Genomic DNA, 56,441 nt, shown 5'->3' with positions numbered 1-56,441 from the left:
CATTACCGAAAGATGACCGATGCAGACATCGCGGATGCCTATGCCTTCCTGATGAGCGTGGACCCGGTCAAATACACCGCACCGGAAAACCGCATGATCTTCCCCATGAACTTCCGTCCGCTGGTGTCTTTCTGGAACCTGCTGTTCCTGCAGGGCAACCCGCTGGCAAACGTTCTCGACCAGTCAGCGCGGTGGAACCGCGGACGCTATCTGGTCGAAGGCCCAGGACACTGTTCGTCCTGCCATTCGCCCCTGAACTTGATTGGTGGGGAGAAAACCAGCGAACTGTTCAATGGCGGTATCGTCGACGGCTGGACGGCCCCTGCCCTGCGAGGAATGGCCACTGCGGAGCATCCCTGGAATGAAGCTCAGTTGGTCGCCTATCTGACTGGCGAGGTCGCCGACGGACACGGCGCAGCGGCGGGCCCGATGTTGCCCGTCAGCCTGAGCATCGCTCAGTTGCCAGCGGAAGATGCCCATGCCATCGCACAGTATGTCCTCGACCTCAAAAACACCTCCTCGGGTGTGACGTTGCCGCCCTGCACCCCTGAGGCCAAGCCCAGTGCCAAGGCTCTGATGGGGGCCTCGCTGTTCGACGGTGCCTGCGCTAGCTGTCACGGTACTGCCGCGCCGATGCGCGTCATTGAGTCAAGGCCCGCCCTGGTGCAGACCTCGGCAGTGACGGCCGACTCACCACGTAACCTGATCCAGACCCTCCTTCAGGGCATCCCGATGTCCACCGCGGCTGCCAGCCACTACATGCCTGCCTTTGCGCAAAATCTGGACGATACCCATCTGGCTGCAATTGCCGAGTATTTGCGCAACGAGCGCTGCGCGACCAGGCCCTGGACGGATCTGGAGAAGACTATCAAGAGCATTCGGGCGCAGGAACAGCAACCATGATCACACTCAACGTCAACGGCAAGATTCATGAGCTGGACATCCCGGACGACATGCCGCTGCTGTATGCCTTGCGCAATCAAATGGGGCTCAATGGCGCCAAATACGGCTGCGGTTTGGGGCAGTGCGGCGCTTGCACGGTGTTGGTGAACGACCAACCGGTGTTTTCATGCCTGACACCGTGTGGCGCGTTGGCGGGCAAATCGGTGCGTACCGTGGAGAGCCTGGGCAGCGCCGACCAACCGGGGCCGTTGCAAAAAGCGTTTATCGACGTCCAGGCGGCCCAGTGCGGTTATTGCATCGCGGGAATGATCGTACGAGCGCAGGCTTTGCTGGAGGCCAACCCTCATCCAGATGATGAAACGATTCGTCGCCACATGGCTCCCAACTTGTGCCGCTGCGGCACCCATGTGCGGATCCTCGACGCTATCAAGTCGGTCATCGCGCAGGGGGGCAAGGTATGAAAACCTCAATGCAAAACGTCAATCTGAGTCGCCGCGCCTTCGTGATAAATGGAGCATTGGTGATGGGGTTCGCGATGCTTCCCGGTATGCCGCGCGCCTTCGCTGACACCGAAGTGGACACCTTGGGGACAGCCATCCTGGCGCCTGACCTGCCGGGTAGCCTGCGGGCCACGCCCTATCTGGACGCCTGGATCCGCATTGACGCGAAAGAGGGCATCACCGTCTACACCGGCAAAGTGGAGCTGGGCACCGGCGTCAAAACTGCGCTCCTGCAGATCGCCGCCGAACGCCTGGAAGTGTCACCAGGCCTCATCCGTTTTCTCACCGCCGACACCGCGCAGACCCCCAATGAAGGTTATACCGCCGGCAGTCACTCGATCGTCGACAGCGGCACCGCGCTTTACAATGCCGCGGCCCAGGTGCGTCAGTTGTTACTCGAGTCCGCGGCACGGCAATGGCTGCAGAAAATCGACAGCCTGAGCACGCGGGACGCCGTGATCTACGATGCGCAAGGCCGCAGCATGACCTACGCACAAGCGGTGGTGGGGGTTCAACTGCATCGCTTCGCATCAGCCAGTTCCCCCTTCAAGCCAGCCAGCAGCTTCACCCTGATCGGCAAATCATTGCCTCGACTGGACATTCCAGCCAAGGTCAGTGGCGGTGCCGCCTATGTGCAGGACATGCGTCTGCCCGATATGCTGCATGCCCGCGTGATACGTCCACCCCGGCGCGGCAGCCAGCTTCTGGACATCGACGAGGCCACCCTCAAGAAACTCCCCGGTGTGGTGAAACTGGTCCGCAACGGCAGTTACCTCGCCGTGGTCGCCACCGATGAATGGCTGGCGATCAAAGCGATGCGCGAGGGCTACGCCACTGCCCGCTGGACAGAAGGTAATCCGCTACCTGACTCGAAACACATCCATCAACTCCTCACCGAATTGCCGGCGCGGCGCTACCCGGTGAGCGCCAAGGGTGACCTCACGCAACCTGTGCCGCGCGCCTATAAGGCACGGGTGACCAAGCAATACCTCATGCACGGTTCAATCGGGCCGTCCTGCGCAGTGGCCTGGCTCCAGGACGGAACGCTGACCGTCTGGACCCACACCCAGGGCGTCTATCCTCTACGCACCGGGCTCGCCGAGATGGTCGGCCTGCCGGTGGCTCAGGTGCGTTGCATCCACGCGGAAGGCTCCGGTTGCTATGGCCACAATGGCGCGGATGACGCCGCAGCCGATGCCGCGCTGATCGCCATGGCCATGCCCGGCAAGCCGATACGCGTGCAATGGATGCGCGAACAGGAAAATCTCTGGGAGCCCTACAGCTCAGCCATGCTCGCCGAAGTAGAAGCGGGACTGGACAACAACGGGCGCCTTCGTGATTGGAAATACGAACTCTGGAGTACTCCGCATAACGAACGCATCGTCAATGCCGGACGCCTGTTGCCGGCCTGGCTATTGGCAAGCCCCTTCACCCCTGCCCCTTCGATCCCGATCGCTCAACCCGAGGGGGACGGTGACCGTAACGCGACTCCACTGTATGAAATACCCAACCTGAAGGTCGATCTGAACTTCGTTCTGAGCATGCCGTTCAGGACCTCGGCCATGCGTTCACTCGGCGCCCACATCAACGTTTTCGCTATCGAGAGCACCCTGGATGAACTGGCGGCGCAGGCCACCGTGGATCCGGTGCAATTTCGCCTGCATCACCTGAGCGATCCACGGGCACGGGCGGTGGTGGAACGTGTGGCCAGTGCCTTCGGTTGGCCGCAAAAGGCACCTGGCCCCGGCAGCGGAATCGGCTTCGCCTTCGCCCGCTATAAAAACATCATGGGTTACTGCGCTATCGCCGTGCAGTTACATGTACAGCGCCAGACCGGGCAGGTGACCATCGATCGAGTCGTCGCCGCCGTCGATGTGGGGCAAATCGTCAGCCCCGATGGGCTGCTCAATCAAGTCCAGGGTGGCATTGTGCAGTCCGCCAGCTGGACGCTCTATGAACGAATCCTCTATGACGCCAATGGCATGCATAGTTTCGACTGGAGCGGCTATCCGATCATGCGTTTCCCCGATTTGCCGCAACAGGTCGAGGTCCACATGATTGATCAGCCGGATCAGCCTTTTCTCGGTGCCGCGGAAATCGTCCAGGGCCCCATGGCAGCGGCGCTGGGCAACGCCATCAGCGATGCCACCGGCAAGCGCTTGCTGGATCTGCCGCTGGCGCGACGTGGCTGGCAGGATGCACTGGGATCATGATCGATCCGGGCTGTGTTTCACTGAGCCTTCTTGCGATAGGCCATCGAATCGTCGATCCGCTTGAGTATGTAGTCCCCCGCCGCCACCGGCGGATACAAGCTCAGCGCCGAATCGATCCCCAGTTCGCAAGGATCGACCATGGCACCGTAGGTTGGGTCGAAGAACGTCGCGATGGAGTAACGCTCGTGACCTGATGCATTGATTACCCGATGCAGCGTCGAGCGAAAACGATCGTTGGACCAGCGCGCCAACAGGTCACCAACGTTCACCACCAGGCTGCCAGGAATCGGCGTGGCATCGATCCAGCGATTGGAGCCGAGTTCCCGGACTTGCAAGCCACCACTGTTGTCCTGGTACAGCAACGTGATGCAACCGTAGTCGGTGTGAGGCGCAACCCCGAACTGATCGGCTTCAGCCTGGGGTGGTTGCGGCGGGTAATAAACCATCTGGGTGCGCTGGAAGGGCTTGGTGTATTTGTCGGTGAAAAAATCTTCGTCGATACCCAGCCCCGCCGCCACCACCCTCAACAGGTCTGCCCCGGCAAGCACGCTCGGATCATCCTCGGCCAACTCGAGCCCGATACTGAAAAACTCCTTGTGATCGGGTTTGGTGGCTTCGTACATGGTCGCCCCGCCCAGCGCGTGCGACAAACGAGATTGGGTGGATGAAATAATATTGATCATTCACAACCACCATAAAGTAACTCGGTCCCATACCGATCCACAGAGCCTTGCAGAGGTATTTCGGAAAGCCGATTGGATCGACCTATCCCGCGGCGCGGTTACTTTTGGACTCTCACGACAGAAGCGACGTGAGGTATTCTCCACCTTTCCTGATGCAGGATTTCACTTTCGCTTAGTTCAGCTTTCGCTCAAGCGACTGCTAACGAACCCACTGAGCCCACTGCCAATGATGCAGCTCTGAATCTGGTAGTTCGAACCGGCCTCCTTGCAGCGGTAAGCGTTCAGGAGAACAAGCCGATCTCAAAGAAGATATGCTCATGACAAGCTTGTGCCCAAGCGTGCTGACCGACCAACAGGCCCGCTTATCGCTCAAAGAACTGACTCATAAATACCTGAAAGGCAGAGATCCTGAGTACGACCGTCTGATCGAGATAGTTGAAGACACTTCGCGCCAAGTACCCATCAGGGGAGTACTCGAGCAAGTTAGAAGATTCAACAATGTGCAATTCACGCAACCAGAACTCGACCTGATCGACGCGCTTCTGTACATGCATGGGTAACTCGATCTTTTCATCAAGGCCATAAGCGGACCCTACAAGTAGTCACCGTCGCGCAGGTCACGTCCCCTTGCCAACCAGTTACCGTGCAGATACTGTCAGCGTCATGAATCAGCCACGCATTGCCTCGAGCACCACTACCACGACCGCCCGAGGCGGGTCGTGAGAGGTGTCGTGAGCTAAAACACACGAACTTCAAAGGCCCGCCAGTGATGGACAGGGCCTTTTCTTTTGCCCTTGTGTCGCTGGTCCAAACGCAAGGAAAAGCACTATGTATGCACTGTTGATTCTCGATATGCAGGTTGGATTGTTTCATGGCCCGGATAAACCATGGGCTGGCGAAGCGCTGCTGAACACTTTGAATAGCCTGCTGAGCAAAGCCCGGAAGGCCGGCGCACCCATTTTTCTAGCTCGCCATGTAGGCCCGCCTGGCCCGCCTGGCTCGCCTATCGAACCTGGAAGCCCGTTGACGCAACTGGTGCAGGAACTGCTGCTACAAGGCGACGAAGTGATCTTCGAAAAAAGCCGCCCCAACGCTTTCGCCATGACAGACCTGGCCGATCGGCTAAAAGCGTGTGGATCTCAAGGCGTGGTTATTGCCGGAATGAAGACCCAGTACTGTGTCGACAGCACCTGCCGCGCCGCACGAGATCTTGGGTTCGATGCAGTGCTGATCGCCGATGCTCATACCTGCTCCGACACCCCTGCGTTGAAGGCTGAAAATATTGTCGCGCATCACAATGCAACCCTGGCGGGACCATTTTGCCGCGTCGTTCGTGCTGAGGATTGGTGTTTCTAACCGGCCTGGAGAGATCGGCTCGAGACCGGGTCGATCTGTCCGCTTTGGGTTGCGGGTTCAACTGGCTAATGAAGCAACACCAAAGCGGACGAGCGCAGCATCGATAAATCGTCGCAGCTTGGCGGTTTTCTGACGATTGGCCGTGTAGAGCAAATGCATTTGCCGGCTCGGTGCTTCGTAATCAGCTAACAGTCGAACCAACTCGCCGCTGCGCAACGCGGGCTCGAGAAAGTCTTCGGGGCCGAGGACAATCCCGAACCCGTCCAGCGCTGCCGACAGCAACGCTTTGCTCTCGTTGACCTGCAATCGACTGACGACTTGTACCCGCTCAACTGCGGAGCCTTTGCAGAAGACCCATTCGCGGTCGGCCGGCCGGGACCAATAGGCATACCCCAGACACTCATGGTTCTTCAGATCACTCGGTATCTGCGGCACTCCGCGGTCGGTCAGATAGCTCGGTGCCGCACAGGCTACCAATCGATAAGGCGCCAACGGCCTGGCGGTCAAACTGGACGTGGCCAATGGGCCGATCCTGAAAGTCACTTCATAACCCTCCTCCACCAGATCGACAAAGCGATCCGTCAAATGCAGATCGATTTCGACCTCCGGGTGTTGACGCAAAAACTCCGTCACAAAGGGCATGAGGCTATAGGAGCCAAACGTTACGGGAGCGCTGATTTTCAGTTTGCCGCGGGGGGTGTCATTCATGATCTGCGCAAGGGAATCGGCAGCCTGAGCCTCGCTCAAAATATGCTTGCAACGTTCGTAGTAAGCGCTGCCCAACTCAGTCAGGCTCTGGCGTCGGGTGGTACGGTTCAGTAGCCGTGCACCCAGGCGCTGCTCAAGCGCGGCAACATGCTTGGCCACCATCTGCGGCGACAGGCCCAATCGCTCGGCGGCGCTGGCATAGGAGCCGGATTCCGCCGCCATCACAAACGCCCCCATGCTCGTCAGACGATCCATCATTCAACACTCCTGGTAACGAGACTAAGTAGCCGATGATTATTTATCTGCCTTTGGTTGGCAATCATCATGGTTTCTTCTTATCAACCAGCGGAGCAAGGACATGCGTATCGGCATTATCGGGGCAGGCTTCATCGGACGTGCAGTGGCGCAGTTGGTCATCGCGGCGGGACACGAGGCGATGCTCAGCAATTCACGTGGGCCACAGACCATGAGCAGCGTGCTCAGTGGCATACCTGGCAGTCAGGTCGGCACTGTCGAGGAGGCTGCACAATTTGGCGACGTGGTGCTCGTGGCAATTCCTCTTGCGCATTACCGAAGCGTGCCAGCCAAGTGGCTAGAGGGCAAAACCGTGCTGGATGCCAACAACTACTACCCGGAACGCGACGGTCACATTGGAGCTCTCGACCGATTCGAAACCACCACCAGCCGCCTGCTCGCCGAGCAACTGCCCCACTCCAGAGTGGTCAAGGTGTTCAATGCCATCCTCGCCCAGGACCTGACGCAAGACTCGCGCCCGAAAGCGGCGCCCGACCGGCGCGCACTGCCGATCGCGGCGGATGATCCGGCGGCGAAAGCGCTGGTGATCACGTTGCTGGACGAGATTGGATTCGACGCGGTAGATGCGGGCAGCCTTGATGGAAGCTGGCGATTCGAACGGGCGAAACCCGCCTACTGCATACCGCTGGATAAAGAGGGGCTGAAGGTTGCCTTGGCTGCGGCCCAGCGGCAGGTCGAATTGCCCGAGGGATCGTGGCGTCGCTGAATAGCCCGCATTCCACTGGATCGAGAGAAGACAGTCATACGTGCCCGTCGTAAGTGACCCGGCGAGCGCCATACAGGCGCCGCCAAGCGATATCCCTATGCAGATGGCCGACTGTAGAGCGCGCCAGCCACTGCTCGGAATCAAGGTTTTTCTTTCTGAGGGACCAGACATTTCTGTGGCACATCAAAGAGATACGGCGGATACCAGTTCGGCGAAACCGTGTAGTCGAAGTAGTCAGCAAGTGCCAGGCTAGTTCCGCCTTCAGCAATGGAAGATGCCGATTCCATGAATGTCACAGGTCGGCTATTGCTACCGTCCGAACCGGGGAAAGGGCTGTACCACGTCCACAAGTAACGGCCCTGCTCATATTCGTCCGAGGGTGGAAAAAGCACCGAAATGATGTTGACCTGATTACCTGGCGAAAGCGCTGCGTTGTCCGTCACTGAGGCGTGAATCGTTCCCTGTACAGCGGGAATACTTGCCCAGTCCGGCGGCTCCTGCCCCATTCCAATGTTCTGACAAGAAAAAACCAATGGCGTTGGAACTCCCTGATTTAGAATCTCCGATTGGTTAAAAATATAGCCGTCCCCGGCATTCGGTGGAGCGGGCATTCCATTTGGCGGCGCGCCGAAAAGTAGCGCAACAGAAGTTTCGTATCCAGCAGTTGGGTTGTACTGGTATGACATCCACGTCACTTGGGCACGATCTGTCGCCTCTCCGTAAGCGTTGTCGGGTTTCCACTGATAAAACACATTGGTCGGCAACGGAAAGCTTGCCGAATCCACTGGCGTCATGAACGTGGTCATCGCGAAGTGGTCATTCCAGAGCGGGAGCGACTGGCCACCAGGATTGCCGGCCTGAAATCCGGGAATGACCGGCGGAGTCCAAGTGTCGACATTTGGGTTCTCGACCGCCGAAAATCCCGGAAAATATGTGAACGAGAAGTTCTGGAAGAATGCCAACTGATTTTGGTCTCCGACCAAAGGGTTTTTTGGCGGCGCGCCGAACATCATCCGAAACGGCAGCCCGCTGGAATGATCGAACCAGATCCAAGTGGTCGCATTAGAGTTAGCGACCGACTGTTTCCACCAATCTACCTCCTGCGCCTGCATCCAGTTAAGGTAACTGGTCGCAAAGTAAGTTGGGCTTTGGGTAGGAGTGAGCCACTCTGTGCCAGGCAGCGTCCAACCTATGTCAAGGTTGTCCGTCCAGGTCACACCCTCATCTCGTGAGAGTACGGTGGTGGTCTGTGTGACCTTGTACCACCACGTTTGACCGTCCATGCCAACCACCTGGATAGAGAGAATCTGTCCTTCGATGTAGCTGATTGACGCAACGCAAAGCTGAAAGAATGGTGTGTCTTGTACACCGTCAGTGGATGGTGGGCTGTATGGATGCAGTAGAGCGGTGCACTCCCATGAAGATGGCAGGACCGGTGGTACGGGACTTTGCTTGATGGCGAATTGTGGAGGTTTCAAAACCGATAATTCGCCATGTTCAGTGGACCTTTCCATCTTCTCCGCTCCTTGGTGAACACCAGATTGGTGTGCAGCCATCCTCTGCCCTTTGGTGATCAAGCGCAATATGGAGCACTGTGCCAGGCCAGCACGCTGTGTCACTCGCAGTTAACGAAAAAAGCAGGAACCTTGTAGAGCTTTTATCCTCCGTCGTGTCCGGGGTTAGTTGACCACTACAGACCTAAGCCTGGCAACGAACGGGGGAAGTTGCGGATTCGCGCACATGCATATCGGTTCAGGGGTGGATTACACGCATCTTGAGCAAGTGGGCTGCGCAATAGTCTCGGCCGTAAGCGCACTCGCCCCATCAATCCATTGCCACCACTACGCCCCGAACAGGGCTATTCCAAGCAATGGGCGAGAGCAGAAGTACTACGAAAAGGAAAGCGACCTGGGACAGGTAGAACGGCTCCAGCCACTGTTGCTTCAATGCGACGTAAAAAGTGTTATGGACTACGTCGACAAAAATAATCGCCACCGTAAGGACGATTCCCGCTCTTGGCTTGATGAAAAGCAGCAATGCCGCCAGCGGGTCAAAAAACGTAAGCGCCCCCCAGAAAATACGGCTAGCCAAGTAAGCGCTGGGGCCGTATCCGTAATCCCAGAGCAATCCATGCGAGACGTCTGCACGGATGTGATTAGCGGTTGCAATGAAAAGGCAGCACGCGAACAAAACTCTGACGGCGAATGACAATCTTGGCATAGCGTTATCTACATTCCAGATTTACGCCCTGCATGATAGCGGGCTCGACCAACGACGCCAGCAATTGCAAATCAGGAAGGTGAGATCGCTGAACACTTACCTTTCTCTACACACCGTCATCCACCACTTTGTCCGTAGTAATGACCGCATCAAGACCCCAGTCGCCAGGCTGTTGCCAATCCTCTCCAAACAACTCCGCCGGATGCATCGCGCGGTCGGAACCGTTGCCGCAAGCAAGGGACTTCGCCGGGCAATAGCGGTCGCACCCCCAACAGATCCGCTCGGGGTGCTTGGGGTTGACGGGAAAATTCTTGGCCATGCCGATCTCCGATCATTGAGTGGCGTTTTTCCAACCTACAGCCCTTGCGCAACGCCAGCCTTGATACATATCAAGAATCGACATCGAGTCCCTCTGCGCAATCCCGAACACACTCAACGTGAGCTTTAATTGCTCAAAACTTGATACCAATCATTATTGTTCGCAGCAAAGCTTCCTAGACTCGGGCTCCTACTCGTCAGTGCTCAGGAAGCTACTATGCGTACCCCTTTTTCACTGTCACTCGCCCTGCTCTTGCTCACACCACTGGCTCACGCCAAGGAATATCCGATCGGGGAACCACAGCTGTGTCCGGGGCTGGAAGTCGGGGCGGTGTATTTGCAGCCGATCGAAATGGCACCTGCCGGGATGATGCGCGCCACCGTGGATTCCGACGTCCACCTGGAAGCCGACATTCGGGCCACTGCGGACAATCGACAGGGCTTTCAGGAAGGCAGTTTCGTCCCCTACCTGAACGTCGCTTTCAACTTGAAAAAAAACGGCAGCGACCCCGAGATCAAAGGCGATTTCCATGCCATGGTGGCCAACGACGGGCCGCACTATGGCGACAATGTAAAGCTGCAGGGCCCCGGTAAATATCAGCTGACGTTCACCATCCTGCCACCCGGCGGGCATGGCTCCCTCGGGCGCCACACCGATAAAGAAACCGGTGTCGCCCCTTGGTTCGAACGCTGTGAACTGCACTACGAATTCATCTACGCCGGCATCGGTAAAAAAGGCGGCTATTGAATGAAGCGCCTGCACATTGCCTGGCTGATCCTCGCCGGCGCCGCCGTGCCATTGACCGCTTATGCCCAGTTACCCAGTTACGAGCTGAGCCTTCGCGATGGTCACTTCACGCCCGCCTTGCTGGAGGTGCCGGCCGGACAGCGCTTCAAGATTGTTCTGAAGAACGTCGGCCAAGGCCCGGCCGAGTTCGAGAGCACGCCGTTGCGGGTTGAAAAAGTCCTGTCGCCGGGCGTGACCACCTTCGTGGTGATTCACCCCCTGAGGCCCGGTCACTACCCCTTTTTCGACGAGTTCAATCCGCAATTGCCCGAGGGCGGCATCCTCGCGAAATAACCTGTCAGCGCACGGAGCTTCCATGAATCAATCAATGTTCATCGTCTGGCGCGAAAGCGTCGAGGCGCTGCTGGTGATCAGCATTCTCCAGGCCTGGGCCAGCCAGCAAGGCCAACGGAATCGGCTGGTCAAATACCTGTGGGCGGGTGTGGTGCTGGGGTTGATGCTCTCGGGCCTGCTGGCGGTGTTGATTCTGTTTGCCGGTGAGGCCATGAGCGGGTCGGCCAGCGAATGGTTCCAGGCCGCACTCGCACTGGTTGCCAGCCTGTTGATCGTGCAGATGGTGGGTTGGATGCACCGTCACGGACGCACCCTCAACCACGATTTGCGACGACACGCCGATAGCCACCTGGCCCGGCAAGGTGGCGCAGGTCTGTTACTGCTGGCCATGCTCGCGATCAGCCGCGAAGGCAGCGAAACGGTGGTCTTTCTCTATGGCGCCGGTGCTCGGCTGCGAGGTCCGCAACTCGGTTTGTTTGCCGTCGGCGGCGTATTGGGACTGGTGCTGTCGGCGCTGACCATTACGTTGCTGCACAGCAGTCGCCGATTCATTTCATGGCAACGTTTTTTTGCCATCAGCGAAGTCATCTTGCTCATGCTCGGCGCGGCGTTGCTGGTCAGCGGCACCGAGCGAGTCGGCGGCCAACTGCTCGCCCTGGATTTGCCGGACGTGGTTTATCGCATCGTTGGCGAAGCGCTTTGGGACAGCAGCACGTGGCTTGGCGACAGCCATGGATTGGGTGGCTTTCTTGCCAGTTTCGCCGGTTATCGGGCAAGCCCCAGTGGCCTGACCTTGTTGGTGTGGATCGGTTATTGGCTGGCCGTCGGCGGCTGGCTACGGCAACGCACTGCGGAAAACCTCCCATGCCCGACCTGAGCCGGCGCAATCGATGGCTCCAGCGTTTGGGTGATGGAATGCGTCGCCATGCGCCCATCATCCGTGCAGCACAGTGGGCTGTTGTCATGTTTTACGCAGTGCTGTTGGTGACCCCGGCGCTGTTGCCGCTGCCAGACAGCCAGGCACGGATACTCGACAACCTGACCTTGCTTGCGCAGTTTCTATTCTGGGGGATCTGGTGGCCGTTCGTGTTGCTGTCGATGGTGTTCTTCGGCCGACTCTGGTGTGGCGTGCTGTGCCCGGAAGGTTCGCTCAGCGAATGGGCCAGCCATTACGGTAAAGGCCTGGGTGTGCCGCGCTGGTTGCGCTGGGGCGGCTGGCCAACATTGGCGTTCTGCCTGACGACCCTCTACGGCCAATTGATCAGCGTCTATGACTACGCCCAGGCCGCGCTGTTGATTCTTGGTGGTTCGACTGTGGCAGCGGTCATCATCGGGTTGCTGTTCGCCCGGGGCAAGCGGGTCTGGTGCCGTTACCTGTGCCCGGTCAGCGGTGTATTCGCCCTGCTCGCCCGGCTGGCCCCCGTGCACTTTCAAGTCGATGAACAACGCTGGATAGAAAATACCGCACCCCGCCTGCCGCCACCCAACTGCGCGCCCCTGCTCGATATCCGCCGCCTGCAAGGCGCCAGCGATTGCCACGCCTGCGGACGCTGCAGCGGGCAACGCGGTGCCGTTCAACTGATCGCCCGCTCCAGCAATCAGGAGATTCTTCACGCGACGGCGCAAACCCTGTCCCCCTGGGATGCCCGCTTGCTGCTGTTCGGCGTGATCGGCTTGGCCATGGGTGCGTTTCAGTGGACGGTCAGCCCATGGTTTGTCGCCCTCAAACAACACCTGGCCCAGTGGCTGGTCGAACATAACCAGCTCTGGGCCTTGCAGGATAACGCCCCCTGGTGGCTGCTGACCCATTACCCGCAGCTTAACGACAGCTTCAGCTGGCTCGACGGTTTCAGCATCGTCGCTTATTTGAGTTTGAGTTCGATGATGCTGGGCACGATGTTGCTGATTCTTCTGCGCCTGACGGCTCGACTGGCGCGAGATCGCGCACTGTATTGGCCCCTGGCACTGACACTCACGCCCTTGGGTGGTGCGGGATTGTTTCTCGGGCTGTCGGCCACCACCGTCAAATTACTGCGTTATGAAGGCCTGCTGCTGGCGTGGGTGCAACCAACCAGAGCCAGCCTGTTGATCGCCGCAATAGGTTGGAGCCTGGTGTTGGGATGGAAACGGCTGGATCGCACAGCCATTTCCCAGACTCGGCGCATGTCTGGTGGCATTTGCCTGATACTCGCCAATGGACTGATCGGCTTGGGTTGGTGGTTGCAATTCTGGGGCTGGGCCTGAGTGCCTCAGCGCCTTATCCAATCACCAACCCGGAACAACTAGACTTTAAAACGCGCCACTGTCTGGTGCAGCGCCCCCGCCATCTGCGCCAAGTCGTGGCCGGCAGTGTGAGTATGTCGGGCACCCAACAAGACCTGCTCAGACAAATTACGAATGCCCATCAGGTTGCGATCCACTTCACGCGCGACCAATGCCTGCTCCTCCGTGGCACTGGCGATCATCATGTTGCGCTCGTTGATCTGCGAGATTGACCGAGTGATTTCATCCAGGGCATCGCCCGACCGTTGCGCCACTTCAAGGGTGGCACGCACCAGGTGACTGCTGCTTTGCATGGCGGTCACTGCATGGCCGGTATCCAGACGAATGTTGCCAATCATCTGCTCGATTTCCTGCGTTGACTCCTGAGTGCGATGGGCCAAGGCGCGCACTTCGTCAGCGACCACGGCAAAGCCGCGTCCGGCATCACCGGCCCGCGCTGCTTCAATCGCCGCGTTGAGGGCCAACAAATTGGTTTGATCGGCAATGCTGCGAATCACGTCCAGGACCTTGCTGATGTCCTGCACCCTCCCGGCCAGTTGCTCAATGCGCTGTGAAGTATCGGTGACGCCATCAGCCAGTTCGCCGATGGAAACCACTGTTTCCTGAACCTGTTCACGCCCGCGCTGCGCGGTTTGCTCGGACTGCCGCGAGGCCTCTGAGGTGCTGACCGCATTACGTGCCACCTCATCCACCGCCGCTGTCATCTGGTTCACGGCCGCGGCCGCCTGTTCTATCTCAAGTCCCTGCAATTGCAGATTGCTGCTGGTCTGGCTGCTGACGGCACTCAGTTCTTCGGAGGAACTGGCCACCTGGTCAACCGAGGTCGCGATGCGCTTGACCATGGTATTCAAACTTTGCTGCATCTGGTGCATGTTCATCATCACACTGCCGCCGGCACTTGAACTCACCGGCACCTGAATCGTCAGGTCGCCCTCAGCGATTTGACTCAAGAACCGTGCCGCATCATCGGGCTCGCCACCCAGTGGCCGAGTCACGCTGCGTGTGACGATGACCGCGGCGGTGATGACCAGTGCCAGGCAGAACAAGAATAATCCGAGCATGTTGCGTCGCGCATCGCTGTACAGTTCTTGCGCCGAGTGTTCACGGTCGGCGAATATTTTTCCTTGCAGCGCCATCAACACATCCAGGCTTTTGTAAACCTCGGACTCAGCCGGAACGACCTTTTGTTTCAGCTGCGTCATGGCGTCATCGACAGCCCCTTGCCGGATCAACACCTGCACTTGAGTGAACGCCGCAACATAAACCTCGCGGTTCATTTTCAAGGCGGCATAAGCGGCTTTGCCTTCGGGCAAATAAAACAATGGCTCAAGCGTTTCGAGTGCCTGAGTAATCCGTTTCCTGGTGGTGTCGATGGACTGCTGCACTTGCTCGTTGTCTTTATTGATCAGCAAATCCCGGGTGTTCCTGGCGTTATCGCGCACGCCAGTGGCAATGACCATGATCGGTTCGATCTTCGGCCAGTCCTGTTTGACGATCACGACGGACTGTTCCTTGAGCGTTGCCAGATCGTGCAACGCGTAAAACGCCATGCCCATCAGGGTCAGCGGTGCAATTGCAAAACCGATGATAATTCGTTGTGCTGTACTTAATTTGGCCATCTCAAATGCTCCCTGTTTAATACTCGCCTGTGAGGCAGCGCATTTGAAAACCGTAAGGGTGGACATCACTTCCAACGTTGATCCCCAGCCCCCGTTACCCCCGCAACACGAATGTTGGAAACAACTCGCGCATGGCATGCCAAAGATCCGGAAGCAAGGCTTGTGCCGACACGCTCGGCAACAGCGGATCGAGCATCCGCTCGGTGCGAACCAGTTGCACAGCGAAGCGTTTGACGCCAAGCGCATTCAAGCGATTTGCCAGGGTCAGAAGACGCGCCGGCTCGAACAGATGCCAATGCACAGTCGTGCGACATTCGTAGTCCACTCCACTGGCCAGCAGATGCTCGAGGCTGCGCCAGTTGGCGGTTCCGCTGCCCTCGACCCGAGTGATAGCCTGGCAATCTTCGGGCAACGCCTTGACGTCGAAACCGACCCAATCAGCACCGGTCAATGCCTTGGCGAAGGCGGCAGGTTTGATGCCGGCGCTGTGCAGACCGATGCGAAATCCCATGCCCCGCACTTCGTCCATGGCGCCGAGCAAGCCGTCCTGCAAGGTCGGCTCACCGCCGCTGAACACCACGGCATCGAGCAGGTCCAGACGACGTTGCAGAAACGCCAACACCCGCCGCCAATCCACTTCCTCACTGCCACGAGGGGGAATCAGCTGCGGGTTATGACAATAACGACAACGCCAGGCGCACCCCTGGCAAAACAGCACGCAGGCGAGCTGCCCCGGATAGTCGATAGTGGTCAGGGGCACCATGCCCCCGACCCGAAGCATTCGACTCATTGGCGCCCGGCCAGTGCCGCGCTTTCAGTGAAGTGCACCCGCTCACGGTGCTCCGACTGTTTACCCGGATTGAACGCCGACACAGGACGGTGATAGCCCATCACCCGGGTCCAGACTTCGCAGCGTTGACGTTGAGCCTGTGGCAGTGTTTGCGATGCAGTCATGGTGAAGCTCCTTGCGGTTGAGTGGATCGAAATCAATGAACGGCGCCGGCCTTCTGTTCTTGCAGCAACAGGACCTCGTCGCATTTGGGGCAGAACTCATGCTCGCCATCGAGGTAGCCGTGCACCGGGCAGATGGAGAAGGTCGGGGTCACGGTCAGGTACGGCAGGCGGAAGCGGCCAAGGGCTTTTCGCACCAGTTGCTTGCAGGCCTCTGTCGAAGAAATCCGTTCGGCCATGTACAGATGCAAGACGGTGCCGCCGGTGTATTTGCATTGCAGTTCGTCTTGAAGTTCCAGCGCCTCGAATGGGTCTTCGGTATAGCCCACGGGCAGTTGCGAGGAGTTGGTGTAATACGGCGCCTGCACACTGCCGGCCTGGAGAATGTCGGGATAGCGCTTGAGGTCTTCCTTGGCGAAGCGGTACGTGGTGCCCTCCGCCGGGGTCGCTTCCAGGTTGTAGAGATGACCGGTTTCTTCCTGGAAACGCAGCAACGTGGCGCGCACGTGGTCCAGCATATTCAAGGCAAATTTGCGACCCTGCTCGGTGTGCATGCCCTCCTCGTCGCCGGTGAAATTGCGCAGCATTTCATGCAGGCCGTTGAGGCCGATGGTGGAGAAATGGTTGCGCAAGGTGCCCAGGTAACGCTTGGTATAAGGGTATAAACCGGCATCCATGTGGTGCTGAATCACCTTGCGCTTGACCTCCAGGCTCTCCATCGCCAGCTCCATCAGCGTGTCCAGGCGCTGCAACAAACCACTGGTGTTGCCCTTGAACACATAGCCCAAACGGGCGCAGTTGATGGTCACCACGCCGAGCGATCCGGTCTGTTCCGCCGAGCCGAACAAACCGCCGCCGCGCTTGAGCAACTCGCGCACATCCAGCTGCAACCGGCAGCACATCGAACGCACCTGATTGGGCTGCAGGTCCGAATTGAGGAAGTTCTGGAAGTACGGCAAGCCGTAACGCGCCGTCATCTCGAACAGGCGGTCGGCGTTTTCACTGTCCCATGGAAAATCATGGGTGATGTTGTAGGTCGGGATCGGAAAGGTGAACACGCGCCCTTTTGCATCGCCTGCCTGCATCACCTCGATGTAGGCGCGGTTGAGCAGGTCCATTTCGACTTGCAGGTCGCCATAGGCAAACGGCATTTCCTCAGCGCCGATGACGGGTATCTGCTCGCGCAAATCCTGCGGGCAAACCCAGTCAAAGGTCAGGTTGGTGAACGGCGTCTGCGTGCCCCAGCGCGATGGCACGTTGAGGTTGTAGATGAACTCCTGGATCGCCTGGCGCACCTCCTGATAACTCAGCTGATCCTTGCGCACATAGGGCGCCAGGTAGGTGTCGAACGAGCTGAACGCCTGGGCACCGGCCCATTCGTTTTGCAGGGTGCCGAGGAAATTCACCATCTGCCCCAGGGCGCTGCTCAAGTGCTTCGGCGGACCGGCTTCGACACGCCCCGGCACACCGTTGAGCCCTTCGTGCAACAGGGTACGCAGCGACCACCCGGCGCAATAGCCGGCGAGCATGTCCAGGTCGTGCACATGCAAATCCGCCTCGCGGTGGGCCTGGCCGATGGCCTCGCTGTACACCTCGTCCAGCCAGTAGTTGGCGGTGACCTTGCCCGACACGTTCAACACCAGCCCGCCCAGGGAATACCCCTGATTGGCGTTGGCCTGGACCCGCCAGTCTTCACGGTCCAGGTATTCGTTCATCGAAGTCGCCACCTCGACCATGGTCCGGCGATCGCGGCGCAATCGCCCGTGTTGTTCGCGGTAGACAATGTAGGCGCGCATGGCGAAGAAGAAACCGGCGTCCATCAATACCCGTTCAACACGATCCTGGATCTGCTCGACATGCAATCTTGGCAGACCTTCCAACCGCGCCAGTACCGCTTCGAGCAAACCTTCGACTTCAACGTCGGTGTACTCTCCGGTTGCCTTGCCGGCGGCGATCAATGCCTGACGGATCTTGTCCGCGTCGAAGGCGACCAGACTGCCATCGCGCTTGTGCAAGCGGTTACATCCTACTGAGATCAGCGTGCTCTGCATTCGGCCTCCAGATACTACATATAGATGTTTATTTGCAAACAAACACAACATGCAGTGAAGACTACGGACAAAGCGCTGATCTGCAATTGATCGATATCAAGATTTGGCAGTGAAAAAAAACGCCCAATGACGACAGAAGAAAACCTAATGTGGGAGCGAGCCTGCTCGCGATGACTGCAGCACATTCAACATAGATGTCGACTGTTCTACCGCTATCGCGAGCAGGCTCGCTCCCACATTGGATTTGCTGTGTTTTACAGAACAGCTCAACCACCACTCATGTTCATGAACCGCACAATCTGCACCTCCCCTTCGGGGCTGAAATCGTGGCGTAATGGCTTGCCGCGCAAGGCCTTCTGCACCGCATTGATCAGCGGCTGGTCATCCAGCGGATAACGCCGCAGCAATCCGCGTAAATCCAGGGCATCGTCCTGCCCCAGACAAAGCAACAGCTTCCCTTCAACGGTCATCCGCACCCGGTTGCAGCTGCCACAGAAGTTGTGGCTGTTGGGTGAAATGAAACCGATCCGGGTATCGGGATGGCGTTCCAGGCGCACGTAGCGCGCCGGTCCGCCGCTGTTTTCAGTGCTGTCGAGTAAGCGATGTTGGCTGGCGATCAGCGCCCGTACCTCGTCGCTGGAACAAAACGATTCGCCCCGGGAACGGCCAACATCGCCCAAGGGCATTTCTTCGATGAAACTGATATCGATGCGCTGATCGATGGCGTATTGCACCAGCGCCGGGACTTCATCGAAGTTGCGCCCTTTCATCACCACACAGTTGAGTTTGATTCGCTCAAACCCCGCGTCCCGCGCCGCCTCAATGCCGTTGAGCACTTGATCAAGATCGCCGATGCGGGTGATCGCGCGAAATTTCTGCCCGTCCAGGCTATCGAGGCTGATGTTCATCCGCTTGACCCCCGCCTCCGCCAATGGCCGCGCCAAACGGCCCAGTTGCGAGCCGTTGCTGGTCATCACCAGTTCGCGCAAACCGGGCAGCGCGGCGATGTTGCGGCACAGTTCGACAATGCCCGGACGAATCAGCGGCTCGCCGCCGGTCAGACGGATTTTGCGTACGCCCAACCCGACGAACAGCGTTGCCAGACGCTGCAACTCTTCCAGCGTGAGCACCTGCTGACGCGGCAGGAAGGTCATGTTTTTCGCCATGCAATACACACAGCGAAAATCACAACGGTCCGTCACCGACATCCGCAGATAATCGATCTGCCGCCCAAAGCCATCCTGCATTACAGCGTTCATCACATCTCCCGGTTTGCCTTGGGTCACTGCACCAGTGGTGAGTCGGCGCCCTGCAAGTGGATGCCGCGAATATCCGCCGCACCGATCAGGGTTTGCAGGTACTGCACCAGGGCTTTTTGCCAGACGCCTTGCTGCAACTGCGTGCGAATCGCCGTCGACACCACTTCATAGGGCAACGGCATGCCTTCGATCCGCTGATCGACACTGACCACATGCCAGCCGTAGCGACTTTCCAGCGGTTTGCTGGCCAGGCCCGGCGCCAGGGTGAACAGCTGACGTTCCAGTTCGGGCACGGTCTGGCCCTTGCTGATCTGCCCCAGGGAACCGCCCTGAGCCTTCGACGGACAGGCTGAATACTTCACGGCCAGATCGGCGAAACTGCCGGGGAATTCATCCAGTCGTGCCAGCAGGATTTCCGCCTGAACATGGGCCAGCTCGCGGGCTTCGGCATCGTCCGGCGCGCATTCGAGCAGGATGTGCCGAACCGCCAGCAACGGTGCGCTGTGAAAGCGCCCGCGATTGTTTTCGTAGTAGCGCAGACTGGTTTCCTCATCGCACTGCGGCACGTGCACCTCGCGTTCGAGCAACAAGCGCGTGGCCGCTTCTTCTTCGTTCTCACCGGCACCGATTTCCATCGATACGCCGAGTTCGGCAATGCGCTGCTGCAACAACTCGCGGATCACCAACGCCCGGGCGGCCAGGTACACCGCCTCCTCGCGGCTCTCGGCCGGATGATATTGCAGCTCCTGGGCCATCGCTTCCGGGGTGATCGACACCTCGTTGACGCTGATGATCGGCCACTCCTGTTCGCTGCTGGCGATCAACTGCGCCGGGGCGTCATCGGCAGCCGCCGGCTCAACCGGCAGTGCTTCGAACTGCGCGATGTCGGCCACGTCCGGCACCGAAGACTCTGTTTTTTGGGAAGAGCCGCAACCACCGCTGCCGCCGTTACCACCACCGCATCCACATCCACCTGACATGATTGTCTCCTCAGTACTTCTGACGAACGATTTGATAACGACGCCCCAGGTACCAGATCGGTGCGCTGATCATGTGTACGAGACGGGTGAAGGGGAACAGCACAAACAGGGTCAAACCGAGAAAAACGTGCAACTTGTAAGTCAGCCCGACCGGCGCGATCGATGCCGCCGCTTCCATCGGCCGCAGCAACACGGTGTTTTGCGCCCAGTCGGCGAGCATCACCATCACCGAGCCGTCCATGTGGCCGGTCGATGCAACAATCGTCAGCAGCCCCAGCAGCAACTGCGCCAGCAGCACCAGCAGAATCAGGATGTCCGAAACGCTGGAGGTGGCACGTACCCGCGGATCGGTGAGCCGCCGATTGACCAGCATCAGCAAGCCGATCAGGCACAACAGGCCAAAGAACCCGCCCGAAACCATTGCCAGCAACTGCTTGTTCTCAGTGCTGATGACATGGTGATAAACCGACGCTGGCGTCAGCAAGCCGACGAAATGCCCGGCCAATATGAACAACACGCCAATGTGGAAGAAGTTGCTCGCCATGCGCATGCCGCGCTGGTTGAGCATCTGGCTGGAGCCGGCCTTCCAGGTGTACTGCGACAGATCGAAGCGCGCCCAGCTGCCAATCAGGCAGATCGCCAAAGCGACATAGGGATAGATCCCGAACAACAACAGGTTCCATTTAGACATTGCCTACCTCCTTGGCCGGCACGGCGGCCAGCCCTTCATGCTGAAAATCCACCCAGTGCAACGGCACCGCGCTTTCTTCCCGAGCCTTGCCCGGTGCGCTTGGCAGTCCACTGCAACGGTCCTGCTGTTCGGCCTGGAGGAAGTCCACGGCCTCCTCTTCCCAGATCTTGTCGAGGGCTTCCAGGGAGTCGTCGCGCGGTTCCGCCGCCACCTGCGCCCGCAGGTCGGCGACCGCCTGATGCGGTTCGGCCCCGGCGATTTGCAGCAGCGCGCGGAAGCAACTGGCATAGGCGCTTTCGCGCTCTTCCAGACGCGCCGCGAGCAAGGCCAGCAAGTGCGAAACATCCGCCACGCCCTCGCGGGCCTCAATGTCTTCGCGGGTGGACAGAAACTCCAGATACAACGGGATGTAGTCCGGCAGCTCTTTGACACCGATGGCAAAACCGGCTTCTTCGTATTGCGCCATCATGTCGACCATGGCCTGGCCACGGTCGCGGGATTCGCCATGCACGTGCTCGAACAACAGCAGCGACAGCGAGCGACCTCGACCGAACAGCGCACCGTAGTGCTCCTGCCCATCCATCAGGTCATTGGCGCAGATCAGCTCAAGCAATTCGAACAACGCGCCGCGCTGTTTGGGGCTGATTTCCCGTGACTGGATGATCGCTTGCTCGAGTTCGTCGCGACCGCCAATCAGCGTCTCGGTCGGGTAATCGAGCAGCAGCGAAATCACTTTGAGAATTTGCATGCTCATTCCTCCCACAACTGGACGGTTTTCAGGATGTCGCGGCGGTTGGCTTTCTTCGCACCGAACATGTTGGTGTCGGAACTGCCGCTGCAGCCGCTGCCAAAACTGAAGCCGCAACCGGAGCGCTCGGCAAAGGCGTCGCTCATGGCGTCTTCACGGTGCGCGCTCGGTACCACGAAACGGTCTTCGTAGTTGGCGATCGCCAGGTAGCGATACATCTCCTCGACCTGGGCCACGCTCAAGCCGACATCCTTGAGCACTTGCAGGTCCTGAACGCCATCGACTTGCTGGGAACGTTTGTAAGCGCGCATCGCCAGCAAGCGTTTCAGCGCACGCTTGACCGGTTTTTCATCACCCGCCGTCAGCAGGTTGGCCAGGTACTTGAGTGGAATACGCAGGCTGTCGACGTCCGGGATCACCCCGTTCATACCGACGGTGCCGGCAGTGGCGGCGTTCTGGATCGGCGACAGCGGCGGCACGTACCAGACCATCGGCAAGGTGCGGTATTCCGGGTGCAGCGGCAGCGCGAGTTTCCAGTCCACGGCCATTTTGTAGACCGGCGAACGCTGGGCGGAATCAATCACCGACTGCGGTACGCCATCGGCCAGGGCCTGACGGATCACCGCCGGGTCGTTCGGATCGAGGAAGATCTCCAGTTGTTTCTCGTACAGGTCCTGCTCGTTGGCGGTGCTCGCCACTTCGCTGATGCGGTCGGCGTCATACAGCAATACACCGAGGTAACGAATGCGCCCGACGCAGGTTTCGGCGCAAACAGTCGGCATCCCGGCTTCGATACGCGGGTAGCAGAAGATGCACTTCTCGGACTTGCCGCTCTTCCAGTTGAAGTAGATTTTCTTGTATGGGCACCCGCTGATGCACATCCGCCAGCCACGGCATTTCTCCTGGTCGATCAGGACGATGCCGTCTTCTTCACGCTTGTAGATCGCACCGCTTGGGCACGACGCCGCGCACGTCGGGTTGAGGCAGTGCTCGCACAGGCGCGGCAAATACATCATGAAGGTGTTTTCGTACTCGCCGTAAATGTCCGCCTGAATCTTGTCGAAGTTCTTGTCCTTGCGACGCTTGGCGAATTCGGTGCCGAGGATTTCTTCCCAGTTCGGGCCCCACTCGATTTTTTCCATGCGCTTGCCGGAGATCAGCGAACGCGGACGCGCGGTGGGCTGATGTTCGCCCAGCGGCGCGGTGTGCAGGTGCTGGTAATCGAAGTCGAACGGTTCGTAGTAATCGTCCAGGCTTGGCAGATCCGGGTTGGCGAAAATGTTCGCCAACACGCGGAATTTACCGCCGATGCGCGGGTTGATCGTGCCGTTGGCGTTACGGATCCAGCCGCCCTTCCACTTGTCCTGGTTTTCCCATTCTTTCGGGTAGCCGATCCCGGGTTTCGATTCGACGTTGTTGAACCAGGCGTATTCCATGCCTTCGCGGCTGGTCCAGACGTTTTTGCAGGTGATCGAACAGGTGTGGCAACCGATGCACTTGTCCAGGTTCAGTACCATGCCGATTTGTGAGCGAATCTTCATCTCAGTTCTCCTCGATATCGGTCGGCAGCGGACGTGGCAGGTCATCGCCACTTGAACCATCGAGCCAGTCGACTTTGGCCATTTTGCGCACCACGACGAATTCATCGCGGTTGCAACCGACCGTGCCGTAATAGTTGAAACCGTAGGCCTGCTGGGCATAGCCGCCGATCATGTGGGTCGGTTTGAGCACCACTCGAGTGACCGAGTTGTGGTGGCCGCCACGGGTCTTGGTGGTTTCCGAACCGGGCACGTTCACGATCCGTTCCTGTGCGTGGTACATCATCACCATGCCGTCCTTGACGCGCTGGCTGACCACCGCCCGGGCGGTCAATGCACCGTTGACGTTGAAGCACTCGATCCAGTCGTTGTCTTCAATGCCGGCGCGTTTCGCATCGTTCTCCGAGAGCCAGACAATCGGCCCGCCACGGCTGAGGGTCAGCATCAGCAGGTTGTCGCTGTAGGTACTGTGGATGCCCCATTTCTGGTGCGGGGTGATCCAGTTCAGGACGATTTCGGTTTCGCCGTTGCTGCGCTTGCCTTTCACCCCTTCGATGGTGCGGGTGTTGACCGGCGGGCGATAACTCATCAGTTGCTCGCCGAACGCCTGCATCCACGGGTGATCCTGGTAGAACTGCTGGCGACCGGTGATGGTGCGCCATGGAATCCCTTCGTGAACGTTGGTGTAGCCGGCGTTGTAGCTGACGTGATCATCTTCGAGCCCCGACCAGGTCGGGCTGGAAATGATCTTGCGCGGCTGTGCCTGAATGTCGCGGAAACGAATCGCCTCGTGGGCCTTGGACAGCGCCAGGTGGCTGTGGTCGATGCCGGTGAATTCCGACAGCGCGGCCCAGGCCTTGACGGCGACCTTACCGTTGGTTTCCGGCGCCAGGGACAGGATCACTTCCGCTGCATCAATGGCCGTGTCGATTTTCGGACGGCCGTGACTGATCCCGGCATCGCCTTCGTGGTGATTGAGTTCACCGAGGAATTTCACTTCCTCTTCGGTGTTCCAGTTGATGCCCTTGCCGCCGTTGCCGTGTTTCTCCAGCAATGGCCCAAGCGAGGAAAACTGCTTGTAGATGTTCGGGTAGTCACGCTCCACCACGTGCAGGTTCGGCGCGTTCTTGCCCGGCACGGGTGCCACACCGGCGCTTTTCCAGTCGGTGCCGCCAAACGGTTGGGCCAGTTCGCCGACGCTGTCGTGCATCAGCGGGATGGTCACCAGGTCCTTTTCAACGCCCAAGTGCCCTTCGGACATGCGGGAAAACGCCTTGGCGATGCCTTTGTAGATTTCCCAGTCGGAACGCGATTCCCACGCCGGGTCGATGGCGGCCGACAACGGGTGAATGAACGGGTGCATGTCCGAGGTGTTCATGTCGTCTTTTTCGTACCAGGTCGCGGTCGGCAAGACGATGTCGGAATAGACGCAGGTCGAAGACATGCGGAAGTCCAGCGTGGTGACCAGATCGAGCTTGCCGATGGCGCCCTCGTCCACCCATTCGGCTTCTTCGGGTTTGCAATCGCCGACCTGGCCGATGTCTTCGTTCATCACCCCGTTCTTGGTGCCCAGCAGGTACTTGAGCATGTACTCGTGGCCCTTGCCCGAGGAGCCCAGCAGGTTGGAACGCCAGATGAACATGTTGCGCGGGAAGTTCACCGGGCTGTCCGGCTGTTCGCAGGAGAACCGCAGCGAGCCGTCCTGCAGCGACTTGACCACGTAGTCTTTCGGGTCCATGCCGGCCGCCGCAGCGTCGCGACAAATGTGCAGCGGGTTGGTGTTGAGTTGCGGTGCGCTGGGCAACCAGCCGGCACGTTCGGCGCGGATGTTGTAGTCCAGGGCATGCTCGGGAAATTGTGATTTATCGGCCAATGGCGAAAGCACGTCGTGCATGCTCATCTTCTCGTGGCGCCATTGCGAGCTGTGGGCGTAGAAGAAGCTGGTGCCGTTCATTTGGCGAGGCGGACGGTTCCAGTCCAGGCCGAACGCCAGGGGCAGCCAGCCGCATTGCGGACGCAGTTTTTCCTGGCCAACGTAGTGCGCCCAACCGCCACCGGTCTGGCCGACACACCCGCAGAGCATGAGCATGTTGATCAGCCCGCGGTAGTTCATGTCCATGTGGTACCAGTGGTTCATCGCCGCGCCGACGATGATCATCGAGCGCCCCTTGGTCTTGTCGGCGTTATCGGCGAACTCACGGGCGATCTGGATGGCCTTCTCGCGGCTCACGCCGGTGATCTGCTCCTGCCAGGCCGGGGTGCCCGGCACGGAAGCGTCATCGTAATCCTTGGCCACGTTATCGCCGCCGAGGCCGCGATCGATGGCCAGATTGGCGGCCGACAGGTCGAACACGGTGGCGACCTTGGCCACGCTGCCGTCCGCCAGCACCACGTTATGCACCGGCACGCGGCGGTATTGCACGGCATCGCCGGCCACGTGCTGGAAGTGTTCGTGAGACTCGCCGGCAAAATACGGGAACGCCACTTCGGCCACGTCATCGCCGATCAGGCTCAGCTTCAGATCGATCTCACGGCCTTCGCCACCTTCACGCGGCAGGATGTTCCACTTGCCCTTCTCGCCCCAGCGATAACCGATGGAGCCTTGAGGGGAAACCAGTTCGCCACTGACATCCAGCGCGATGGTTTTCCATTCCGGGTTGTTTTCCTGGCCGAGGTTGTCGGTCAGGTCGCTGGCGCGCAGGAAACGGTCTGGCTGGTAACCGGCGCCCGGTGCCTTGTCGACCATTTGCTTGAGCAGCACCAGCACTGGCAAATCGGTGAAGCGCTTGGCGTAGTCGGTGAAATAAGCGCTCGGTTTGTCCAGGTGGAATTCTTTGAAGATCACATGGTTGAACGCCTGCGCCAGCGCCGCATCGGTGCCTTGCTTAGGGTTCAGCCACAGGTCGGTGAGCTTGGCGACTTCCGAGTAGTCCGGGGTGATCGCGACAGTCTTGGTGCCCTTGTAGCGGACTTCGGTGAAGAAGTGCGCATCGGGGGTACGGGTCTGCGGGACGTTGGAGCCCCAGGCAATGATGTAGTTGGAGTTGTACCAGTCGGCCGATTCCGGCACGTCGGTCTGCTCACCCCAGACCATCGGCGAGGCCGGTGGCAAGTCGCAGTACCAGTCGTAGAAACTCAGGCAGGCACCGCCGATCAGCGACAGGTAACGCGAACCGGCCGCATAGCTGACCATCGACATGGCTGGAATCGGCGAGAAGCCGACGATCCGGTCTGGGCCGTACTGCTTGATGGTGTAGACGTTGGACGCGGCAATGATCTCGTTGACTTCCTCCCAGTTGGAGCGAATGAAGCCCCCCATGCCGCGCTTGCTCTTATAGGAGTCGGCCTTGGCCTTGTTCTCGACAATGCTCGCCCAGGCTTCGACCGGCGCCATGGTCTGCCGCGCATCGCGCCAGAGCTTGAGCAACGGCTTGCGGATTTTCGGGTACTTGAGCCGGTTGGCGCTGTAGATGTACCAGCTGTAACTGGCACCACGCGGGCAGCCACGGGGCTCATGGTTAGGCAGATCGTTACGGGTGCGCGGGTAGTCGGTCTGCTGGGTTTCCCAGGTGATCAGGCCGTTCTTGACGTAGATTTTCCACGAGCAGGAGCCGGTGCAGTTCACCCCATGGGTCGAACGCACGATCTTGTCGTACTGCCAGCGCGAACGGTAGACGTTCTCCCAGTCGCGAGACTCTTTTCGGGTCTCTCCATGACCGTCGGAAAACTCGTTTTGCTTGCGGTTGAAAAACCGCAGTTGATCCAGTAAATGACTCACGGTGTAGTCCTCTCAGGCTTTGTCGCGGGGTCTGTGCCCCGCCCACGCAATGGTTGGATTCGGGTCGTCTCAGCAGGGTGTCGCGGCGCCTTTGCGCGCGTACCACCACCAGGTCACGACGATGCAGCTCAGGTAAAAGACGACGAACATGTAGAAGGCCATCTCCGGGCCGCCGGTCAGGGCCATCGAAGAGCCGAAGGATTTGGGAATGAAGAACGCACCGAAGGCGCCCATGGCCGAACTGAAGCCCAGGACGGCGGCGGACTCTTTGCCGGCATCTTTCAGCGCTTGTTCGCGCACGGCGGCTGGTTGACCGGCAGAGGCTTTTTCATGCTGGGTGCGGAAGATCACCGGGATCATGCGGAAGGTGGAGCCGTTGCCCACGCCCGTGGTGATGAACAGCAGCATGAACAGGCCGAGGAAGCCGTAGAAGTTGCCGCCCTGGCCGCTTTGCGGCAGAAAGTGCAGAACCCCGAACACCATCACGATCATCAGCACGAAGTTCCACAAGGTCACTTTCGCGCCGCCGAGCTTGTCCGCCAGCCAGCCGCCCAATGGCCGTACCAGCGCACCTACCAACGGACCGAGGAAGGCGAATTTCAAGGCAATCACGTCGGGAAAGGAGGTTTTGATCAGCAGCGGAAACGCGGCGGAAAAGCCGATGAACGAACCGAAGGTCGCCAGGTACAACCAGCACATCAGCCAGTTGTGTTTGCGCTTGAAGATCACCGCCTGTTCGCTGAACGAGGCCCGGGCACTGGACAGATCATTCATGCCAAACCAGGCCAGCACGGTCACCAGGACAATAAACGGCACCCAGACGAACCCGGCGTTCTGCAACCACAACTGGCCGCCGTCCGGCAGTGCTTGCGGCGAGCCGCCCATGAAACCGAACACACCGAAGGTAATCACCAGCGGCACACAGAACTGCATCACCGAGACGCCCAGGTTACCCAGCCCGGCATTGAGGCCCAGGGCCGTGCCCTGCTGGGACTTGGGATAGAAGAAACTGATGTTGGACATGCTCGAGGCAAAGTTGCCGCCGCCGAAACCGCAGAGCAAGGCAATCAACACGAACACGCTGTAGGAGGTGCTCGGGTCCTGCACGGCGAAGCCCATCCAGATCGATGGCAACAGCAGCGACGCGGTGCTCAGGGCGGTCCAGCGCCGGCCGCCGAAGATCGGCACCATGAACGAATAGAAGACGCGCAAAGTCGCCCCGGACAACCCCGGCAACGCCGCCAGCCAGAACAACTGGTCAGTGGTGAAGGTGAAGCCGATGGCGTTCAAACGCACGATCACCGTGCTCCAGACCATCCACACCGCAAAGGCCAACAACAGTGCAGGAATGGAAATCCACAAGTTGCGCGTGGCGGTCTGTTTGCCGCTACTTCCCCAGAACGCGGGGTCCTCGGGGCGCCAGTCATGAATGACCGGGCCTTTGTCAGGCTTTTGCAGAACGGACATGTTCTTCTCCTTGGGCAATGCTGGAAATCGGGGACGGCATCAGCAGCGGCGCTTTACCCAGCACCGGGCTTTTGCGTATTTCGCTGAAGTACATCCAGGTGAGGGAGACCCAGACCACGCCGTACATCAACATGAAGCAGGAAGAGCGCACGCCGGTGAGGTCCACCAGGGCGCCGAACAGGATTGGCAACACGAAACCGCCCAGGCCACCGGCGAGGCCGACGATGCCGGACACCGCACCCATGTTTTTCGGGTAGTCGTTGGCGATGTATTTGAAAACCGAGGCCTTGCCGAACGCGAAGGCGATGCCCATGACGAACAGCAGCACGGTGAACAGCGCGGGGCTCAGGCCAATGTGGAAATCCACCGGACCGTCGATGGTCTGCACTTGCAGTTGGGTCTGGGGATACGAGAGCAGGAACAGGCAGATCCAGCTGACCCACAACACCCACCAGGTCACGCTTTGCGCCCCCCAGCGATCCGACATCCAGCCGCCGACAGCACGCAGCACGCCACCGGGCAGGGAAAAACAGGCCGCCAGCAGCGCCGCGCTTTGCAGGCTGAAACCGTATTCCTGCACGTAGTACTTGGTCATCCACAGGGCCAGGGCGACGTAGCCGCCGAAGACGATCGAGTAGTACTGGCAGTAGCGCCACACCGCAGGGTCTTTCAGCGAGTGCAGTTGCTCACGCAAGCTGGCGCCGGTGGCACTGCGGTGGTCCTTGTTTTCGGCACTGAGGAGCCAGAATAAAAGCGCGGTAATAAAGAGGATCGCGCTAAAGACTTTCGGCACCAGTTGCCAGCTGCCGACAGCAATCAGTGCCGGGGCGAGAAACTTGGTCACTGCCGCCCCGGCGTTACCGGCGCCGAAGATGCCCATGGCGAAGCCTTGGTTCTCCTTGTCGAACCATTTGGCGACGTAGGCAATCCCCACTGAAAACGAGCCGCCGGCCAGGCCGACAAACAAACCCAGCACCAGGAACTGCCAGTAGGCGGTGGCGTGACTGATCAAGTACAGCGGTGTGACGCAGGCCAGCATCAGCAGGAAGAACACGCTGCGCCCGCCAAAACGGTCGGTCAGCAGACCCAGCGGCAAACGCACCAACGAGCCGGTCAGCACCGGGGTCGCGGCCAGCAGGCCGAACTGGGTTTCGTTGAGCTGGAGCAGTTCCTTGATCGGCACCCCGAGCACGGCAAACATCATCCAGACCATGAAGCACACAGTGAAGGCCAGCGTGCTCATGCCCAGCACCAAGCCTTGTCGTACACGCGGTGGGTTCACAATGCTCTCCAGTCAGTTAGCCATGGCGGCAGACTAGAGAGGCCAACCCCGCAAAAACTTGACCCATGTCAACGAAGCCCAAGGGGGCATAGGCCTATGCTTGCGCGGTCTACCTCTAAGGAGGTAGTCCTGGAAAGGCTTGAAACACTCGGTTTATCAGGGGATTGAGCCTTTCCGCCAAGATTTTTACTGACAAAGATCTGTCGACAACTCTTTAGAGGTAGCGCGTCTGGGAACGGCGGTTGTTCTTTCAATCGCCTTCGCGGGCAAGCCTCGCTCCTACAGGATCAAGGCCGGCCATCAAAACGGGAACGACTTCAATCCTGTAGGAGCGAGGCTTGCCCGCGAAGAGGCCATAACGAACAACAACCTACTCTGGAGCTGTGCATGCTCTTCTTTCCTGTCCTTTCCACGGACCCGCGCCGATGATGCGCTGGTTGCGCAGCTCCCTGCCCGCTCGCGCCGGGCTGGCGGTGATCCTGATCGCCGTGCTGGCGCTCGCCAGTTCGTTGAGCGCCGGGCTGATTGCCTGGTTCAGCCAGGGCGATGCCGCCGCCATCAACACCGCGGGCTCGGTGCGCATGGAGACCTATCACCTGAGCTGGAAACTCGCCGCCGGCGCCACCGGCGAAGAAATCGCCAGCATCATCGACAGCCTGCAAAACCGCTTGGACAGCCACTCGCTCAAGGCGGTGCTGGAAGACGGCCCGACCACTGCGCTGCAAATCAGTTATGGGCAAATCCAGCAACACTGGAACGAGGATCTGCGCCCGGCACTTGAGCGCGGCGATGCGGCGGCCTTTCAGGTTCAGGCCCAGTCTTTCGTTGAGCAACTGAACCAGTTCGTCGATTTGTTGCAGCGCCAGAGCGAACAAAAGCAAGGCTGGCAACAGGCGATCCAGGGCATGGCCTTGTTCACCACCATGATCGTCCTGTTGATCGGGTTATACGAACTGCAATGCGGCGTTGTCACCCCCTTGAAAGAGTTGGTGGACGCAACCCAGCGCTTTCGTCGCGGCGACTTCAAGGTGCGGGTCAACCATCAGTCCCAGGACGAACTGGGCCAGTTGGCCATGAGTTTCAATGCCATGGCCGAGACGATCGAAGACTCGCATCGCACCCTGGAAAGTCAGGTCCGGCAGAAAACCCTGAACCTGCAACAAGCCAATGCCGCCCTGGAGCTTCTGTATCAAAGCAGCCGAAGCCTGGCCACACGCCTGGCCAATGCCGAAGGCCTGGATGAATTGATTCGACGCTTCCAGCAACGCCTGCCCGGCTTGCGCCTGTCGCTGTGTCTGCAAGGCCAACTGCAGGCACCGGCCCAGCAGTTGCTCGCCCTGCATGGCGCGAACGTTCGGGAAGTCTGCGCCAGTAGCGACTGCGCCACGTGCCAGAAGCACCATAAAGCCAGCCCGCAAACCTTCAGCATCAGCAATCAGGGCAGTGAACTGGGTGAGCTGAAGGCGCACTTTGTCGACGGGCACCCGACGCAAGCCTGGGAGACCCAATTGATCCAGGCCTTGGCCAACCTGATCGGCACCTCACTGTCGCTCAAGCGCCAACGGGAACAGGATCATCGCCTGCTACTGCTTGAAGAGCGCACGATCATCGCCCGCGAGCTGCACGATTCACTGGCCCAGGCCCTGTCCTACATGAAGCTGCAAGTCAGCCGCATGCAGACCCTGATGCGCCGGGGCGAACCGGTCCAGACCCTGGAAACCGTCACCGCCGAATTGCGTGAGGGACTGAACAATGCCTACCGCCAGTTACGCGAGTTGCTGACGACTTTTCGTTTGCAGATACACGACGCCGGACTGGTGCAGGAACTCAAGGACACCGCCGAGGAATTTTCCCGTCGCGGGGAGTTTCAGGTGCATCTGCACGTCGACGCGCTGGCCTTTCAGCTATCGGCCAGCGAACAAATCCACATTCTGCAGATCACCCGCGAGGCACTCTCCAACTGCCTGCGCCACGCCCACGCGCAAAACGCCTGGCTGCAACTGCGCCAGGATGGCGAGACCGTCAGGTTGTCGGTCGAAGATGACGGGCGCGGCTTCAGCGGCAACGTCGACCAACGCGAACACCACGGCCTGAACATCATGGATGAGCGGGCTCGCAGCTTGCACGGCCAGCTGCAGATATTTTCCAGGGAACCCCAAGGCACCCGCGTCCAACTGGAATTCCACCCGGAATTTCTCGGGCAGCAAACAGAAGGCAGCACCCTATGACCCCGTCCCCGCAACACAGAATCCTGCTGGTAGACGACCACCCGATGATGCGTCACGGCATTCGCCAGATGCTCGAACTCGAAGATGACTTCCTGATCGTCGGCGAAGCCAGCCAGGGTGAAGAAGCACTCGGCCTGATTGAGCCACTTCGACCGGATCTGGTCCTGCTCGACAACAACATGCCGCAAATGAATGGCATCGAAACCCTGCGTCGATTACGGGCAATGCACTACACCGGCAAAGTGCTGCTGTTCACCGTCTCGGACGCCGAAGACGATATTCGCGACGCATTGCGGCTCGATGCCGACGGCTATCTGCTCAAGGACATGGAGCCCGAACTGCTGATTCAGTACATCCGTGATGCCTTGAACGGCGCCTTGGTGATCAGCCCGGGGCTGACCCAAGTCATGGCGCAGGCGCTGCGCGCGCCACCTCGCCAGGCCGTGGTGGAACTGACCGAGCGTGAACGTCAGGTGTTGAAAACCATCGCCAGCGGCTTCAGCAACAAGGTCATCGGGCACAAGCTGGGCATCACCGAAGGGACGGTCAAGGTCCACGTGAAAAACCTGCTGCACAAACTCGGCTTGCGCTCGCGGGTGGAGGCGGCGGTGTGGGCCATGGAGCATCTGCGCAGTGCGGGCTGACGGGCATCCCTCCTTGGAGGTAGGCCTGCAGAGGCATAGGTCATTTGGCCTGCGCTCTCTACTATGACGGTCAGCGGAGGTACGCCATGCTGACCCACCCTTCCATCGTTTTAACGTTGCGCCGTCATCATCTGTTCAGCCAACTGCCGGAGAAAATCTTCGAGGAAGTCTGCGGCCTGGCCATGCTCAAGCGCCTGAGTTGTCACAGCACGCTCATGCATCAAGGGGATCCGGCCAGGCGTTTTTTCCTGCTGGTCAGCGGCCAGATCAAGTTGTACCGGCTCACCGGCGAAGGCCAGGAGAATCTGGTCGAGATCATCCAGCCCGGCCAGACCTTTGCCGAAGCCTTGCTGTTCAGCCAGGCCCGGCTCTACCCGGTCAGCGCCACGGCGCTGAAGGACAGCGTACTGGTGAGTATCGAGGGCAACCATTACCGCAATGCCCTGAAAGACCAGCCGAAAGTCTGTCTGGCGATTCTGGCGAGCATGAGCGTTCACCTGCACCTGCGTCTGCGCGACATCGATACCTTGACCATGGCCAGTGCGAGCCGTCGGGTGATCAATTTTCTGTTCCAGGAACGCCACCCGGTGACCGGCCAGATTGTCTTGCAGGTGTCCAAACGCCTGGTGGCGTCGAAACTCGGCATTCAACCGGAAACCTTCTCGCGGATTTTGCATCGCCTGGTGGAGTGCGGCCTGATCGCCATGGAGCGTCGCCATATCAGCATCCTCGATGAAGAGGAGCTGGCGGCTTTCCAATAGTCGGAATTGACCGTCATCAAGGCGCAATGCCACGCACCTTGCACACTGGCAGCGTCCATCCACGGAGAGTGCAAATGCCCCGTTCAACCCTGCCTTTGGTTTACTCCTGCTCAGGCTGCTCCAACGTTGCCCAACTGGCCAATACCCTGGCGGTGCGCCTGGATCGCAGCGGGCTGGCTGAAATGTCCTGCATCGTCGGTGTTGGCGGGCATGTGGCGGCGCTGGTCAACAAGGCGCGTTCGGGGCGCCGGATCTTTGCGCTGGATGGCTGCCCGCTGCAATGTGTTGAAAACTGCCTCAAGCAGCATGGGCTGCATGCTGATGTGCATCTGATTCTCAGTCATTACGGGCTGCGTAAGCGCCATGGTGAGGATTGCACGCAGGCGCAGAGTGATGAGTTGTTTGAAGGGATCAGGCAGTTGATTGCCAGTGATGCTCGCCAGCATGTAAGCCGGCAGGAAACGATGGCCTGAAGAACAACAAAAATCCTGTGGAGGCGAATACCGCAAAAGCCGCGCGAGGCGGCCTACCGGCCTGTCTCTTCAAGAGTACGCATTTCCCTGTGGGAGCGGGCTTGCCCGCGATGGCGGACTGACCGCCGACCTGTAATTTTGGTCGGAGTACATATCCATTTCTGCGGTAACGGCTTCTATTGGTTTCGCTTTTACAGCGAGTCACTTTCGAAAAGCGCGAAAGTAACCAAAGCGCTTTTGCCCCTTTCGTTCGGTGCCTCGCCCAGGCTCGGCATGCCCTCGCTCCGGTCCTGCTCCGTGGGCCCGCCGCCATCGGCCATCCATGGCCGGGGGCGGCTAACCCGGCATCCATGCCGGGTTGCCCACTGCGCAGAACCGGAACGAAGCCTCTCGAGGGGGCGTGCACCGCAAAAGCACCGCGAGGCGGCCTACCGGCCGGCCTGTCTCTTCAAGCGTACGCATTTCCCTGTGGGAGCGAGCCTGCTCGCGAAAAACGTCTGGAGAACGCGTTCTTTCAGACAGCACGCGTTATCGTTGTCGTCCTTCGCGAGCAGGCTCGCTCCCACAAGGTTCAACGCCACTTTGGCTCTGGCTGTTGATCTTGCTTTGGCTTTGGCTTTGGCTTTGGCTTTTGATCTTGATCTTGATCTGCCCCGTCGGAAGGCCGAGTGGAGGTTCTGCGCAGTGGGCACCGCGGCAAGGATGCCGCGGTAGCCGCCCCCGGCCATGGATGGCCGATGGCGGCGGGCCCACGGAGCAGGACCGGAGCGAGGGCATGGCGAGCCTAAGCGAGCCACCGTACGTCAGGGGCGAAAGCGTTTGGTTACTTTGCGCTTTTCAAAGTAACCCGCTGTAAGAGCGGAACCATTAGTGGCCGTTACCGCAGAAATGGATATGTACTCAGCCAAAAAACAGCCCAACAAGCCAGCTCCCACAATTGGGCAATGTCAATTACCCCGCCGCCAACCCCTTCCCCGCCCGCTCCAGATTGCGCCACAACCAAACAGGCAACACCTCAGGATCCAGACTGTCGATCAGATTCTTCAACGCCAACCCCAATTCGGTATCCCCCTCAATCACCAAACGCCGGCGAAAAAACAGCGTATCCGGATCCTCCTGACGACTCGCCAACAGTAAAAACTCCCGCCAATTACCACTGATCGTCACATGCGCCACGGCATGCTCGGCAATCCGCAACCCTTTACCGCTGAGCGTCAGATACCAGGACAACCCCAGATCCGGAATCCGCAGACACAACCAACGCCCGCGCAAAACCTCGAACTCGCCATCGCGCAATGGCTCGGCAAGGCAGCGATTCAGCGCCTGTTGCAACGCCAGACGCTGCACGGCAAAAGGCACCCGGCGCACCAGCGGCAACAACCGGTCGGCACCTTTCAACAGCCACTTTTTTCGATTCAACACAGGCCGACCTCCTCGACGCGCAGCATGCCGGCCTGGCCATGCCAATAACCATTGCACCCTTCGACGAACAACGGCGGTGTCTCGCCCAGACGAACCCGTTGATAGGCCGCGATCACCTCGGCCATGCCCTGAGCGCGAGGGCTCAAGCGCAACAGATCGGCACCGCAGGCCACCAGCCCGGCGTAATCGGCCAGCAGATTGGTCACCTCGGCCGACATTGTCTGAATACCGTTGAGGGTGAACAGCGCCTGCCCTTCCTGACTGGTCAGCGCCAGGCCATCGGGGTAGTTGATGCAGCAAAACTGGCAGTCGTCCTTGGGCCGGTTTTCCGCCCGAGCCGTAAAGCAACGGGCGGAATAGGCCAACGGCAAATGCCCATACGCAAAGATTTCAACTTCCGGCACTGCACGACCCAGTTCGCGCACCTGCCCGATCACATCACCAATCAGCGCCGCCGAACATTCCACGGGCGGCACCCAGCGGGTCATGCCGCTGTCGAGCAGTTGCGCCAGCGCATGTCCGTTGTACAGATTGAGGGCCGGGCCGCCCACGAACGGCAATTTGCGCTCGGCCAGGAACTGCACCGCGCCCATGTCGTTGGCTTCCACCAGCAATTGGCCGTTGTCGCACAGCCGGCGCAGGCTGGAGAGTTCGGACGCCGCTTCGATCAATGTCAGGCTGGACAGCACCAACTGCGCCTGGCTGCATTCCTGCAACTCGCGCCCCAGCCCCAGCCATTGATCCAGCGAAAATGCCCGACGTTTCGAGCACACGGTTTCCCCCAGATAAATCACGTCCAGGGGCAAGGTCGACATCTCGGCGTAAAAGTTGCTGAGTTGTTCTTTGTCCCAATAAAACAGGACCGGTCCCAGGCTGAGCTTCATGTCGCCTCCCTCATTGCCATGATCGATGATAGGCACCCAGGGTGGTCTGGCTGCCTTCGGACAAGCCGGCCAGCACCTGACGCCATTCCTCCTTGACCCGAAAATTGCCCGGCGCGCCGCGATGGGCGTCCAGTGCCGCGCGCCAGACCCGGGTGACTTGTTCGACATAGGCCGGACTGCGTTGGCGGCCCTCGATTTTCACCGCTTCGACGCCGATGGCCGTGAGCTCCGGCAGCAAGTCCAGGGTGTCGAGGCTGGTGGGCTCCTCCAGCGCATGAAAGCGTTTGCCGTCGACCAGGAAGCGGCCCTTGCACAAGGTCGGGTAACCGGCCGGTTCGTCAGGGGTGTAGCGATCGATCAGCACTTCGCTGAGACGCGCGCTCAAGCCTTCGGCGTCCTCGCTCCAGCGCACGGCTTTGGCTGGCGAACAGACACCGCACAGGTTCGGCGATTCGCCGGTAATGTAAGAAGACAGATGGCAACGCCCTTCGGCCATGATGCACAAGCTGCCGAAGCCAAACACTTCGATGGGCACCGGACTGCTGGCGGCCACCTGGCGTACTTGCGCCAACGACAACACCCGCGGCAGCACCGCGCGTCGAATGCCATAGCGCTGCGCATAGAATTCCAGCGCAGCGGCATGGGTCGCCGAGCCCTGGACCGACAGGTGTAACGCCAGTTGCGGGTGACGCTGACTGGCGTAGTTGAGCACCCCGGGGTCGGCGGCGATCAGTGCATCGACACCGAAATCGGCGGCACGATCCACCGCTCGCTGCCAGCGCTCCCAGCCCTTGGGTTGCGGATACGTATTGACCGCGACATAGAGTTTGCGTTGATACTGGCGAATGTGGGTGACCGCGGCGTCGAACTGTTTGTCGTCCATGTTCAGCCCCGCGAAATGCCGGGCGTTGGTGTCATCGCGAAAGCCGACATAGACGGCATCGGCGCCTTGGCGCACCGCCGCTTTAAGCGCAGGCAGGTTCCCTGCCGGGCAGACCAGTTGCATGGGTAATCCTCATGAAAAAACGCGTCTGGACCGTCGTCCGATGCCCGAGACGCAAAGGTCCGGGCAATCGAAAAAGGCGCTGCCAGTCTAGCGAGACCGGCAGGCACGGCCTTGACGGCAATCAATTGCCATCAATGCATCAGGTCGGCGAAGGACAGGAACATCACGTTGTCGTGCTTGAGCACCTGCTGCTCGCACTCGATCACCGCCAGCCCGTCGGCCCAGCACGCGGCGGTCAACATCGCCGAGCTTTGCTGAGGGTGCAGCTGCACGCTCAACTGGCCGTCGGCGCCGGGCGTCAATCGGGCCCGCAGGTACTGCCGACGCTTGTTACGCTGCAACCAGTCGAACCCGGCGGGTATGGACAACGGCAGCGGCAGCACGTCAGTCACGCCCTGGGCCCTGAGCAGGAACGGACGCACCACCACCAACGCGGTAATCAGCGCCGCTGAAGGATTTCCCGGCATGCCGATCCAGGGTTTACCGGCTACTTCACCAAAGGCCAGTGGCTTGCCCGGCTGAATGGCCAGTCGCCAGAAATCGACGTTGCCCAGTTCCTCGATCGCCTGTTTGAGGTGATCTTCCTCACCCACCGATACGCCACCGGAACTCAACAGCAAGTCGCATTCCGAAGACGCCAGGCTCAAGGCATGCCGGCTGGCCGCCAACTCATCGACCATGACGCCATAGTCGTGCACCTCCACGCCCCAGCCGCGCAACAGAGCGGCGAGGCAATACCGGTTGCTGTTGTAAATCTGCCCGGGCGCCAAGGGATCGCCCGGCTCACGCAGTTCATTACCGCTGCTGAGCAGGCATACCTGCAACGGCCGATAGACCTCCACCCGCGCGATCCCGGCGCCAGCCAGCAACCCAAGTTCTTGCGCGCGCAGGCGTTTGCCGGCCTTGAGCAACAGGTCCCCGCGGCGAACTTCCTCACCTTCCTTGCGCACGTGATCGCCCACGGATACGGACGGGAACCAAACGCGCTCGCCCTCGATCCGGCAGCGCTCCTGCGGCACAACGGTATCGGCCCCCGGTGGCAATGGCGCGCCGGTAAAGATCTGCACCGTCTGCTGCGCGCGCAAGGGTGAACACGCTTGATCCCCCGCCGCAATGCGCCCGCCAATCGACAAGCAGCCACCCGCCTGGGGCAGGTCAGCCGCCCTGAGGGCATAACCGTCCATGGCACTGTTGTCCCAGGCCGGCAGGTTTATCGGGGAATGAATGTCCACCGCCAGCACCCGCCCCATGGCTTGATCCAGACGAACCATTTGCGCCAGGGGTGGCGGCGGTGCCTGGTCCAGCAGACGGCTGATGGCCTCGTCCACCGGCATCAGGTGGCCGATGTCGCACACCCGGCCGGTCATGTGCGTGTCTCGCAGGCGTCGATGACCCGCTGCGCTTGCGGTTTCAAATGCGGGGCGAAATTGCACGGGCCGGTGCGACTGTCCAGTTGTTCGAGCAGGATCTTGTTCCAGGCCGTCCGGCAGGCACCCGGCGAGCCCGGCACGCAGCACACCAGCACGCCGTTACTCATGCCGGCCAGTGCCCGGGACTGCAGGCTGGACATGCCGATCTCCTCCAGAGACACCTGGCGGAACAGTTCGCCAAAGCCTTCCACATGTTTGTCCAACAGCGGCAGCACCGCTTGCGGCGTGTTGTCGCGAGCGGTGAAACCGGTGCCGCCGGTCATCAAGACCACTTGCACCTTGGGGTCGGCGATCCACCGGGAAACGGTGGCGCGGATCTGATAGATGTCGTCCTTGACCAGATCGCGATCGATCAACACATGCCCGGCCGTTTGCAGCAAATCCGTCAGGGTCTGTCCCGACGTGTCGGTGTCAAAAGTACGTGTATCGCTGATGGTCAGTACGGCAATGTTCAGGGGTTCAAACGTGCGTTGCGCCAGATGGGCCATATCCAGGTCTTCCCGTAGATGAGGGTATGGCCCGAAGCCTGAACCGGAATGGCGAACGAGCCTATTCCTCCAAGGAGGTACCTCGACGGGGACATAGAGAAAATGTGCCGGGCACAAAACCTGTGGGAGCGAGCCTGCTCGCGAATGCGGTGTGTCAGTCGCAACTAATGGGCCTGATACACTGCATTCGCGAGCAGGCTCGCTCCCACACTGTCCCCCATCGCTTTCAAGGTGCCAACCGGCTCCGTTTCCACAGACCATCACGCAACCGGTAATCGAGTCGATCATGCAAGCGGTCGGCCCGCCCCTGCCAGAACTCCAGACGCTCCGGGTGCAGGCAATAGCCGCCCCAATGCTCGGGACGCGAGATGGTCTGGCCAACGAAGCGTTTGATGGTTTCAGCCAGCATGGATTCCAGCGCTGCGCGACTGGCCAGCGGCCGGCTTTGCGGTGAGGCCCAGGCCCCCAGGCGACTGGCCATGGAACGAGAATCGAAGTACGCATCCGACAACGCCGGATCGAGCCTCGACACCTGCCCCTCGATACGCACCTGACGCTCCAGCCCCGGCCAGAAAAACGTCATCGCTGCATAAGGATTGGCGGCCAGTTGCTGCCCCTTGTCGCTCTGGTAATTGCCGAAGAACGTAAAGCCTTCATCGCTCAACCCCTTGAGCAGCAGAACCCGGCAGTGCGGCCGCCCTTCAGGGTCGACCGTCGCCAGCACCATGCTATTGACCTCGACAGGTGCGCACTCGGTGTCGCGGGCCTGTTGCAGCCACTGTCGGAACATCGCCAGCGGATCGTCCAGCGCCGCCTCATCTTGCAGGCCATTAAGGGTGTAGTTACGGCGCATCTGAGCCAGGGAAAGCGGCATGACGGTAATCTCCGGAAGGTTTTACGCAGTGTGCGAGGCACTGCGCGATACCACCTTGACCGCCATCAACACTGTCGCCTACTTCAGACGCAGCCGCCGCGCCAGTTTGTGCAGGTTGCTGGGATCGACTTCCAGAATCCGCGCGGCGCTGGCCCAGTTTTCCCCGGACAGGCTCAGGGCCTGGAGGATTTTCTTGCGCTGGTAATCGTCGACCGCTTCGCCCAAGGGCTGGAACGGCAGATCAGCCGTAACGTCCGGGGATGGCTCGACCACAGCACCCGGTGCCGCCATCGCACTGTCGAGATCGAGAATTTCAGGCTCCAGCGTCATGATCAACGCGCGACTCGTACCGCGACTGAGCTGCTTCAACGCCGCTCGGCTGATGACATGTTCCAGTTCGCGCACATTGCCCGGCCAGGTATACGCCAGCAAGGCGCGTTCGGCCACCGGTGACAGGCGCAAACCACGCAGGCCGAGCCGTGCCCGATTGAGTTCAAGGAAATGCCCGGCCAGCATCAACACATCCAGACCACGCTCACGCAGAGGAGGAATCGGCACCGGGTACACCGAGAGCCGGTGATACAGATCGGCGCGAAACAAGCCGTCGCGGATGCTGTCCGGCAGATGCCGGTTGGTGGCGGCGATGATGCGCACATCCACGTGCAGCGGCTTGTCCGCGCCGAGGCGCTGGATCTCGCCGTTCTGCAGCGTGCGCAGCAACTTCGCTTGCACGCTCAAGGGCAACTCCCCGACTTCATCGAGAAACAGCGTGCCTCCGTTGGCGGCATCGAAGCGTCCGGCACGGTCACTGGTGGCGCCGGAAAAGGCGCCTTTGACATGCCCGAACAATTCACTTTCTGCCAGCGACTCCGGCAAGGCGGCGCAGTTAACGTGTATCAGCGGTTTGTGGTGGCGCCTAGAAAGACGATGCAAGCGCCGGGCGAACAGCTCTTTGCCGACCCCGGTCTCGCCCAACAGCAACACCGGCAGATCGGAGTCGGCCAGTACATCCAGCTCATTGAGCAACTGATGCAACACCTCACTCTGCCCGAGGATCTCGCCCTCCTCGACCGGCATTCGCAAATCCTGGGGATCGCTGCGGGACAAACGCAAGCTGCGGTTTTCCTGCTCGAGCCGGGTGACCCGCACGGCGGCTTCGATCTGCAAGGTGCAGCGTTTGAGCTCCTCCCGCGCGCGGCTGTCGAAGGTCCCGGCGTGCAGCGCATCGAGGGTGATCGCGCCCCAGATCCGCCCCTCCACATACAGGCTCACGCCCATGCAGTCATGCACCGGCAGCGGTTCGCCGACGTGGTTGTCGAGCAAGCCGTCGTAAGGGTCCGGCAGGCGACTGTCGGGCTCGAACCAGGTCGGCTCGCGCGACGCCATGATCGCCGCCAGCCGGGGATGCTGGGCGATGACGAACCGGCGCCCCAACGCTTCATGAACCAGCCCCACCGTCGCCACCGGCCTGAGACTGTCGTCATCCAGACGCAACAAACCCACGGCGCCACTGTTGAAGTATTCGCGCAGGGTCTGGACCAATCGTTGCAACCGCACGGCATTGGGCAACTCGACGATCAGGTCGGCTGCCAGGCTTTCTCGCAGCATGGTAGTAATCACCCTCTATGGTTGGATTCACCCTGAAGCATCAGGGTGTCTATCACCACAACTAAAAATTAATCCATGTTTTTCAATCATTTAAATATGGCATGCCGGATGCAATGAGCCTGGGGAACCGTTGAAACCCAAACAAGGAACCCTGATGAGCCAGACCCTATTGGAACAAAGCCTCGGCCAACTGGCCTGCGACATTCCCGGTGCCACCCGGATCTTCCACACCTTCAAACTGGACTTCTGTTGCGGCGGGCATAAAAGCCTGCGTGAAGCGGCCCTTGGCAAAAACCTCGACCCGGTCCTGATTGCCGACGCCCTGCACATTCTGCAAGACGCCGGCGAAACCCAACACGACTGGCGCAACGAACCTTCGGAACTGCTGATCGCCCACCTTCTGGCGCGCTACCACGCTCGCCACCGCGAGCAACTGCCGGAACTGATCCGTCTGGCTCGTCGCGTCGAGCAGGTTCATGGTGCGCGCAGCAGCTGCCCCAACGGCCTGGCCGATCTCTTGACCGACATGCAGCAAGAACTCGAAGGCCACATGCTCAAGGAAGAACAGGTGCTGTTCCCGATGCTGCAACAGGGCATCGGTCCTCAAGCGGCGCCGCCGATCCAGGTGTTGCGTTTCGAACATGATCAACATGGCGAAGCACTGGAGAAAATGCTCGCCCTGACCAATCACATCATCCCGCCCGCCGATGCCTGTAACACCTGGCGTGCGCTCTATCGCGGGCTGCTGGAATTCAAAGACGATCTGATGCAACACATTCATCTGGAAAACAACGTGCTGTTCATCAACGCCCTGAACCCTCGCCACTGATCGATTTTTGGAGGCCGCTTTCGCGAGCAGGCTCGCTCCCACATGGGGTGGTATTCCAATGTGGGAGCGAGCCTGCTCGCGAATGGCGTCACCACGGATTTATGGGTTTTCCAGCATGATCAGCCGTGCCAATAGAACATCGCCTTGGCCAGGATCACGATCAACAGCATGTGCCCGAGGATGCTGCGGCGAATCCAGCTGGCGCGAGTCGCGGTCAGGCGCCCGTGGGTCAGCCAATAGGCCAGCAGCAAGTAATGACCGATGATGCTCAGGGCCAACAGGATCTTCAGGCTCAGCAACGTACCAAAGCTGCTGGCCAGCGGCTGACTCAATGCGCCCCGATACTGCCACGCCAGGCCGATACCGGCGCCGTACAGCAACAACACCACGCCGTGCAGGACTTTACGCGAACGCAGCGCAATCGCCTGATCCGCCGTCACTTGCGAAACGTCCGTCAATTGCAGGCGCGCGCGATGCCAGATGACCACTTCGAAAAACAACGTACCGATGAAGGCAATCGCTGCCAGCAAATGCGTGACCAATAAAAAGGGATACATCAGCGCCAGCCTCCGTCAGTTCGCATACTCATCCCGGATGACCGTCCACCCGGGCCCGCAGCAGCATCGGTCCATAGCGCCAGGCGTACAGCGCAAACGCCAGCGCCCAGCACAGACCGGCCAACCACAATGCCGGCAAGGGGAAGAACAGGATCAACACGACCCGGCTCAGACACGCCAGATTGAGCAAAATGAACGCCAGGGTCATGCCCGACGGCGGCTCCAGGGCACGGCCGGTATGCCCGAGGCTGACCCGGGCGATCATCGCCAGTACCAGGCCGCCCATGGCCCCGATGGTCAGGCAATGCACCGCCAGGCTCGGATTGATCGGCGCGCCGAAATGCCACAGCGCCATCCCGAGACACGCCACCGCCAACCAGCCATAAGCCAGGTGCAGCGACCACAGCAACGGTACGTGCCACAGTGCCCGGTCATGCCAGCGCACCAGACGCACCAGATGCCCCGCCGCCAGCACCGCGAACAGCAAGCCCACCCAGACATTGGGGTTGAGCGCAGGCCCTGCGGCATATAACAACGCCACCAGCGGCGAACCTACCAACAGCAGTCGATCCAGCCAGGGCCAGGCCGCAACGCCTTCCACCCGACTGAGGCCACGCTGGGTGAAGAACGGAATCACCCGCCCGCCGATCAACCCCATCATCGCCGCCACCAGCCAGATACCCGTCAGCACGCCTTGGCGCTGCCAGCCTTCATGCCCCTCGACCAGGCCGTACAAGGACAACCCGTCGGCCACGGCCAACAACAGCAAGACCGCCACAATCGGGTAATTACGTTTCTGCCGCACCTTCCACAGGGTGAACCCCATGAGCAACGCCACCGCCAACGGGAATGCCATTTCCAGCAGCGCGAGCAACGGCCACGGTGCGTTGGCCAGCCAAGCCACTCGCGCCAACAACCACAACAGCGCCAGAGCCGCCAACGGTTTGCCGCTGAGACCGGGGCGGCCGGTCCAGGTCTGCACCGCTGTCAGCAGAAAGCCCGCGATAATCGCCAAGCCGAACCCGAACAGCAATTCATGCCGATGCCAACCCAGCCAACCGCCTGCCGGCTGCCATTCGGAAATCGAACCACCAAAAGCCGCCAGCCACAGTGGAATGGCCAGCACCGCCAACAGGCAGCCGGCGAGGAAAAACGGCCGAAAGGCCAGCCGTAACAGCGGCGCGATTGCCATCGCTTTACGGCGGTCAAGCACTTGCATAAAGCCACTCCTCTACCTGTTTGCTGACCTGGCGCCGACTCGCACGCGCCGAGGTAAATCCTGGGGCAATCATCGGGTATTACCGATCCATTGCCTTTGTCGCAGATCAAGTGTGCAAGGGACGTGCCCCGATGCTCATTCGAACCCCTATAGCGAGAGGATTTGCCCTTGTGGGAGCGAGCCTGCTCGCGATAGCGGCGGTACATTCAGCATCAATGTTGGCTGGCCCACCGCTATCGCGAGCAGGCTCGCTCCCACAAGGGTGATCGGCTCAGGGTACAAATGACCCTTTGATGGTCATTTAAACCCTAAAGATCACGGTATTTTTTACCCTGATCGCTGACACCCCCAATAAACAAGGGCCTCCGAGCCTGGCCCGCCTCTTGCTCTGCATGGGCAACCTTATAGAAATCTTGGATCCCTCTCGATTACCCGGAGTCGTCATGAAAAAAGTCTTTCAGCCACTGGCCTGGTTTGTGGTGTTGACCTCAATCCTGGCCCTGGCCAGCGGCATTTCCCTGGGCCTCGTCTGACCTGATCCCCCTTCTCAATCTTCAGGATGAATTCTTATGGTGCTTCATCGCGTCCATCACCAGATTCTGCGCAGTCATCATTTGTTCGAGCCGTTGAACGAAGAACAGCTGGATGAATTGATGAGTACCAGCCACTTGCTGAGCATCGACAAAGGCGAGCCGTTGTTCCGTCAGGGTGAGCCGGCAGATTCGTTCTATTTCATCATTGCCGGTGCAGTGAAAATCTTCCGGCTGACACCCGATGGGCAGGAGAAAGTGTTCGAGGTCATCAGCGATCGGCAAACCTTTGCCGAGGCGATGATGCTGATGGACACGCCGAACTATGTGGCCTCGGCCGAAGCGATCTGCCCCACCCAGCTCTACCGGTTATCCAACAGCACCTACATGCGCCTGCTGCAGAGCAATAGCCGGCTGACCTTTGCACTGCTGGGCAAGCTTTGTGTTCGCTTGCATCAACGGGTCAACGAAATCGAAACCCTGTCGTTGAAAAACGCCACCCACCGGGTCGTGCGTTATCTGCTCACGCAACTGGTGCGTCAGCAAACCGTTGACAGCCAATTCGAGCTGCCGATGGCCAAGCAGCTGATCGCCGGGCATCTGTCGATCCAGCCGGAAACCTTTTCGCGGATCATCCGCCGCTTGATCGATGAAAACATCATCACTCAGGACGGCCGTCAGATCGCCATTCTTGATCGTCTGCGCCTGGAACAGTTCGAGTGAGTGCCATGCCTGTCTGCCTGTATTGCCAACATGCCAACCTTCCACAAAGGATCGAGTGCCGCCAATGCGGCATGCCCCTGCCGGTATTGGCCGCACACGCGGCGCAACGTCGGTTGCGCCGATTCAAGTGGTTCTGCATCGGCCTGACGATCTTCTGCGTGACGATGTTTTTCTGGCTGCCGCGCAGCATCAGCTGATGCTGCGTTGATCAAACCGGGGTTCAAGGCTGGGTCAGCTGGCGGTACAACTGCGGCAAGCGCAGAGGTAACTGCTCAGGCTGACGGATCAAGGTGTAGCCATTGGCGCCGAACATGTACGGCAGGTAATCCCCGGCCTCGCGATCAATCGTGATGCAGAACGGCGTCAACCCCTGACGCCGCGCCTGCAGCACCGCCTCGCGGGTGTCTTCGACACCGTAGCGCCCCTCGTACAGGTCCAGATCATTGGGTTTGCCATCCGTGAGCAGCAGCAACAGTTTGCTGCGCCGCTTGCTCGTGCCCAATAGTTGCGTAGCCTGGCGAATGGCGGCGCCCATGCGTGTGTAATACCCCGGTTTGAGCCCTTGAATGCGACCTCGGGTGTTGTCGTCATAACGCTGGGTGAACGACTTGAGTTCCTGCATGCGCACTTGCTGACGACGCAGCGAGGAAAACCCGTACAAGGCGAAATCATCACCCAGCACCGACAAGGTTTCGCCGAACAGCAGCAGGCTGTCGCGAATGACGTCGATGACGCGATGCTCATCGTTCAGGTGGGCGTCGGTGGACATCGACACGTCGGCCAGCAACAGGCACGCCAGGTCGCGGCGGGTCTGTCGTTGCTCCATGAACAGGCCGCGTTCGGCACACTGGCCATGCTCGCGCTCAACATGAAAATCCAGCCAGGCCTGCATGTCCAGCTCAGAGCCCTGGGGTTGCTGGCGTAACCACTGACGGTCATTGCGCAGGTGCTCGAACTGGCGCCGCAAGCGATGCGCCGAAGCCTTCAGTCGAGAAGGCAACGGCTGCGCCTCACAATCGCGGGGCACCATCATTTGCAGATTGACGAAGCTGTCCTGCATCTGTTGTTTGCGGTAGTCCCACTCCGGCAACTTGATACCTTCGCCCAGAGGAATATCGTCGACATCGGCCGGTGGCAAATCCAGGTGCAGCTTCAGACCGCCGCCCTTGCGCAGACGAGTGCGCGACAGGGTCAATTCGTCCAGGTCGTCGGCGACTCTGGCGGCGTCCGGGTCTTCGCTGTCGTCCGACCAGCGATCCAGGTCCACGTGCTCGGTCCAGCTGAACAGGTTCTCCAGACGCACCACCAACAGCCCGCCATCGCGGGTGCTTTCATCGATCCGTGTCGCGCGTTTACGCCCGCCTTTCTGTTCGCCAGGCGGCGTGGTCAACGACTCTTCGGATTCATCGCCCAGATCCGCCGCCTGCGGGCTGGCGAGGTTTTGCGGCGGGTACAACCACAGCGGCAGTGGCCACGCGGCCCGTTCGCTGCGAGGGAAATGTTCGACACTGCCGGGATCGCGCAATGCCTGGCATAACGCCCGTTCCAGTGCCGCTTCGCTGGTGTTCAACGAAGCTGGATCGGGGCGCAATTGCAGGTGGGCATCGACCAGACGTTGATAGCGAGCGCGCAACGCGGGATAGCGTCGCAGCAGCTGTTGCGTCCAGCGTTGATTGTCCCGCCCCCAGTGACGCATCTGCCCGGCCTGTGCCGCCAGCAATGCGAGCCAGCGATAGAGTTCCTCGTTCAGTGCCACTTCAGGGAAGACCGCCAGACTCGATGGCAGGCGCAGGTTCGTCGCGTCGCACCACGCCAACGGCACTTGTTTGCAGGTGCCGGCGATTTGCTGCAATACGTTGCGCCGCAGCAGCAGATCGCGGTCACTGGCGGCTTCCACACCGACACCATTGGCACCGCCCATGGCGCGAAACAACAGCGCCAGCGGACGTTGCTGGCTGGCCAGTTCAACCCGTGCTTCAGGGAAGTCCGGGCTGGCGCGCCGGGTGATGAAACGATGCCAGACACTGCCTACCCATTCTTCCAGTTCGACGGTAAACGCCATGATGCTTGCCCTTCCTGGAAACCAAAAAAACGGCCCGCTGTATCAGCCGGGCCGACCTTTTCTAGCCATTGCACCCGCTCATGAAGGTACAACCGCAGCCGGGGCGCGCAAGGCTGCGCGGCCACGTTGCTTGAAACTGAACAGGTAACAGAGCAGCCCGGCGAAGAAACCCAGACCGGCGCCCAGACGGGCCCAGAACAGCACCTGCAGATGTTCGACCGTGGACATGAACGGCAGCGCGATCCCGTCGGCCTGCCAGCGTTGCAAGTAAACCTGGACGACACCGGCAGCGGTGAGGAACAGCGTGATCATCACCATCGACAGGGTCATCAACCAGAAGCCCCAGATTTCGAGGGTCTGCGAACGCTCGTCACCGGCTTCACCCAACCCGCGCAAGCGTGGCATGGCGTAGCTGATCAAGGTCATCACGATCATCGCGTAAGCACCGTAGAAGGCCAGGTGACCATGCGCTGCCGTCAATTGCGAACCATGGGTATAGAAGTTGACCGGCGCCAGGGTATGCAGAAAGCCCCAGACACCCGCACCGAAGAACGCCGTGACCGTGGTGCCCTTGGCCCACAAGGTGGCCGCTCGGTTCGGGTGTTGCCGACGACGGTTCTTCACCATGCTGAAGGCAAATATCACCATGGCCAGGAACGGCAGCGGTTCGAGTGCGGAGAAGATTGAACCGACCCACAACCAGACTTCAGGCGCACCGATCCAGAAGAAGTGGTGACCGGTGCCGATGATCCCGGTAATCAGCGCCATGGCGATGATCACGTACAGCCATTTCTCCACGACTTCCCGGTCGACCCCGGTGATCTTGATCAGGACGAAAGCGAGCATCGCACCCATGATCAGTTCCCACACGCCTTCCACCCAAAGATGCACCACCCACCACCAGTAGAACTTGTCGCGCGCCAGGTTGCCGGGGTTGTAGAAGGAGAACAGGAAGAACACCGCGAGCCCGATCAGCCCGGTCATCATCACCATGCTGACCGTGGTCTTGCGACCTTTGAGCAGGGTCATGCCGATGTTGTAGAGAAAGCCCAGGCACACCACCACAATGCCCATCTTGGTGATGGTTGGCTGTTCCAGGAACTCCCGGCCCATGGTCGGCAGCAACTCGTTGTGGGTCAGTCTGGCCAGGCCCGCATAAGGCACCAGCAGATAGCCGAGGATCGTCAGCACGCCCGCGGCGGCGAATACCCAGAACAGAATGATCGCCAGTTTAGGGCTGTGCAGTTCGCGGTCGGCCTCTTCCGGAATCAGGTAGTAGGCAGCGCCCATGAAACCGAACAGCAGCCAGACGATCAGCAGGTTGGTGTGCACCATCCGCGCCACGTTGAAGGGAATGATCGGGAACAGAAAGTCCCCTATCACGTATTGCAGCCCCATGATCAAACCGAACAGCACCTGACCGAGAAACAGGATCAGGGCAAACACGAAGTACGGTTTGGCCACGGCTTGCGAGGCGAATTTCAGATGTGGATTGGCAATGCTCATCTCTCAGCCCTCCTTGTTTGGCGGCCAGCCATTGGTGTTGATGTTCGAGCTCCATTTGAGGAACTCGGCGATGTCATCCACCTCCTGCTCGCTCAACTTGAACTGCGGCATCGCTCGCCGGCCCGGTACGCCCAGGGGCTGCATTTTCATCCAGGCATGCAGAAAGGGTTTGAAGCCCGCCTCCCCGCCGCGCCGCTGGAACACGTTGCCCAGCTCAGGCGCAAAGTAGGCGCCCTCGCCCAGCAGTGTGTGGCAGCCGATGCAGTTGTTTTGCTCCCAGACCGTCTTGCCGCGGATCACTGATTCGGTGAGTTGCGCCTCATTGCTGCGGGCTGGAAAGGTCTGTTCCGTGTGATAGGTCAAGGCCAGGAATATCAGGAAGAAGAAGATGCTTCCCCCGAAATAGATGTTCCTGGCCATGCCTTTGGTGAAGGTCTCTGACATGGTCGCTTCCTCTTTGCTTGGCGTGCCCATGATAGGAAGCGAAGGGTTGAAACCTGCTTGATGGCGATCAAGAAAGGCAGATGGTTTTGGTCGGGTATTACCGACAACGCAGATCGAATGTGGGAGCGAGCCTGCTCGCGAAGGCGGAGTGTCAGTCAACAGGGATGTTGAATGTGACGGCCCCTTCGCGAGCAGGCTCGCTCCCACATTCGAGTTGTGCTGTTTTACAGATCGTATTCCTTAACGGAACAGAATCAGCGTCAGGCCCACAACGGTCGCCAACACCAGCGCCCAACTCACCATCAACCGCCGCCACAATCGGGGGGCATGACGCAGCTCCATAAAGCCATCGGCAATCAACCAGGCCTTGCCGACCGCCACCAGCAAAATGGCCATGGACAGCAGCCACGTCGCGCCCACCTGTGCCAGCAGCACCGTGCACACGCTTAATGTGGCCAGCGCTGCCCAGCAGATAAGCAAAAACCTGGAAGCCGACATCAGAACCTCCGTCAATTCAGAACGTAGACCAGCGGAAACAGCACGACCCAGATCAGATCGACCATGTGCCAATACAGCACACCCGATTCCAGCCCGCTGCGATTGGCACCGTTGTACAGGCCACGACGGCAGCGCTCGGCCAGCCATCCGAGAATGACCATGCCGAGCAGTACATGGAGAAAGTGAAAACCGGTGAGGATCCAGTAGAGGGTGAAAAACGTGTTGTGTTCCATGCCCAGCCCCGAGGCCAGCAAGTGTCGGTATTCGGTCAGTTTCAACACCACGTAGACACTGGCGGCGAGTAACGCTGCCAGCAGGTAGACAGCGCCGTGGCGAGACCGAGAGCGCTTGACTTGCTCTTGGGCCAGCGCGGCGAACAGCCCGGCGGTGAGCAGGCTCAGAGTCATCGCCAGGCCGGTAGAGGTGTTGAGCAACAGACGGCTTTCGCCGAACAGCTGCGGCTTGAGTGCCTGGGTCACGGCGAACGCCAGAATCAGGATGGCGAACACCGACAGCTCGGCCAGAATGAAAAACCACATCGCCAGATCGCCCGGCAAGTGACCCGGCGCAACGCGACCGGACTCAGCCGAAGTGGACATCAACCACGCCCATCAGCGCCGCCACCGTCAACGGATCATCGCTCAGCGGCTCGGCCAGGCAAGCCATGCACGCTTCACGCGGGCTCATGCCGGAGCGGATCATTCGCGCGGTAAAAATCAGCAGTCGCGTTGAGGCGACCTCCTCCAGATCATGTTGATCCAGCCTTCGCAGGGCCTGGCCCAGCCGCACCACTTGCGCCGCCAGCGCGCTGTCCACCTGCGCTTCCCGGGCAACGATGCGTTCCTCGTCGGCCACTGGCGGATAGCCGAAACGCATCGCCACGAAGCGTTGGCGGGTGCTGGGTTTCATGCCTTTTAGCAGGTTCTGGTAACCGGGGTTGTAAGACACCACCAGCATGAATGACGGCGGCGCCTTCAACACTTCGCCGGTGCGTTCCAGGAACAGCTCCCGACGATCATCGGCCAGCGGATGCAACACCACCACGGTGTCCTGACGCGCCTCGACCACTTCGTCCAGATAACAAATACCGCCTTCACGCACTGCGCGAGTCAACGGCCCGTCCTGCCACCACGTGCCCTGGGCACCGATCAAATGACGGCCGATCAGGTCGGCGGCGCTCAGATCGTCATGGCAAGCCACGGTGTACAACGGCAGTTTCAGCCGATGGGCCATGTGCTGGACGAAGCGGGTCTTGCCGCAGCCCGTCGGGCCTTTGATCAGCACCGGCATGCCGTGTCGCCAGGCTTGCTCGAACAGCGCTTCCTCATTGTTGAGCGGTTGATAGAAGGGTTCGCAAGACTGGATTCGGTCCATGGGCTGTGTGTTCCAAAAGCGGATTCAAGCCACACGCTACGGGCGCCTGCGACAACCTGGCAAGTGACATGGCCGGCAAACTTGATCGCGGTCAAGCGAGCATTGGCCTGCTCGGGCATAGCCTTGCATGGCACTAAGAACCTGCGTTCTGCGCTGCCGTTTCAGCACATCGCAAAGGTCTTGCCTGAGGAGAAATGGAATGCTGATCAGCAATAGAAAAACGTTTGCTCTGACTGTCGCCACACTGTGTTCGGCGCTGGCCCTTGCGGTGACTCACGCGGCCCGAGCCGACGAGTCCGCTGCCGCTAGCCCGCTGATGGTCAAAACTGCCGGAGCACCGGACATGAGTCAGGCCGAGTTCGACTCATCCAAGGAGATTTACTTCCAGCGCTGCGCCGGCTGTCACGGCGTTCTGCGCAAAGGCGCCACCGGCAAACCACTGACGCCGGACATCACACAGTCCCGTGGTCAACCGTACCTTGAGGCGTTGATTACCTACGGCTCGCCGGCGGGCATGCCGAACTGGGGGACGTCGAATGCGCTGACCAAGGATCAGATCACCTCAATGGCCAAGTTCATTCAGCACGCGCCGCCGACGCCGCCGGAATGGGGCATGGCCGAGACGCTGAAAACCTGGAAAGTGCTGGTCAAGCCTGAGGATCGTCCGAAGCAGCAACTGAGCAAACTCAACCTGCCGAACCTGTTTTCGGTGACGTTGCGCGATGACGGCAAGATTGCCCTGATCGACGGTGACAGCAAGAAAATCGTCAAGCTGATCGAGACCGGTTATGCGGTGCACATCTCGCGCATCTCCGCTTCGGGTCGCTACCTGCTGGTGATTGGTCGAGACGCCCGGATCGACATGATTGACCTGTGGCCGGTGGAGCCGACCAAGGTCGCCGAAGTCAAAGTGGGCATCGAAGCGCGCTCGGTGGAGACCTCCAAGTTCAAGGGCTACGAAGACAAATACACCATCGCCGGCTCCTATTGGCCGCCGCAATTCACCATCATGGATGGCGAAACCCTGGAGCCCAAACAGATTGTCTCGACCCGCGGCATGACCGTCGACAAGCAGGAATACCACCCCGAACCCCGGGTCGCGGCGATCATCGCCTCCCACGCATGGCCGGAGTTCATCGTCAACGTCAAGGAAACCGGCAAGGTCATGCTGGTCAATTACCAGGACATCAAGAACCTCACCATCACCTACATCGATGCCGCGCCCTTCCTGCATGACGGCGGTTGGGACAGCACCCACCGCTACTTCATGACCGCCGCCAACAACTCCAACAAAGTCGCCGTGATCGACTCCAAAGAGCGCAAGTTGGCAGCCCTGGTGGACGTCGGCAAAACCCCTCATCCCGGTCGCGGCGCCAACTTCAACCACCCGACCTACGGGCCGGTCTGGGCCACCAGCCACCTGGGTGATGACGGCATCTCCTTGATCGGCACCGACCCGGTCAAACACCCGCAATACGCCTGGAAACAGGTCGCCTCGCTCAAGGGCCAGGGCGGCGGGTCGTTGTTCATCAAAACCCACCCTGACTCCCGTCACCTGTATGTCGACACCACCCTCAACCCGGACGCCAAGCTGAGCCAGTCGGTGGCGGTGTTCAACATCGACAAACTCGACGCCGGCTACACCGTGTTGCCCATCGCCGAGTACGCCGGCATCAAGCAAGGCGCCATGCGGGTGGTACAGCCGGAATACAACAAGGCCGGGGATGAAGTCTGGTTCTCCGTGTGGAGCGGCCAGACCGACGAGTCGGCACTGGTGGTGATCGACGACAAAACGCTGAAGCTCAAATCAGTCATCAAGGACAAACGACTGATCACACCCACCGGAAAATTCAACGTCTACAACACCCAACACGACATCTATTGAGCTCCATCAATGCAAGGAACCCCCATGAAAAATACTCTGTTTTCACTGCTCGCCCTGACCGCAGCGCTGAGTGTGCAGCCAGCCTTGGCCCAAGACGCGCAGGAGCTGTTCAAGAGCAAACCCTGCGCCGCCTGCCATTCCATCGACACCAAGATTGTCGGCCCGGCGCTCAAGGATGTCGCGGCCAAGAACGCGGGCGTGGCCGGGGCCGTGGACACCCTGGCCAACCACATCAAGAACGGTACGCAAGGCAACTGGGGCCCGATGCCAATGCCGGCCAACCCGGTGACGGATGAAGAAGCGAAGACACTTGCAACCTGGGTCCTGACTCTCAAATAGCCAACTGGAGGGCGTCATGAAGGTTTATCGACACGCTGCGATTCTGGCGGCCCTCCTCCTCATTTGCGCAACCGCGGTTGCCGCGCCGGACGCCAAGCGTCAGGCACAACTCGAACACCTGCTGGCCCAGGACTGCGGCGCCTGCCATGGGCTGCACATGACCGGCGGGCTGGGTCCCGACCTGACGCGCACAACGCTGGCGGGCAAATCCAGGGACAGCCTGATCGCCACCGTCACCCAAGGCCGGCCCGGCACCGCAATGCCCGGTTGGGGCCCACTGCTCAGCCCGGACGACATCCGTTGGCTGGTCGATCTTCTTCTCCAGGGATATCCCGCACCATGATCCGATCAACCCTGCTTTTAGCGGCGACCGGGCTGTTGTTGTCCGCCTGCGCTCAGTCCCCCTTGCGTGGCACCGGCGATCTGGGCGTGGTGGTGGAGCGCGCCACCGGCAGCGTGCAAATCATCGAAAGCGACACCCACACGGCACTGGCCCGACTCGAGGGTTTGGGCGATCTGTCCCATGCCTCGGTGGTGTTTTCCCGCGACCAGCGTTACGCCTATGTGTTCGGCCGCGACGGAGGGCTGAGCAAGATCGACCTGCTGACCCAACGCATCGATCAACGGGTCATACAGGGCGGCAACAGCATCGGCGGCGCCATCAGCCAGGACGGCAAACTCATCGCCGTGTCCAACTACGTGCCCGGCGGGGTCAAGGTGTTCGATGCCGAAACCCTGCAACTGGTGGCCGACATTCCCGCCACGCCCCTGGCCGATGGCAGCAAACGCTCACGGGTGGTCGGCCTGGTCGATGCGCCCGGTCAGCGCTTTGTGTTCAGCCTGTTCGATACCGGCGAGATCTGGAGCGCCGATTTCAGTCAGGGCAGCACGCCTCGGATCAGCCGCTTCACCGACATCGGCCAGCAACCCTACGACGCGCTGATCACCCCGGATGGTCGCTATTACATGGCGGGGCTGTTCGGCGAAGACGGCATGGCGCAACTCGACCTCTGGCATCCGGAGCGTGGTGTGCAGCGAGTGCTCGGTGATTACGGACGCGGCCAGGCGAAATTGCCCGTCTACAAAATGCCGCATCTGGAGGGCTGGGCCGTTGCCGACAATCAGGCCTTCGTGCCCGCCGTCGGCCGTCACCAGGTGCTGGTAATGGATTCGCGCACCTGGCAGCAGACCGCTGCCATCCCGGTGGCCGGCCAACCGGTGTTCGTCACGTCGCGGCCGGACGGTCGGCAACTGTGGGTCAACTTCGCCTACCCGGACAACGATCGGGTGCAGGTCATCGACACCGAAACCCATGCCGTGGTCGCCGATCTGCGGCCAGGGCCTGCGGTGCTGCACATGGAATTCACCGCGCGCGGTGACCAGTTGTGGCTGTCGTTACGCGATGGCGATCAGGTTCAGGTCTGGGACCCGTACAACCTGAAGCTGCTGAGCACCCTGCCTGCCACCGCGCCGAGCGGCATCTTCTTCAGCAGCCGCGCGCAAAAAATGGGGTATTGAACATGAACCTCGACTTGCTCAGCCGCCAACTGATCGACCGCTTCCAGCACGGCATGCCGCTGTGTCCGGAGCCTTACAAAGAGATGGCGCGGATTCTCGGTTGTCGCGTGGGCCAGGTGATGGCTTGCCTGGAAGAAATGGATCAGGCCGGCACCCTTTCACGGATCGGCCCGGTGTTCGAACACAGTCGCGCCGGGGCCAGCACCCTCGCCGCCCTCGCCGTGCCCGCCGAACGCTTGCAACAGGTCGCCGAGCGCGTCAGCCAATACCCCGAGGTCAACCATAACTACGCACGGGAGCATTTCTACAACCTGTGGTTTGTGCTGACCGGCCCTGATCGCCAACACATCGAACGCGTGCTCGAAGAATTAGAGAAAGACACCGGCCTCATGCCGCTGGATCTGCCGATGTTGACCGCTTACCGCATCGACCTCGGTTTTGCCCTTGGAGAAAACCCATGACGCCGGGGTTGAGTCCCAAACAGGCACTGGCGTTGCGTCGGCATCTGGAAGGCGGATTGCCGTTGGTATCGCGTCCCTATCAGGCCCTTGCCGAACGGATAGACGCCAACGAAAACCAGGTGCTCGCGCAAATGCACCAGTGGCACGAGCAAGGGCTGTTTCGCCGGGTTGGCCTGGTGCTCAACCATCGCGCGCTGGGTTTTACCGCCAACGCCATGCTGGTGCTGGATGTTCCAGATGCGCTGATCGACGAAGTCGGCCAACGCCTGGGGCAAGCGCCCGGCATTACCCTCTGCTATCAACGGCCACGGCGCCTGCCGCAGTGGCGCTACAACCTGTTCTGCATGGTTCACGGGCGCCAACGCGCGCAGGTCGAGGCGCAGATCCAGGCGTTGCTGGAAGAACACCTGCTGAGCGACCTGCCCCATCAACTGCTGTTCAGCACCCATGCGTTCAAACAGTGCGGCGCACGCTTCGCCCCCTCGCCAACAGGAACCCCTACCCATGGATGACCTCGACCGCCGGCTGATCAACCGCCTGCAACTGGGCCTGCCGCTGGTGCGCCACCCGTGGCAGGCACTGGCCGCCGAACTGGAGAGCAGCAGCACCGAACTGCTCGACCGCCTCCATGAATTGCTGGAAGACGGCATGCTCACGCGCTTCGGCCCGATGTTCGACATCGAGCGTCTTGGCGGCGCCTTCACCCTTGCGGCGCTGGCGGTGCCGGAGGAGCGTTTCGAAGACGTCGCCGAGCAACTGCAAGCCCTGCCTGAAGTGGCCCACAACTACCGACGCGAACACCCCTGGAACATGTGGTTCGTGCTCGGCTGCCCGACCGAACAAGGTATCGCCGAAACCCTGCAGCACATCGAAACCCTGACCGGCCTGCCGCTGCTCAACTTGCCCAAAGAGGAGACCTACCATGTCGGTCTGTACTTCCCGGTCTGAAGACACCCTGGCGCACCGTCTGATCGAACTGACCCAGGCGGGCCTGCCGCTGCTGGATGACCCGTGGGCCTGGCTCGCCG

The 56,441-nt window shown here is 60.1% G+C and carries 56 protein-coding genes and 1 pseudogene (2 of these 57 running past the window's edge); 25 read left to right on the top strand and 32 right to left on the bottom strand.

The window, feature by feature from the left end:
* The 3 genes in view from KGB14_RS22810 to KGB14_RS22800 are tightly spaced (each overlapping or abutting the next) and all read left to right on the top strand, a layout consistent with a single transcriptional unit that may run on beyond the window.
* Positions 1 to 903: the 3' portion of a c-type cytochrome gene (locus tag KGB14_RS22810; RefSeq protein ID WP_223488943.1), read on the top strand. It extends 372 nt beyond the left edge of the window; only the last 903 of its 1,275 coding nucleotides appear in the window; its start codon lies off the left edge, out of view; its stop codon occupies positions 901 to 903.
* Positions 900 to 1,364, top strand: a complete 465-nt coding sequence (locus KGB14_RS22805; RefSeq protein WP_223488942.1) for a (2Fe-2S)-binding protein — start codon at positions 900 to 902, stop codon at positions 1,362 to 1,364. Before KGB14_RS22810 ends, KGB14_RS22805 begins: the two co-directional genes overlap by 4 nt.
* Positions 1,361 to 3,616 carry a xanthine dehydrogenase family protein molybdopterin-binding subunit gene (locus KGB14_RS22800; protein ID WP_223488941.1) on the top strand — a complete coding sequence of 752 codons (2,256 nt, stop codon included), beginning with the start codon at positions 1,361 to 1,363 and terminating at the stop codon, positions 3,614 to 3,616. The genes KGB14_RS22805 and KGB14_RS22800 overlap by 4 nt, the downstream gene beginning before the upstream one ends.
* Before the next feature lie 17 nt (positions 3,617 to 3,633).
* On the opposite strand, the gene KGB14_RS22795 is transcribed toward KGB14_RS22800, so the two are convergent.
* Positions 3,634 to 4,299 carry an isopenicillin N synthase family dioxygenase gene (locus KGB14_RS22795; protein ID WP_223488940.1) on the bottom strand — a complete coding sequence of 222 codons (666 nt, stop codon included), beginning with the start codon at positions 4,297 to 4,299 and terminating at the stop codon, positions 3,634 to 3,636.
* An 828-nt stretch (positions 4,300 to 5,127) separates the two neighbouring features.
* Between KGB14_RS22795 and KGB14_RS22790 the strand changes: the two genes are divergently transcribed.
* Positions 5,128 to 5,655 carry an isochorismatase family protein gene (locus KGB14_RS22790; RefSeq protein WP_223488939.1) on the top strand — a complete coding sequence of 176 codons (528 nt, stop codon included), beginning with the start codon at positions 5,128 to 5,130 and terminating at the stop codon, positions 5,653 to 5,655.
* A gap of 57 nt (positions 5,656 to 5,712) precedes the next feature.
* Here KGB14_RS22790 and KGB14_RS22785 read toward each other — a convergent pair whose 3' ends face one another.
* On the bottom strand, positions 5,713 to 6,621 hold the full coding sequence (locus KGB14_RS22785; RefSeq protein WP_223488938.1) for a LysR family transcriptional regulator: 909 nt from the start codon (positions 6,619 to 6,621) through the stop codon (positions 5,713 to 5,715).
* 100 nt (positions 6,622 to 6,721) lie between these two features.
* Here KGB14_RS22785 and KGB14_RS22780 point away from each other — a divergent pair, with 100 nt between their 5' ends.
* Positions 6,722 to 7,384 carry an NADPH-dependent F420 reductase gene (locus tag KGB14_RS22780; protein ID WP_223488937.1) on the top strand — a complete coding sequence of 221 codons (663 nt, stop codon included), beginning with the start codon at positions 6,722 to 6,724 and terminating at the stop codon, positions 7,382 to 7,384.
* Positions 7,385 to 7,524: 140 nt separating this feature from the next.
* Here the strand turns inward: KGB14_RS22780 and KGB14_RS22775 are convergent, their stop codons facing one another.
* Positions 7,525 to 8,898, bottom strand: coding sequence for a hypothetical protein (locus KGB14_RS22775; protein WP_223488936.1), 1,374 nt, complete (start codon positions 8,896 to 8,898; stop codon positions 7,525 to 7,527).
* 226 nt (positions 8,899 to 9,124) lie between these two features.
* Between KGB14_RS22775 and KGB14_RS22770 the strand changes: the two genes are divergently transcribed.
* Entirely contained in the window at positions 9,125 to 9,592 is a 468-nt protein-coding gene (locus KGB14_RS22770; protein ID WP_223488935.1) for a hypothetical protein, read from the top strand.
* A 118-nt stretch (positions 9,593 to 9,710) separates the two neighbouring features.
* Here the strand turns inward: KGB14_RS22770 and KGB14_RS22765 are convergent, their stop codons facing one another.
* Positions 9,711 to 9,923, bottom strand: coding sequence for a DUF3079 domain-containing protein (locus KGB14_RS22765; protein ID WP_223488934.1), 213 nt, complete (start codon positions 9,921 to 9,923; stop codon positions 9,711 to 9,713).
* 216 nt (positions 9,924 to 10,139) lie between these two features.
* Here KGB14_RS22765 and KGB14_RS22760 point away from each other — a divergent pair, with 216 nt between their 5' ends.
* From KGB14_RS22760 to KGB14_RS22745, 4 genes are read left to right on the top strand one after another with little or no spacing between them, the layout of a single operon-like run.
* Complete coding sequence (locus KGB14_RS22760) at positions 10,140 to 10,670, top strand: iron transporter (RefSeq protein WP_223488933.1); 531 nt, start codon at positions 10,140 to 10,142, stop codon at positions 10,668 to 10,670.
* Positions 10,671 to 11,003 carry a cupredoxin domain-containing protein gene (locus KGB14_RS22755; protein WP_223488932.1) on the top strand — a complete coding sequence of 111 codons (333 nt, stop codon included), beginning with the start codon at positions 10,671 to 10,673 and terminating at the stop codon, positions 11,001 to 11,003. It begins immediately after the preceding gene.
* A 22-nt stretch (positions 11,004 to 11,025) separates the two neighbouring features.
* Complete coding sequence (locus KGB14_RS22750; protein WP_223488931.1) at positions 11,026 to 11,880, top strand: FTR1 family protein; 855 nt, start codon at positions 11,026 to 11,028, stop codon at positions 11,878 to 11,880.
* Entirely contained in the window at positions 11,868 to 13,247 is a 1,380-nt protein-coding gene (locus KGB14_RS22745) for a 4Fe-4S binding protein (RefSeq protein ID WP_223488930.1), read from the top strand. The genes KGB14_RS22750 and KGB14_RS22745 overlap by 13 nt, the downstream gene beginning before the upstream one ends.
* A 38-nt stretch (positions 13,248 to 13,285) precedes the next feature.
* On the opposite strand, the gene KGB14_RS28775 is transcribed toward KGB14_RS22745, so the two are convergent.
* The 13 genes and pseudogenes from KGB14_RS28775 to KGB14_RS22690 all read right to left on the bottom strand — a co-directional run bounded on the left by KGB14_RS28775 (position 13,286) and on the right by KGB14_RS22690 (position 29,650).
* A complete protein-coding gene (locus KGB14_RS28775) occupies positions 13,286 to 13,990 on the bottom strand; it encodes a methyl-accepting chemotaxis protein (RefSeq protein ID WP_411740803.1) in 705 nt (234 codons plus the stop codon).
* A gap of 399 nt (positions 13,991 to 14,389) precedes the next feature.
* Positions 14,390 to 14,905: pseudogene (locus tag KGB14_RS28770) on the bottom strand (MCP four helix bundle domain-containing protein); the annotation flags it as partial.
* A 94-nt stretch (positions 14,906 to 14,999) separates the two neighbouring features.
* Positions 15,000 to 15,695, bottom strand: a complete 696-nt coding sequence (locus KGB14_RS22735; protein ID WP_223488928.1) for an anaerobic ribonucleoside-triphosphate reductase activating protein — start codon at positions 15,693 to 15,695, stop codon at positions 15,000 to 15,002.
* Positions 15,692 to 15,859 (bottom strand): anaerobic ribonucleoside-triphosphate reductase, encoded by a 168-nt coding sequence (nrdD, locus tag KGB14_RS28490; protein ID WP_017338867.1) that lies wholly within the window; start codon positions 15,857 to 15,859, stop codon positions 15,692 to 15,694. The genes KGB14_RS22735 and nrdD overlap by 4 nt, the downstream gene beginning before the upstream one ends.
* Before the next feature lie 32 nt (positions 15,860 to 15,891).
* Entirely contained in the window at positions 15,892 to 17,907 is a 2,016-nt protein-coding gene (locus KGB14_RS22730) for a ribonucleoside triphosphate reductase (RefSeq protein ID WP_263294718.1), read from the bottom strand.
* 266 nt (positions 17,908 to 18,173) lie between these two features.
* The gene (gene moaA / locus KGB14_RS22725) at positions 18,174 to 19,166 is read right to left on the bottom strand and encodes a GTP 3',8-cyclase MoaA (protein ID WP_223488927.1); all 993 of its coding nucleotides are present in this window, start codon (positions 19,164 to 19,166) and stop codon (positions 18,174 to 18,176) included.
* Positions 19,167 to 19,189: 23 nt separating this feature from the next.
* Complete coding sequence (locus KGB14_RS22720; protein WP_223488926.1) at positions 19,190 to 20,146, bottom strand: peptidylprolyl isomerase; 957 nt, start codon at positions 20,144 to 20,146, stop codon at positions 19,190 to 19,192.
* A 10-nt stretch (positions 20,147 to 20,156) separates the two neighbouring features.
* A complete protein-coding gene (narI, locus tag KGB14_RS22715; protein WP_223488925.1) occupies positions 20,157 to 20,837 on the bottom strand; it encodes a respiratory nitrate reductase subunit gamma in 681 nt (226 codons plus the stop codon).
* Positions 20,830 to 21,585, bottom strand: a complete 756-nt coding sequence (gene narJ / locus KGB14_RS22710) for a nitrate reductase molybdenum cofactor assembly chaperone (RefSeq protein ID WP_223488924.1) — start codon at positions 21,583 to 21,585, stop codon at positions 20,830 to 20,832. Before narJ ends, narI begins: the two co-directional genes overlap by 8 nt.
* Positions 21,586 to 21,587: 2 nt before the next feature.
* Complete coding sequence (gene narH / locus KGB14_RS22705) at positions 21,588 to 23,126, bottom strand: nitrate reductase subunit beta (RefSeq protein WP_223488923.1); 1,539 nt, start codon at positions 23,124 to 23,126, stop codon at positions 21,588 to 21,590.
* Between the two features lies 1 nt (position 23,127).
* A complete protein-coding gene (locus tag KGB14_RS22700; protein ID WP_223488922.1) occupies positions 23,128 to 26,901 on the bottom strand; it encodes a nitrate reductase subunit alpha in 3,774 nt (1,257 codons plus the stop codon).
* 69 nt (positions 26,902 to 26,970) lie between these two features.
* Complete coding sequence (locus tag KGB14_RS22695; RefSeq protein WP_223488921.1) at positions 26,971 to 28,368, bottom strand: NarK family nitrate/nitrite MFS transporter; 1,398 nt, start codon at positions 28,366 to 28,368, stop codon at positions 26,971 to 26,973.
* The gene (locus KGB14_RS22690; protein ID WP_223488920.1) at positions 28,346 to 29,650 is read right to left on the bottom strand and encodes an MFS transporter; all 1,305 of its coding nucleotides are present in this window, start codon (positions 29,648 to 29,650) and stop codon (positions 28,346 to 28,348) included. Before KGB14_RS22690 ends, KGB14_RS22695 begins: the two co-directional genes overlap by 23 nt.
* 425 nt (positions 29,651 to 30,075) lie before the next feature.
* Between KGB14_RS22690 and KGB14_RS22685 the strand changes: the two genes are divergently transcribed.
* From KGB14_RS22685 to KGB14_RS22670, 4 genes are all read left to right on the top strand, one after another.
* Complete coding sequence (locus tag KGB14_RS22685) at positions 30,076 to 31,878, top strand: HAMP domain-containing protein (RefSeq protein WP_223488919.1); 1,803 nt, start codon at positions 30,076 to 30,078, stop codon at positions 31,876 to 31,878.
* Positions 31,875 to 32,522 carry a two-component system response regulator NarL gene (narL, locus tag KGB14_RS22680; protein WP_223488918.1) on the top strand — a complete coding sequence of 216 codons (648 nt, stop codon included), beginning with the start codon at positions 31,875 to 31,877 and terminating at the stop codon, positions 32,520 to 32,522. Before KGB14_RS22685 ends, narL begins: the two co-directional genes overlap by 4 nt.
* Positions 32,523 to 32,608: 86 nt before the next feature.
* Positions 32,609 to 33,283: a Crp/Fnr family transcriptional regulator gene (locus KGB14_RS22675; RefSeq protein WP_223488917.1), complete on the top strand. Its 675-nt coding sequence runs from the start codon at positions 32,609 to 32,611 to the stop codon at positions 33,281 to 33,283.
* Between the two features lie 74 nt (positions 33,284 to 33,357).
* Positions 33,358 to 33,756 (top strand): putative zinc-binding protein, encoded by a 399-nt coding sequence (locus KGB14_RS22670; protein ID WP_123722328.1) that lies wholly within the window; start codon positions 33,358 to 33,360, stop codon positions 33,754 to 33,756.
* A 951-nt stretch (positions 33,757 to 34,707) separates the two neighbouring features.
* Here KGB14_RS22670 and KGB14_RS22665 read toward each other — a convergent pair.
* The 7 genes from KGB14_RS22665 to norR all read right to left on the bottom strand — a co-directional run bounded on the left by KGB14_RS22665 (position 34,708) and on the right by norR (position 41,468).
* Entirely contained in the window at positions 34,708 to 35,178 is a 471-nt protein-coding gene (locus tag KGB14_RS22665; RefSeq protein WP_223488916.1) for an SCP2 domain-containing protein, read from the bottom strand.
* A complete protein-coding gene (locus tag KGB14_RS22660; protein WP_223488915.1) occupies positions 35,172 to 36,062 on the bottom strand; it encodes a U32 family peptidase in 891 nt (296 codons plus the stop codon). The genes KGB14_RS22665 and KGB14_RS22660 overlap by 7 nt, the downstream gene beginning before the upstream one ends.
* Positions 36,063 to 36,072: 10 nt before the next feature.
* Positions 36,073 to 37,068 (bottom strand): peptidase U32 family protein, encoded by a 996-nt coding sequence (locus tag KGB14_RS22655; protein ID WP_223488914.1) that lies wholly within the window; start codon positions 37,066 to 37,068, stop codon positions 36,073 to 36,075.
* Between the two features lie 131 nt (positions 37,069 to 37,199).
* Positions 37,200 to 38,435, bottom strand: a complete 1,236-nt coding sequence (glp, locus tag KGB14_RS22650; RefSeq protein WP_223488913.1) for a gephyrin-like molybdotransferase Glp — start codon at positions 38,433 to 38,435, stop codon at positions 37,200 to 37,202.
* Positions 38,432 to 38,986 carry a molybdenum cofactor biosynthesis protein B gene (gene moaB / locus KGB14_RS22645; protein WP_192342842.1) on the bottom strand — a complete coding sequence of 185 codons (555 nt, stop codon included), beginning with the start codon at positions 38,984 to 38,986 and terminating at the stop codon, positions 38,432 to 38,434. Before moaB ends, glp begins: the two co-directional genes overlap by 4 nt.
* 226 nt (positions 38,987 to 39,212) lie before the next feature.
* Entirely contained in the window at positions 39,213 to 39,860 is a 648-nt protein-coding gene (gene pdxH / locus KGB14_RS22640; protein WP_223488912.1) for a pyridoxamine 5'-phosphate oxidase, read from the bottom strand.
* Between the two features lie 78 nt (positions 39,861 to 39,938).
* Positions 39,939 to 41,468 carry a nitric oxide reductase transcriptional regulator NorR gene (gene norR, locus KGB14_RS22635; protein ID WP_223488911.1) on the bottom strand — a complete coding sequence of 510 codons (1,530 nt, stop codon included), beginning with the start codon at positions 41,466 to 41,468 and terminating at the stop codon, positions 39,939 to 39,941.
* A 154-nt stretch (positions 41,469 to 41,622) separates the two neighbouring features.
* Here norR and ytfE point away from each other — a divergent pair, with 154 nt between their 5' ends.
* Positions 41,623 to 42,297, top strand: coding sequence for an iron-sulfur cluster repair protein YtfE (gene ytfE / locus KGB14_RS22630; protein ID WP_223488910.1), 675 nt, complete (start codon positions 41,623 to 41,625; stop codon positions 42,295 to 42,297).
* A 119-nt stretch (positions 42,298 to 42,416) separates the two neighbouring features.
* Here the strand turns inward: ytfE and KGB14_RS22625 are convergent, their stop codons facing one another.
* On the bottom strand, positions 42,417 to 42,854 hold the full coding sequence (locus KGB14_RS22625; protein WP_223488909.1) for a hypothetical protein: 438 nt from the start codon (positions 42,852 to 42,854) through the stop codon (positions 42,417 to 42,419).
* 28 nt (positions 42,855 to 42,882) lie between these two features.
* Positions 42,883 to 44,073: an NnrS family protein gene (locus KGB14_RS22620; RefSeq protein WP_223488908.1), complete on the bottom strand. Its 1,191-nt coding sequence runs from the start codon at positions 44,071 to 44,073 to the stop codon at positions 42,883 to 42,885.
* Between the two features lie 569 nt (positions 44,074 to 44,642).
* Here KGB14_RS22620 and KGB14_RS22615 point away from each other — a divergent pair.
* The gene (locus KGB14_RS22615) at positions 44,643 to 45,326 is read left to right on the top strand and encodes a Crp/Fnr family transcriptional regulator (protein ID WP_223488907.1); all 684 of its coding nucleotides are present in this window, start codon (positions 44,643 to 44,645) and stop codon (positions 45,324 to 45,326) included.
* Positions 45,323 to 45,523: a protein DnrP gene (locus KGB14_RS22610; RefSeq protein WP_223488906.1), complete on the top strand. Its 201-nt coding sequence runs from the start codon at positions 45,323 to 45,325 to the stop codon at positions 45,521 to 45,523. The genes KGB14_RS22615 and KGB14_RS22610 overlap by 4 nt, the downstream gene beginning before the upstream one ends.
* A gap of 23 nt (positions 45,524 to 45,546) precedes the next feature.
* On the opposite strand, the gene KGB14_RS22605 is transcribed toward KGB14_RS22610, so the two are convergent.
* The 6 genes from KGB14_RS22605 to KGB14_RS22580 form a co-directional block, all read right to left on the bottom strand.
* The gene (locus KGB14_RS22605) at positions 45,547 to 47,388 is read right to left on the bottom strand and encodes a nitric oxide reductase activation protein NorD (RefSeq protein WP_223488905.1); all 1,842 of its coding nucleotides are present in this window, start codon (positions 47,386 to 47,388) and stop codon (positions 45,547 to 45,549) included.
* A 78-nt stretch (positions 47,389 to 47,466) separates the two neighbouring features.
* Positions 47,467 to 48,894 carry a cbb3-type cytochrome c oxidase subunit I gene (locus tag KGB14_RS22600; RefSeq protein WP_223488904.1) on the bottom strand — a complete coding sequence of 476 codons (1,428 nt, stop codon included), beginning with the start codon at positions 48,892 to 48,894 and terminating at the stop codon, positions 47,467 to 47,469.
* Positions 48,895 to 48,897: 3 nt separating this feature from the next.
* On the bottom strand, positions 48,898 to 49,338 hold the full coding sequence (locus KGB14_RS22595; protein WP_223488956.1) for a c-type cytochrome: 441 nt from the start codon (positions 49,336 to 49,338) through the stop codon (positions 48,898 to 48,900).
* A gap of 240 nt (positions 49,339 to 49,578) precedes the next feature.
* Positions 49,579 to 49,836 carry a cytochrome C oxidase subunit IV family protein gene (locus KGB14_RS22590; protein WP_223488903.1) on the bottom strand — a complete coding sequence of 86 codons (258 nt, stop codon included), beginning with the start codon at positions 49,834 to 49,836 and terminating at the stop codon, positions 49,579 to 49,581.
* An 11-nt stretch (positions 49,837 to 49,847) separates the two neighbouring features.
* On the bottom strand, positions 49,848 to 50,435 hold the full coding sequence (locus KGB14_RS22585; protein ID WP_223488902.1) for a cytochrome c oxidase subunit 3: 588 nt from the start codon (positions 50,433 to 50,435) through the stop codon (positions 49,848 to 49,850).
* Positions 50,419 to 51,201, bottom strand: coding sequence for a CbbQ/NirQ/NorQ/GpvN family protein (locus KGB14_RS22580; RefSeq protein ID WP_411740802.1), 783 nt, complete (start codon positions 51,199 to 51,201; stop codon positions 50,419 to 50,421). The genes KGB14_RS22585 and KGB14_RS22580 overlap by 17 nt, the downstream gene beginning before the upstream one ends.
* Before the next feature lie 208 nt (positions 51,202 to 51,409).
* Between KGB14_RS22580 and KGB14_RS22575 the strand changes: the two genes are divergently transcribed.
* The 8 genes in view from KGB14_RS22575 to KGB14_RS22540 are tightly spaced (at most 24 nt apart) and all read left to right on the top strand, a layout consistent with a single transcriptional unit that may run on beyond the window.
* Positions 51,410 to 53,095: a cytochrome D1 domain-containing protein gene (locus KGB14_RS22575; protein ID WP_411740800.1), complete on the top strand. Its 1,686-nt coding sequence runs from the start codon at positions 51,410 to 51,412 to the stop codon at positions 53,093 to 53,095.
* A 24-nt stretch (positions 53,096 to 53,119) separates the two neighbouring features.
* Complete coding sequence (locus KGB14_RS22570) at positions 53,120 to 53,434, top strand: c-type cytochrome (RefSeq protein WP_223488900.1); 315 nt, start codon at positions 53,120 to 53,122, stop codon at positions 53,432 to 53,434.
* Between the two features lie 16 nt (positions 53,435 to 53,450).
* Positions 53,451 to 53,777 (top strand): c-type cytochrome, encoded by a 327-nt coding sequence (locus KGB14_RS22565; protein WP_223488899.1) that lies wholly within the window; start codon positions 53,451 to 53,453, stop codon positions 53,775 to 53,777.
* Entirely contained in the window at positions 53,774 to 54,952 is a 1,179-nt protein-coding gene (locus KGB14_RS22560; RefSeq protein WP_223488898.1) for a cytochrome D1 domain-containing protein, read from the top strand. Before KGB14_RS22565 ends, KGB14_RS22560 begins: the two co-directional genes overlap by 4 nt.
* Before the next feature lie 2 nt (positions 54,953 to 54,954).
* Positions 54,955 to 55,413 (top strand): Lrp/AsnC family transcriptional regulator, encoded by a 459-nt coding sequence (locus KGB14_RS22555; RefSeq protein WP_223488897.1) that lies wholly within the window; start codon positions 54,955 to 54,957, stop codon positions 55,411 to 55,413.
* Positions 55,410 to 55,925, top strand: coding sequence for an Lrp/AsnC family transcriptional regulator (locus tag KGB14_RS22550; RefSeq protein ID WP_223488896.1), 516 nt, complete (start codon positions 55,410 to 55,412; stop codon positions 55,923 to 55,925). Before KGB14_RS22555 ends, KGB14_RS22550 begins: the two co-directional genes overlap by 4 nt.
* Positions 55,918 to 56,361, top strand: a complete 444-nt coding sequence (locus KGB14_RS22545; protein WP_223488895.1) for an Lrp/AsnC family transcriptional regulator — start codon at positions 55,918 to 55,920, stop codon at positions 56,359 to 56,361. The genes KGB14_RS22550 and KGB14_RS22545 overlap by 8 nt, the downstream gene beginning before the upstream one ends.
* A protein-coding gene (locus KGB14_RS22540) for an Lrp/AsnC family transcriptional regulator (protein ID WP_223488894.1) crosses the window boundary here: on the top strand, positions 56,336 to 56,441 show its beginning. 398 nt of this gene lie beyond the right edge of the window; only the first 106 of its 504 coding nucleotides appear in the window; it begins with the start codon at positions 56,336 to 56,338; the stop codon falls past the right edge of the window. The genes KGB14_RS22545 and KGB14_RS22540 overlap by 26 nt, the downstream gene beginning before the upstream one ends.

Source organism: Pseudomonas sp. A-RE-19 (assembly GCF_019956555.1).
Taxonomy (GTDB): domain Bacteria; phylum Pseudomonadota; class Gammaproteobacteria; order Pseudomonadales; family Pseudomonadaceae; genus Aquipseudomonas.
This window is presented reverse-complemented; position numbering and strand designations above follow the sequence as displayed.

Coding starts and splice junctions, on each gene's coding strand:
- KGB14_RS22805 (WP_223488942.1), top strand. CDS start 900: ATGATCACACTCAACGTCAACGGCAAGATTCATGAGCTGGACATCCCG.
- KGB14_RS22800 (WP_223488941.1), top strand. CDS start 1,361: ATGAAAACCTCAATGCAAAACGTCAATCTGAGTCGCCGCGCCTTCGTG.
- KGB14_RS22795 (WP_223488940.1), bottom strand. CDS start 4,299: ATGATCAATATTATTTCATCCACCCAATCTCGTTTGTCGCACGCGCTG.
- KGB14_RS22790 (WP_223488939.1), top strand. CDS start 5,128: ATGTATGCACTGTTGATTCTCGATATGCAGGTTGGATTGTTTCATGGC.
- KGB14_RS22785 (WP_223488938.1), bottom strand. CDS start 6,621: ATGATGGATCGTCTGACGAGCATGGGGGCGTTTGTGATGGCGGCGGAA.
- KGB14_RS22780 (WP_223488937.1), top strand. CDS start 6,722: ATGCGTATCGGCATTATCGGGGCAGGCTTCATCGGACGTGCAGTGGCG.
- KGB14_RS22775 (WP_223488936.1), bottom strand. CDS start 8,898: ATGGAAAGGTCCACTGAACATGGCGAATTATCGGTTTTGAAACCTCCA.
- KGB14_RS22770 (WP_223488935.1), top strand. CDS start 9,125: ATGCATATCGGTTCAGGGGTGGATTACACGCATCTTGAGCAAGTGGGC.
- KGB14_RS22765 (WP_223488934.1), bottom strand. CDS start 9,923: ATGGCCAAGAATTTTCCCGTCAACCCCAAGCACCCCGAGCGGATCTGT.
- KGB14_RS22760 (WP_223488933.1), top strand. CDS start 10,140: ATGCGTACCCCTTTTTCACTGTCACTCGCCCTGCTCTTGCTCACACCA.
- KGB14_RS22755 (WP_223488932.1), top strand. CDS start 10,671: ATGAAGCGCCTGCACATTGCCTGGCTGATCCTCGCCGGCGCCGCCGTG.
- KGB14_RS22750 (WP_223488931.1), top strand. CDS start 11,026: ATGAATCAATCAATGTTCATCGTCTGGCGCGAAAGCGTCGAGGCGCTG.
- KGB14_RS22745 (WP_223488930.1), top strand. CDS start 11,868: ATGCCCGACCTGAGCCGGCGCAATCGATGGCTCCAGCGTTTGGGTGAT.
- KGB14_RS28775 (WP_411740803.1), bottom strand. CDS start 13,990: ATGACAGCGGCGGTGGATGAGGTGGCACGTAATGCGGTCAGCACCTCA.
- KGB14_RS22735 (WP_223488928.1), bottom strand. CDS start 15,695: ATGAGTCGAATGCTTCGGGTCGGGGGCATGGTGCCCCTGACCACTATC.
- nrdD (WP_017338867.1), bottom strand. CDS start 15,859: ATGACTGCATCGCAAACACTGCCACAGGCTCAACGTCAACGCTGCGAA.
- KGB14_RS22730 (WP_263294718.1), bottom strand. CDS start 17,907: ATGCAGAGCACGCTGATCTCAGTAGGATGTAACCGCTTGCACAAGCGC.
- moaA (WP_223488927.1), bottom strand. CDS start 19,166: ATGAACGCTGTAATGCAGGATGGCTTTGGGCGGCAGATCGATTATCTG.
- KGB14_RS22720 (WP_223488926.1), bottom strand. CDS start 20,146: ATGTCAGGTGGATGTGGATGCGGTGGTGGTAACGGCGGCAGCGGTGGT.
- narI (WP_223488925.1), bottom strand. CDS start 20,837: ATGTCTAAATGGAACCTGTTGTTGTTCGGGATCTATCCCTATGTCGCT.
- narJ (WP_223488924.1), bottom strand. CDS start 21,585: ATGCAAATTCTCAAAGTGATTTCGCTGCTGCTCGATTACCCGACCGAG.
- narH (WP_223488923.1), bottom strand. CDS start 23,126: ATGAAGATTCGCTCACAAATCGGCATGGTACTGAACCTGGACAAGTGC.
- KGB14_RS22695 (WP_223488921.1), bottom strand. CDS start 28,368: ATGTCCGTTCTGCAAAAGCCTGACAAAGGCCCGGTCATTCATGACTGG.
- KGB14_RS22685 (WP_223488919.1), top strand. CDS start 30,076: ATGATGCGCTGGTTGCGCAGCTCCCTGCCCGCTCGCGCCGGGCTGGCG.
- narL (WP_223488918.1), top strand. CDS start 31,875: ATGACCCCGTCCCCGCAACACAGAATCCTGCTGGTAGACGACCACCCG.
- KGB14_RS22675 (WP_223488917.1), top strand. CDS start 32,609: ATGCTGACCCACCCTTCCATCGTTTTAACGTTGCGCCGTCATCATCTG.
- KGB14_RS22670 (WP_123722328.1), top strand. CDS start 33,358: ATGCCCCGTTCAACCCTGCCTTTGGTTTACTCCTGCTCAGGCTGCTCC.
- KGB14_RS22660 (WP_223488915.1), bottom strand. CDS start 36,062: ATGAAGCTCAGCCTGGGACCGGTCCTGTTTTATTGGGACAAAGAACAA.
- KGB14_RS22655 (WP_223488914.1), bottom strand. CDS start 37,068: ATGCAACTGGTCTGCCCGGCAGGGAACCTGCCTGCGCTTAAAGCGGCG.
- glp (WP_223488913.1), bottom strand. CDS start 38,435: ATGACCGGCCGGGTGTGCGACATCGGCCACCTGATGCCGGTGGACGAG.
- moaB (WP_192342842.1), bottom strand. CDS start 38,986: ATGGCCCATCTGGCGCAACGCACGTTTGAACCCCTGAACATTGCCGTA.
- pdxH (WP_223488912.1), bottom strand. CDS start 39,860: ATGCCGCTTTCCCTGGCTCAGATGCGCCGTAACTACACCCTTAATGGC.
- norR (WP_223488911.1), bottom strand. CDS start 41,468: ATGCTGCGAGAAAGCCTGGCAGCCGACCTGATCGTCGAGTTGCCCAAT.
- ytfE (WP_223488910.1), top strand. CDS start 41,623: ATGAGCCAGACCCTATTGGAACAAAGCCTCGGCCAACTGGCCTGCGAC.
- KGB14_RS22625 (WP_223488909.1), bottom strand. CDS start 42,854: ATGTATCCCTTTTTATTGGTCACGCATTTGCTGGCAGCGATTGCCTTC.
- KGB14_RS22620 (WP_223488908.1), bottom strand. CDS start 44,073: ATGCAAGTGCTTGACCGCCGTAAAGCGATGGCAATCGCGCCGCTGTTA.
- KGB14_RS22615 (WP_223488907.1), top strand. CDS start 44,643: ATGGTGCTTCATCGCGTCCATCACCAGATTCTGCGCAGTCATCATTTG.
- KGB14_RS22605 (WP_223488905.1), bottom strand. CDS start 47,388: ATGGCGTTTACCGTCGAACTGGAAGAATGGGTAGGCAGTGTCTGGCAT.
- KGB14_RS22600 (WP_223488904.1), bottom strand. CDS start 48,894: ATGAGCATTGCCAATCCACATCTGAAATTCGCCTCGCAAGCCGTGGCC.
- KGB14_RS22595 (WP_223488956.1), bottom strand. CDS start 49,338: ATGTCAGAGACCTTCACCAAAGGCATGGCCAGGAACATCTATTTCGGG.
- KGB14_RS22590 (WP_223488903.1), bottom strand. CDS start 49,836: ATGTCGGCTTCCAGGTTTTTGCTTATCTGCTGGGCAGCGCTGGCCACA.
- KGB14_RS22585 (WP_223488902.1), bottom strand. CDS start 50,435: ATGTCCACTTCGGCTGAGTCCGGTCGCGTTGCGCCGGGTCACTTGCCG.
- KGB14_RS22575 (WP_411740800.1), top strand. CDS start 51,410: ATGCTGATCAGCAATAGAAAAACGTTTGCTCTGACTGTCGCCACACTG.
- KGB14_RS22570 (WP_223488900.1), top strand. CDS start 53,120: ATGAAAAATACTCTGTTTTCACTGCTCGCCCTGACCGCAGCGCTGAGT.
- KGB14_RS22565 (WP_223488899.1), top strand. CDS start 53,451: ATGAAGGTTTATCGACACGCTGCGATTCTGGCGGCCCTCCTCCTCATT.
- KGB14_RS22560 (WP_223488898.1), top strand. CDS start 53,774: ATGATCCGATCAACCCTGCTTTTAGCGGCGACCGGGCTGTTGTTGTCC.
- KGB14_RS22555 (WP_223488897.1), top strand. CDS start 54,955: ATGAACCTCGACTTGCTCAGCCGCCAACTGATCGACCGCTTCCAGCAC.
- KGB14_RS22550 (WP_223488896.1), top strand. CDS start 55,410: ATGACGCCGGGGTTGAGTCCCAAACAGGCACTGGCGTTGCGTCGGCAT.
- KGB14_RS22545 (WP_223488895.1), top strand. CDS start 55,918: ATGGATGACCTCGACCGCCGGCTGATCAACCGCCTGCAACTGGGCCTG.